The organism is Streptomyces malaysiensis subsp. samsunensis (assembly GCF_024519315.1).
Lineage (GTDB): Bacteria > Actinomycetota > Actinomycetes > Streptomycetales > Streptomycetaceae > Streptomyces > Streptomyces malaysiensis.
On the sequence record NZ_JANIIC010000028.1, the window covers coordinates 1 to 55839 of the forward strand.

Annotated in this window: 52 protein-coding genes, 1 tRNA gene and 1 pseudogene (1 of these 54 only partly in view); 23 read left to right on the forward strand and 31 right to left on the reverse strand. The window is 71.6% G+C overall.

Features of this window, described 5'->3' with window-relative positions:
* Positions 1-39: 39 nt before the first annotated feature.
* The 3 genes and pseudogenes from NQU54_RS49335 to NQU54_RS23230 form a co-directional block, all read right to left on the reverse strand.
* A complete protein-coding gene (locus NQU54_RS49335) occupies positions 40-225 on the reverse strand; it encodes a hypothetical protein (protein ID WP_306278979.1) in 186 nt (61 codons plus the stop codon).
* Complete coding sequence (locus NQU54_RS50150) at positions 225-503, reverse strand: N,N-dimethylformamidase beta subunit family domain-containing protein (protein WP_372506001.1); 279 nt, start codon at positions 501-503, stop codon at positions 225-227. Before NQU54_RS50150 ends, NQU54_RS49335 begins: the two co-directional genes overlap by 1 nt.
* Positions 464-1618, reverse strand: a pseudogene (locus NQU54_RS23230) (N,N-dimethylformamidase beta subunit family domain-containing protein); the annotation flags it as partial. The gene NQU54_RS50150 and the pseudogene NQU54_RS23230, both read right to left, overlap by 40 nt.
* Here NQU54_RS23230 and NQU54_RS23235 point away from each other — a divergent pair.
* The 3 genes from NQU54_RS23235 to NQU54_RS23245 all read left to right on the forward strand — a co-directional run bounded on the left by NQU54_RS23235 (position 1593) and on the right by NQU54_RS23245 (position 3423).
* Positions 1593-1865 (forward strand): hypothetical protein, encoded by a 273-nt coding sequence (locus tag NQU54_RS23235; RefSeq protein WP_257632777.1) that lies wholly within the window; start codon positions 1593-1595, stop codon positions 1863-1865. The pseudogene NQU54_RS23230 and the gene NQU54_RS23235 overlap by 26 nt on opposite strands.
* 241 nt (positions 1866-2106) lie before the next feature.
* Positions 2107-2859, forward strand: a complete 753-nt coding sequence (locus tag NQU54_RS23240; RefSeq protein WP_257632778.1) for a Clp protease N-terminal domain-containing protein — start codon at positions 2107-2109, stop codon at positions 2857-2859.
* A 186-nt stretch (positions 2860-3045) separates the two neighbouring features.
* Positions 3046-3423 carry a MerR family transcriptional regulator gene (locus NQU54_RS23245; protein ID WP_257632779.1) on the forward strand — a complete coding sequence of 126 codons (378 nt, stop codon included), beginning with the start codon at positions 3046-3048 and terminating at the stop codon, positions 3421-3423.
* Positions 3424-3564: 141 nt separating this feature from the next.
* On the opposite strand, the gene NQU54_RS23250 is transcribed toward NQU54_RS23245, so the two are convergent.
* Positions 3565-4170, reverse strand: a complete 606-nt coding sequence (locus NQU54_RS23250) for a TetR/AcrR family transcriptional regulator (protein ID WP_257632780.1) — start codon at positions 4168-4170, stop codon at positions 3565-3567.
* A gap of 70 nt (positions 4171-4240) precedes the next feature.
* Between NQU54_RS23250 and NQU54_RS23255 the strand changes: the two genes are divergently transcribed.
* A complete protein-coding gene (locus NQU54_RS23255; RefSeq protein ID WP_257632781.1) occupies positions 4241-5134 on the forward strand; it encodes an NADP-dependent oxidoreductase in 894 nt (297 codons plus the stop codon).
* A gap of 84 nt (positions 5135-5218) precedes the next feature.
* On the opposite strand, the gene NQU54_RS23260 is transcribed toward NQU54_RS23255, so the two are convergent.
* Positions 5219-5836, reverse strand: coding sequence for a C39 family peptidase (locus tag NQU54_RS23260; protein WP_257632782.1), 618 nt, complete (start codon positions 5834-5836; stop codon positions 5219-5221).
* Between the two features lie 132 nt (positions 5837-5968).
* Positions 5969-6751 (reverse strand): type I methionyl aminopeptidase, encoded by a 783-nt coding sequence (gene map, locus NQU54_RS23265; RefSeq protein ID WP_257632783.1) that lies wholly within the window; start codon positions 6749-6751, stop codon positions 5969-5971.
* Positions 6752-6817: 66 nt separating this feature from the next.
* On the opposite strand from map, the gene NQU54_RS23270 reads away from it, so the two are divergent.
* On the forward strand, positions 6818-7120 hold the full coding sequence (locus tag NQU54_RS23270; protein ID WP_069863961.1) for a helix-turn-helix domain-containing protein: 303 nt from the start codon (positions 6818-6820) through the stop codon (positions 7118-7120).
* A gap of 3 nt (positions 7121-7123) precedes the next feature.
* On the opposite strand, the gene NQU54_RS23275 is transcribed toward NQU54_RS23270, so the two are convergent.
* The 3 genes from NQU54_RS23275 to NQU54_RS23285 form a co-directional block, all read right to left on the reverse strand.
* Positions 7124-8026 carry a helix-turn-helix domain-containing protein gene (locus tag NQU54_RS23275; protein ID WP_257632784.1) on the reverse strand — a complete coding sequence of 301 codons (903 nt, stop codon included), beginning with the start codon at positions 8024-8026 and terminating at the stop codon, positions 7124-7126.
* A gap of 198 nt (positions 8027-8224) precedes the next feature.
* A complete protein-coding gene (locus NQU54_RS23280) occupies positions 8225-9193 on the reverse strand; it encodes an SMP-30/gluconolactonase/LRE family protein (RefSeq protein ID WP_257632785.1) in 969 nt (322 codons plus the stop codon).
* A gap of 231 nt (positions 9194-9424) precedes the next feature.
* Complete coding sequence (locus NQU54_RS23285) at positions 9425-10021, reverse strand: hypothetical protein (protein ID WP_257632786.1); 597 nt, start codon at positions 10019-10021, stop codon at positions 9425-9427.
* 239 nt (positions 10022-10260) lie between these two features.
* Here NQU54_RS23285 and NQU54_RS23290 point away from each other — a divergent pair, with 239 nt between their 5' ends.
* The 3 genes from NQU54_RS23290 to NQU54_RS23300 are packed head-to-tail and all read left to right on the forward strand — an operon-like array spanning position 10261 to position 11899.
* Complete coding sequence (locus NQU54_RS23290; RefSeq protein WP_257632787.1) at positions 10261-10521, forward strand: hypothetical protein; 261 nt, start codon at positions 10261-10263, stop codon at positions 10519-10521.
* Positions 10493-11020 (forward strand): DUF6879 family protein, encoded by a 528-nt coding sequence (locus NQU54_RS23295; RefSeq protein WP_257632788.1) that lies wholly within the window; start codon positions 10493-10495, stop codon positions 11018-11020. Before NQU54_RS23290 ends, NQU54_RS23295 begins: the two co-directional genes overlap by 29 nt.
* Before the next feature lie 24 nt (positions 11021-11044).
* Positions 11045-11899 (forward strand): helix-turn-helix domain-containing protein, encoded by an 855-nt coding sequence (locus tag NQU54_RS23300; RefSeq protein WP_257632789.1) that lies wholly within the window; start codon positions 11045-11047, stop codon positions 11897-11899.
* A gap of 107 nt (positions 11900-12006) precedes the next feature.
* Here the strand turns inward: NQU54_RS23300 and NQU54_RS23305 are convergent.
* The 4 genes from NQU54_RS23305 to NQU54_RS23320 form a co-directional block, all read right to left on the reverse strand.
* A tRNA-His gene (locus NQU54_RS23305) sits at positions 12007-12079 on the reverse strand.
* A gap of 109 nt (positions 12080-12188) precedes the next feature.
* A complete protein-coding gene (orn, locus tag NQU54_RS23310) occupies positions 12189-12797 on the reverse strand; it encodes an oligoribonuclease (RefSeq protein WP_257632790.1) in 609 nt (202 codons plus the stop codon).
* Positions 12798-12802: 5 nt separating this feature from the next.
* Positions 12803-14134, reverse strand: a complete 1332-nt coding sequence (locus NQU54_RS23315) for a helix-turn-helix domain-containing protein (protein ID WP_257632791.1) — start codon at positions 14132-14134, stop codon at positions 12803-12805.
* 507 nt (positions 14135-14641) lie between these two features.
* Positions 14642-15016, reverse strand: coding sequence for a hypothetical protein (locus tag NQU54_RS23320; RefSeq protein WP_306278981.1), 375 nt, complete (start codon positions 15014-15016; stop codon positions 14642-14644).
* A 499-nt stretch (positions 15017-15515) separates the two neighbouring features.
* Between NQU54_RS23320 and NQU54_RS23325 the strand changes: the two genes are divergently transcribed.
* Positions 15516-16037 carry a universal stress protein gene (locus NQU54_RS23325; protein ID WP_257632792.1) on the forward strand — a complete coding sequence of 174 codons (522 nt, stop codon included), beginning with the start codon at positions 15516-15518 and terminating at the stop codon, positions 16035-16037.
* 603 nt (positions 16038-16640) lie between these two features.
* Here the strand turns inward: NQU54_RS23325 and glmS are convergent.
* The 3 genes from glmS to NQU54_RS23340 all read right to left on the reverse strand — a co-directional run bounded on the left by glmS (position 16641) and on the right by NQU54_RS23340 (position 19837).
* Complete coding sequence (gene glmS, locus NQU54_RS23330) at positions 16641-18473, reverse strand: glutamine--fructose-6-phosphate transaminase (isomerizing) (RefSeq protein ID WP_257632793.1); 1833 nt, start codon at positions 18471-18473, stop codon at positions 16641-16643.
* A 90-nt stretch (positions 18474-18563) separates the two neighbouring features.
* Positions 18564-18839 (reverse strand): hypothetical protein, encoded by a 276-nt coding sequence (locus tag NQU54_RS23335; RefSeq protein ID WP_055552634.1) that lies wholly within the window; start codon positions 18837-18839, stop codon positions 18564-18566.
* Between the two features lie 89 nt (positions 18840-18928).
* Positions 18929-19837: a DUF4429 domain-containing protein gene (locus tag NQU54_RS23340; protein WP_257632794.1), complete on the reverse strand. Its 909-nt coding sequence runs from the start codon at positions 19835-19837 to the stop codon at positions 18929-18931.
* 103 nt (positions 19838-19940) lie between these two features.
* On the opposite strand from NQU54_RS23340, the gene NQU54_RS23345 reads away from it, so the two are divergent.
* Positions 19941-21590 carry a beta-N-acetylhexosaminidase gene (locus NQU54_RS23345; RefSeq protein WP_257632795.1) on the forward strand — a complete coding sequence of 550 codons (1650 nt, stop codon included), beginning with the start codon at positions 19941-19943 and terminating at the stop codon, positions 21588-21590.
* Between the two features lie 909 nt (positions 21591-22499).
* On the opposite strand, the gene NQU54_RS23350 is transcribed toward NQU54_RS23345, so the two are convergent.
* From NQU54_RS23350 to NQU54_RS23365, 4 genes are read right to left on the reverse strand one after another with little or no spacing between them, the layout of a single operon-like run.
* Positions 22500-23666, reverse strand: coding sequence for an acyl-CoA dehydrogenase family protein (locus NQU54_RS23350; RefSeq protein ID WP_069864000.1), 1167 nt, complete (start codon positions 23664-23666; stop codon positions 22500-22502).
* 3 nt (positions 23667-23669) lie between these two features.
* On the reverse strand, positions 23670-24602 hold the full coding sequence (locus NQU54_RS23355; protein WP_257632796.1) for a hydroxymethylglutaryl-CoA lyase: 933 nt from the start codon (positions 24600-24602) through the stop codon (positions 23670-23672).
* Positions 24599-27412, reverse strand: coding sequence for an ATP-binding protein (locus NQU54_RS23360; RefSeq protein WP_257632856.1), 2814 nt, complete (start codon positions 27410-27412; stop codon positions 24599-24601). Before NQU54_RS23360 ends, NQU54_RS23355 begins: the two co-directional genes overlap by 4 nt.
* A gap of 50 nt (positions 27413-27462) precedes the next feature.
* A complete protein-coding gene (locus NQU54_RS23365; protein WP_093702289.1) occupies positions 27463-29115 on the reverse strand; it encodes a carboxyl transferase domain-containing protein in 1653 nt (550 codons plus the stop codon).
* A 117-nt stretch (positions 29116-29232) separates the two neighbouring features.
* Between NQU54_RS23365 and NQU54_RS23370 the strand changes: the two genes are divergently transcribed.
* From NQU54_RS23370 to NQU54_RS23380, 3 genes are all read left to right on the forward strand, one after another.
* On the forward strand, positions 29233-29925 hold the full coding sequence (locus NQU54_RS23370) for an SACE_7040 family transcriptional regulator (RefSeq protein ID WP_257632797.1): 693 nt from the start codon (positions 29233-29235) through the stop codon (positions 29923-29925).
* A 130-nt stretch (positions 29926-30055) separates the two neighbouring features.
* Positions 30056-31213: an acyl-CoA dehydrogenase family protein gene (locus NQU54_RS23375; RefSeq protein ID WP_069864006.1), complete on the forward strand. Its 1158-nt coding sequence runs from the start codon at positions 30056-30058 to the stop codon at positions 31211-31213.
* 59 nt (positions 31214-31272) lie between these two features.
* Complete coding sequence (locus NQU54_RS23380) at positions 31273-32169, forward strand: acyl-CoA thioesterase (RefSeq protein ID WP_257632798.1); 897 nt, start codon at positions 31273-31275, stop codon at positions 32167-32169.
* A gap of 238 nt (positions 32170-32407) precedes the next feature.
* On the opposite strand, the gene NQU54_RS23385 is transcribed toward NQU54_RS23380, so the two are convergent.
* From NQU54_RS23385 to NQU54_RS23395, 3 genes are all read right to left on the reverse strand, one after another.
* Positions 32408-33217, reverse strand: a complete 810-nt coding sequence (locus NQU54_RS23385; RefSeq protein WP_371350666.1) for a phosphatase — start codon at positions 33215-33217, stop codon at positions 32408-32410.
* A 133-nt stretch (positions 33218-33350) separates the two neighbouring features.
* Positions 33351-34739: a DEAD/DEAH box helicase gene (locus NQU54_RS23390; protein ID WP_257632799.1), complete on the reverse strand. Its 1389-nt coding sequence runs from the start codon at positions 34737-34739 to the stop codon at positions 33351-33353.
* Positions 34740-34836: 97 nt separating this feature from the next.
* A complete protein-coding gene (locus NQU54_RS23395; protein ID WP_020871138.1) occupies positions 34837-35040 on the reverse strand; it encodes a cold-shock protein in 204 nt (67 codons plus the stop codon).
* A gap of 294 nt (positions 35041-35334) precedes the next feature.
* On the opposite strand from NQU54_RS23395, the gene NQU54_RS23400 reads away from it, so the two are divergent.
* A complete protein-coding gene (locus NQU54_RS23400; RefSeq protein WP_257632800.1) occupies positions 35335-35634 on the forward strand; it encodes an SCO5918 family protein in 300 nt (99 codons plus the stop codon).
* A gap of 35 nt (positions 35635-35669) precedes the next feature.
* Here the strand turns inward: NQU54_RS23400 and NQU54_RS23405 are convergent, their stop codons facing one another.
* A complete protein-coding gene (locus NQU54_RS23405; RefSeq protein ID WP_257632801.1) occupies positions 35670-36284 on the reverse strand; it encodes a TetR/AcrR family transcriptional regulator in 615 nt (204 codons plus the stop codon).
* Positions 36285-36372: 88 nt separating this feature from the next.
* Between NQU54_RS23405 and NQU54_RS23410 the strand changes: the two genes are divergently transcribed.
* The gene (locus NQU54_RS23410; protein WP_257632802.1) at positions 36373-36804 is read left to right on the forward strand and encodes an ArsR/SmtB family transcription factor; all 432 of its coding nucleotides are present in this window, start codon (positions 36373-36375) and stop codon (positions 36802-36804) included.
* Positions 36764-37393, forward strand: coding sequence for an SRPBCC family protein (locus NQU54_RS23415; RefSeq protein WP_257632803.1), 630 nt, complete (start codon positions 36764-36766; stop codon positions 37391-37393). Before NQU54_RS23410 ends, NQU54_RS23415 begins: the two co-directional genes overlap by 41 nt.
* Here NQU54_RS23415 and NQU54_RS23420 read toward each other — a convergent pair.
* Entirely contained in the window at positions 37375-37509 is a 135-nt protein-coding gene (locus NQU54_RS23420) for a hypothetical protein (RefSeq protein WP_257632804.1), read from the reverse strand. The two genes, NQU54_RS23415 and NQU54_RS23420, sit on opposite strands and share 19 nt — an antisense overlap.
* A 182-nt stretch (positions 37510-37691) precedes the next feature.
* On the opposite strand from NQU54_RS23420, the gene NQU54_RS23425 reads away from it, so the two are divergent.
* The 4 genes from NQU54_RS23425 to NQU54_RS23440 are packed head-to-tail and all read left to right on the forward strand — an operon-like array spanning position 37692 to position 41871.
* The gene (locus NQU54_RS23425; protein ID WP_257632805.1) at positions 37692-38615 is read left to right on the forward strand and encodes an alpha/beta hydrolase; all 924 of its coding nucleotides are present in this window, start codon (positions 37692-37694) and stop codon (positions 38613-38615) included.
* Entirely contained in the window at positions 38608-39864 is a 1257-nt protein-coding gene (locus tag NQU54_RS23430; RefSeq protein ID WP_257632806.1) for an acyltransferase family protein, read from the forward strand. The genes NQU54_RS23425 and NQU54_RS23430 overlap by 8 nt, the downstream gene beginning before the upstream one ends.
* Positions 39865-39874: 10 nt before the next feature.
* Positions 39875-41197, forward strand: coding sequence for a sensor histidine kinase (locus NQU54_RS23435; RefSeq protein ID WP_257632807.1), 1323 nt, complete (start codon positions 39875-39877; stop codon positions 41195-41197).
* Positions 41194-41871, forward strand: a complete 678-nt coding sequence (locus NQU54_RS23440) for a response regulator (protein WP_257632808.1) — start codon at positions 41194-41196, stop codon at positions 41869-41871. Before NQU54_RS23435 ends, NQU54_RS23440 begins: the two co-directional genes overlap by 4 nt.
* Before the next feature lie 169 nt (positions 41872-42040).
* Here NQU54_RS23440 and NQU54_RS23445 read toward each other — a convergent pair whose 3' ends face one another.
* Complete coding sequence (locus NQU54_RS23445; protein WP_257632857.1) at positions 42041-43033, reverse strand: helix-turn-helix domain-containing protein; 993 nt, start codon at positions 43031-43033, stop codon at positions 42041-42043.
* A 189-nt stretch (positions 43034-43222) separates the two neighbouring features.
* Here NQU54_RS23445 and NQU54_RS23450 point away from each other — a divergent pair, with 189 nt between their 5' ends.
* A complete protein-coding gene (locus tag NQU54_RS23450) occupies positions 43223-47161 on the forward strand; it encodes an ABC transporter ATP-binding protein (protein WP_257632809.1) in 3939 nt (1312 codons plus the stop codon).
* Positions 47162-47342: 181 nt separating this feature from the next.
* Here NQU54_RS23450 and NQU54_RS23455 read toward each other — a convergent pair whose 3' ends face one another.
* Complete coding sequence (locus tag NQU54_RS23455) at positions 47343-47786, reverse strand: hypothetical protein (protein ID WP_257632810.1); 444 nt, start codon at positions 47784-47786, stop codon at positions 47343-47345.
* Positions 47787-47968: 182 nt separating this feature from the next.
* On the opposite strand from NQU54_RS23455, the gene NQU54_RS23460 reads away from it, so the two are divergent.
* Complete coding sequence (locus NQU54_RS23460) at positions 47969-49372, forward strand: S28 family serine protease (RefSeq protein ID WP_257632811.1); 1404 nt, start codon at positions 47969-47971, stop codon at positions 49370-49372.
* An 80-nt stretch (positions 49373-49452) separates the two neighbouring features.
* Here NQU54_RS23460 and NQU54_RS23465 read toward each other — a convergent pair whose 3' ends face one another.
* Positions 49453-51381 carry a glycoside hydrolase family 3 protein gene (locus tag NQU54_RS23465; protein WP_257632812.1) on the reverse strand — a complete coding sequence of 643 codons (1929 nt, stop codon included), beginning with the start codon at positions 51379-51381 and terminating at the stop codon, positions 49453-49455.
* Between the two features lie 930 nt (positions 51382-52311).
* Positions 52312-53226, reverse strand: coding sequence for a LysR family transcriptional regulator (locus tag NQU54_RS23470; protein ID WP_257632813.1), 915 nt, complete (start codon positions 53224-53226; stop codon positions 52312-52314).
* A gap of 98 nt (positions 53227-53324) precedes the next feature.
* Between NQU54_RS23470 and NQU54_RS23475 the strand changes: the two genes are divergently transcribed.
* Positions 53325-54296 carry an EamA family transporter gene (locus tag NQU54_RS23475; protein ID WP_257632814.1) on the forward strand — a complete coding sequence of 324 codons (972 nt, stop codon included), beginning with the start codon at positions 53325-53327 and terminating at the stop codon, positions 54294-54296.
* A 94-nt stretch (positions 54297-54390) separates the two neighbouring features.
* Here the strand turns inward: NQU54_RS23475 and NQU54_RS23480 are convergent, their stop codons facing one another.
* A complete protein-coding gene (locus NQU54_RS23480; RefSeq protein WP_257632858.1) occupies positions 54391-55188 on the reverse strand; it encodes a sugar phosphate isomerase/epimerase family protein in 798 nt (265 codons plus the stop codon).
* 552 nt (positions 55189-55740) lie between these two features.
* Positions 55741-55839 carry the final stretch of a methyltransferase gene (locus NQU54_RS23485; RefSeq protein WP_257632859.1) on the reverse strand. It continues 1044 nt past the right edge of the window, so the window shows 99 of its 1143 coding nt (coding positions 1045-1143); its start codon lies off the right edge, out of view; the stop codon is at positions 55741-55743.

Here is a 55839-nt window from a genome sequence, read left to right on the forward strand (position 1 = left end):
CCCGCCGGGGGGGCCCCCGGGGCGGGGGCCCCCCGCCGCTCACGCGCGTTCGGTCCGTGCCCCGACCCCGTACACCGCGCGCACATTGTCCTTCGGCCGCGGCTTGTTCCTGCCACAGGGCCCCGCCGCGAAGGCGCGCAGCAGATTCTCCGTGGTGCGGGAGACGAAGGCCCTGGTGCGTGCGTCCATCCCATGGTTGCGGCCGTTCTCATGGGTCCCCGCCATCAGGGCCTCCACCCAGCGCATCGTCCCCGAGGCGAAGACCCCGGCGCCGCTCGCCACCGTGTAGTACGCGGAGTCCGAGTGGCTGTGCCGCCCCCGGCAGACCAGGGGGAGTGGGCGATGATCCGCAGCGGCGCCGGGGTGGGATCGCCCGGAGTGACCCGGTCGTACTCCACACCCACCAGATGGTCGAAGGAGTCGCCGTCGTCCACCCCGGTCCCGGCGAACAGCCAGTGGCCGCTGTCCAGGACGACGTACGGGGCGTCGGTCGGGAAGCCCACCGGCGGAAGCAGGTGTTGGCGCCGAGGATGGCCGGATTGGTGCCGTCGTCCCGGGGCCGGGTGACGTACTGCCGCTGCTGCGGGGTCCAGTACTCGTCGTGACCGAGCGACAGGGTGGCCGAGGCGCCCTTCAGCACCGCCGGTTGCAGATGGACGTCCACGCCCGTGGTGTACGCGAGCGGAAGGCCCAGCCGCTCGGCGAGTACCACCACGGCCCGCTCGTAGACCAGGAGCTTCTCCGCCCCGCTGCTCGCGTACGGCCGGTCGAAGCTGACGGCCAGCGAGCGCGTCCCGTACGCACCGTCCCGGCCCTGGTAGAGGCTGTAGCCGCCCCAGGTGTTGTACGCCTGCCAGGTGGCCGGTGCGTGCATCAGCAGGGTCCGGCCCCGCGCCTGCCGTGAGCGGACGATCAGCGGTACGTAGCGCTGATGGCCGTTCGAGGCGTCCAGCCGCAGCAGATACGCGCCCTCCGGCCAGTTCCGGGCGCGGACCCGGAGCGAACGGTCCCAGTCGGCCCGCACCGTGCGGGTGGTGTCGAGGAACAGGGGCGCGCTCTGCTTTCTGCCGTCCACCCGGCCCGACCGCCACACCAGCCGCGCCTGCGCCCCGCCGTACCAGCCGATCCGGTAGGCCGATACGCGGAAGGCGGGGGCGGTGGTCGACACATGGAGCCCGAACTCCCCGTCGGGCAGCACGCTCACCCGGTCGGTATAGCCCTCGATGGCGTCGGGCGGCCCCGCCGAGCGGATGCGCCAGTCGGCACTTCCCGGCCGGGCGCGCTCCGCCTCCTCCGCCCGGCGCGCGGCGTCGGCGCGACGGGAGGGGTGGGCGCGCGGGCCGTTCCGCTCGGCCGAGGAGTCGCAGCCCGTCGCGGCCACCCCGGCGGCCCCGGCACCTGCCGCCGCGGCGGCTCCGAGGAAGCCCCGGCGGCCCATCCCGCCGGCTATCGGGCCATGTTCTCCGTCCACCGGGCCATCGTGGGCCGCGCCGCGGGCGCGGGCGAGCCGGTGCGGTCCGGCGGAGTGCCCGGCCGCGCGGCCCGGCGGCTCCGAGGTGCGGTGAGGGGGTGTGGGGAGCAGCCTTGGACATATGACCGAATCCCAGGCCCCGCGCATCCACTGGCCTCCGATCGTGGTGCTCGGCGTCCAGCACGACGAGCCCCCGTTCCGGCTGGTCGAGATCGCCGGTGAGCTGGCGGGCAAGGCGTATTCGGTCCTGGACGTCATCGAGATCGCCCGTGAGGTCGGCCTGGACGACGTCGATCTGGACGATCCGGATGTGGTCCGGTGGGTGGGCGGCGACAAGTTCACCTGGACTTCGTTCTGGCCCCCGCATCAGTCGCGCTCCGGGCACCGGGGCTAAGCGGATCGGCGGAAGTCGGCTGCGGTTCGGTGGCGCCCCGAAGGGGCGCGGGGCCGTGTCGATCTGCGGCTCCGCCGCGCGGGCGCGACCAGCCACGACGGCGCCGTAGACGATCGACGGCAGGTCGGGGCACTTCCAGCTAAGCGCTTAGGTGGTGCCCGCACCGCCAGGTGGTTCCCGCACCGGATTCACTGTCAACCCGACGTTGACAGTCGCGAGGGTGTCAACCTATGGTTGACGCATGACGAAACCAGTCGGATCCACCCATCCCGTGCGTCTCGACGATCTGATCGAGGCCATCAAGAAGGTCCACACCGACGCCCTCGATCAGCTCGCCGACGCGGTGATCGCCGCCGAGCACCTCGATGAGGTGGCCGACCATCTCATCGGCCACTTCGTGGACCAGGCCCGCCGCTCCGGCGCCTCCTGGACGGACATCGGCGCGTCCATGGGGGTCACGCGGCAGGCCGCCCAGAAGCGCTTCGTGCCCAAGGCGTCCGAGGTGATCCAGGACCTCGACCCCAGCCAGGGCTTCGGCCGCTACACCCCCCGCGCCCGCAATGTGGTGGTGGCGTCCCAGAACGAGGCCCGCGCCGCCTCCAGCGCCGAGATCGGCCCCGCACACCTCGTCCTCGGCCTCCTCGCGGAGCCCGAGGGCCTGGCCGCGAAGGCGATCCTCGCCCAGGAGGGCGTCCTCCTGGACACCGTCCGGCAGGCCGCCACCGAGGCCCTGCCGCCCGCGGCCGAGTCCTTGCCCGCCCTGATCCCGTTCGACGCGGACGCCCGCAAGGTCCTGGAGCTCACCTTCCGCGAGGCGCTCCGCCTGGGCCACAACTACGTCGGCACCGAGCACATCCTGCTCGCCCTCCTCGAACACGAGGACGGCTCGGGCGTGCTCACCGGGGTCGGCCTCGACAAGGCCGGTGTCGAGGAGTCCATCACCAAGACGCTGGCCCGAATCGCGGAGGCCATCGAGGACGAGCAGCAGTCGTAACCGGGCGGCGGCCGCAACCGAGCGGCGAAGGAAACCTGGCGGCGGCACCGGAAACCGGACGGCAGGGGCCCTGGTCACCCGGCAGGGCCCCTGCCCCGCCGAACCCCGGCTCGCATCGCCGCGCTCGACTACCTTGAAATACTCTGAAAACCATCCTTGACGTCAGAGGCAGAGGTAGGAGTCACGGTGCGCATCGGCGAACTCGCCGCCCAGACCGGCGTCAGCGTACGGGCGCTGCGCTACTACGAAGAGCAGCACCTGCTCACCTCGGAGCGCAGCCCCAGCGGCCAGCGCCACTACCCGGACGCCGCGGTCGACCGCGTCCTGCTGATCCAGTGCCTCTACGCCTCGGGCCTGTCGAGCAAGACCATCCGGGAGCTCATCCCCTGCACCCACACCGGTGTCGCCACTCCCGACACCATCAACCGTCTGACCGCCGAACGCGACCGCATGAACGACCGGATCGCCGACCTGGCCATGGCCCGTGACCGCCTCGAGGCCGTCATCGCGGCGGCCAGTGGCACGGTCAGCTGCGAACCGGTCTGCGTTCCGCAGAGCGCTTGACGTCACGGCGAAGCCACCGTGAAGTCACCGCGCCGGAGCGCTGCCGGCCGTCGCGGGGGTGAGTCCCGGCCACGGCTTTGACCACGGCCCTGGCCACGGCCCTGACTACGGCCCTGACTACGCTCCTGGCCACGGCCCTGACTACGGTCCGGCCGTGCCGGTGGCGGTTCCGGAGAGGCGGGTGACGGCCCAGGCCGCCTCGATCATCCGGAAGATCTCGTCGAGCGCGGTCTCCGGATCGGCCGCCTCCCGGGCCACCGCATAGGCGTCGATCACGAATCTCGCGATCGCCCGGCAGGCCGTCGTGTCCTGTGGCAGGCCGGGGTCGGCGGTGATGGCCGCTGCAAGCGATTCCGCATGGCGCAGCCTCATCGACTCCTCGTACTCCCGCAGGGCGGGTGATTCCTCGACCATGCGCCAGATCGGGGTGGCGCTGTCCGCCGTGCAATGTCGCACCAGGGCCTGGACCTCATGGCGCAGCGCGGGGATGAGCGGCTCGTGCGGCGCCCGGTCGGTGACCGCCTGAGTGAGGCGGTGCTCGAAGTCCTCGTCCTGCTCGAACACCAGGGCCTCTTTCGAGGCGAAGTGGGAGAAGAGCGTGGTGACGGCCACGTCGGCCTCGGCGGCCACGTCCCGGATGCCCACCGCGTCGTATCCGCGCTCCAGGAAGAGCCGCAGGGCGGTGTCGGCGATCTTCTGGCGGGTCGCGGCCTTCTTGCGCTCACGGCGTCCGGACGGCACGGTCATGCCCTGACGCTATCAGATACAAATCTGGAACCGTCTTTAAAACCTAACCGTTAGTGTTACGGTCGGCTGCATGAAGAGAGTGAGCTTCGCCGAATTCGGCGGTCCGGACGTTCTGCAACTCGTGGACGCCGAGGAGCCCCACGCGGGCCCCGGCCAGATACGCATCGCCGTGCGGGCGGCGGGTGTGAACCCCGTCGACTGGAGGATCCGGGAAGGCCAGATCCTGAAGGCCCATCCGATCGAGCTGCCCGCCGGAGTCGGGCTGGACGCCTCCGGGGTGGTGGACGAGATCGGTGCGGGCGTCGAAGGGGTCGAGGTCGGCGACCATGTATTCGGCGAAGGCTTCAGTACCTATGCCGAGTTCGCCGTGCTGTCGGCCTGGGCCCGTATGCCCGAGGGGCTGACGTTCGAAGAGGCGGCCGGGTACCCCTCCGTGGTGGAGACCGCGCTGCGTATCATCCGCGAGGTCGGTGTGCGGCCCGGGGAGACGCTGCTGGTCAGCGGGGCGTCCGGGGGAGTCGGATCGGCGGTTTTGCAGATCGCCCGCGATCGCGGCATCACGGTGATCGGCACGGCCGGGGCCGCGAACCAGGACTATCTGCGGAGCCTTGGTGCCCTCGCCACGGCGTACGGCGAGGGCTGGGTCGAGCGGGTGCGGCGGCTCGGCCATGTCGACGCGGCCCTCGATCTGGCCGGCTCGGGCGTGATTCCCGAACTCGTCGAGCTGACCGGGGATCCGCGGAAGGTGATCTCCATCGCCGATCTCGGCGCGCCGGAGCTCGGTGTCCGATTCTCCGGCGTGGCCGGGAGCGTGCCGGAAGCGCTCGCCGAGGCCACCGGCCTCATCGCGCGGGGCAAGCTCCATATCCCGGTCGAGAAGTCGTACCCGTTGGCCGAGGCCGCGGCGGCGCATATCGACAGCGCCGCGGGTCATACACGCGGGCGCCGGGTCATCGTCGTCTGAGGGCCGGCCGCGCGTCGTCCTCGAGCGGAATCGAGGACGACGCCGGTACGCCCGTGTTGGCCATCGGCCCGTCAGGGCGCCGCCTCACTCGCCGATGATCACGCCCCTGCGCGCGTAGAAGGTGTCGAGGTGTTCCCACGCGACCGTGGCGTACTCCTGGGAGTCGCCCGGCAGACCTGACGGGTTGTGAATGATGACGCCTTCCTCACCGGCGCCGACGGCAAGCACCAGATGCCCTCCTTTGCCTGGAGGAGGGAGTTCAGGCGTCCGGATCGTAGGGTGGACGGACAGCAGCGCCAGGCGTCCGCTCGCGATGGCCGCGGGGATCCGCTCCGGCGGCAGGTCGGGGACCGACCGGGCGTCCAGCCCCCACCGTGCCTTCACATGCTCGGCGAAGGGCTGGTAGATCAACCCCCGTACCGTGTCCCCGTTACGGACGTAGGCCCCGGCCTCGCTCAGCTCCCGCACCAGCGGCACGGACGGCGGGACCTGGTGTCCCCAGAAGGCCAGCACCATCCGCAGGCACGCCACACCGCACATCCGCCGGGCCCAAAACGCGTACTCATGCGGATTGTCCGCGCCGGACTTCTGCCACAGCGGGTCATCGCCCGCGTCCAGGCCGGCGAGGAACTCCGGGACCAGGGACGCCGATTCCCATTGGGAGTAGTAGGGAACGGAGTGCCGGGTGGTTGAGACATCCATGCGCCCCAGTCTTGCCTACGGCACGTACACCGGTTTGGCGAACGCGGTCCGCACGAGATGCCGCGTCAGCATGCGGCGCTCAGCGCGCAGTGCTTGGAAGCGCTTGGAGAAACGAACGCGGGGGCTCCGGCCTCACGGCTGCGTCTGCTTCGGCAGGGTGAGGATTTCGGCTCCGTCGTCGGTGATGGCGATCGTGTGCTCGCTGTGGGCCGTCCGGCAGCCTGTCGCGCTGCGGAGGGTCCACCCGTCGGCATCGGTGACCAGTTGAGCGGTGTCCGCCATGACCCATGGCTCCAGGGCCAGCAGCAGCCCAGGGCGCAGTTTGTATCCACGGCCGGGCCGTCCGGTGTTCGAAACGTGCGGGTCCTGGTGCATCGTCGACCCGATGCCATGACCGCCGAATTCGGTGTTGATCGGGTACCCCGCCTCGCTGAGGACCGTGCCGATGGCATGGGAGATATCGCCGATGCGGGCCCCGGGGCCGGCGGCGGCGATCCCCGCGGCCAGCGCGCGCTCGGTCGCGCCGATCATCGCGACGCTCTCCGGGGGCCTGGCGTCGCCCACGATGAAGCTGATGGCGGCGTCCGCGGCGACTCCGCCCAGGGAGACGGCGAGGTCGAGCGTCAGCAGATCGCCGTCGGCGAGTGAGTAGTCGTACGGCCGACCGTGGAGCACCGCGTCGTTGACGGCGGTGCAGATGTAGTGGCCGAACGGGCCGCGTCCGAAGGACGGCGCGTAGTCGACGTAGCAGGACTGCGCTCCCGCTTCGACGATCATGGTCTTGGCCCACCGGTCGATGTCGAGGAGATTGGTGCCGATCGTGCTGCGGCCCTTCAGCGTGTGCAGGATGTCGGCGACCAGGGCGCCGGTGTCCTTGGCTCGGGCCAGCCGGGTGTGGTTCAGGATCTCGATCATGCGGCGTCTTCCTCATGCGACCAATAATTATACCGGCCATACTATACCGGTACTAGAATCGGGGTCATGGTCAGGTTGCCGCTCACTCCCGCAGAGGTCGAACGCGGACAGCGTCTCGGCGCCCTCCTCCGTCGGGCCAGGGGAGAGCGCTCGATGCTCGAAACCGCGCTCGACGCACGTGTCTCACCGGAGACCCTCCGGAAGATCGAGTCGGGCCGTGTCGCCACCCCTGCCTTCCCGACCATCGCGGCGATCGCCGATGTCCTCGGCCTCTCCCTCGACGCGGTGTGGGCCGAGATCAACCAGCCCGAATGTGGCGTCGCGCCGGCCGACTCCGGCCGCACCGCGCATGAGCAGTTGACCTCGTAAGCCTCAATCCCGCAGCGGTGTCGGAGGCGTCGGCGAGAGGGAAAGCGGGGGCGCCGGCGGCGCGGTCCGGGCGGCGGCAATGCGCAAGTACTCCAGTTTTTCCTCGTCCGTGGTGCCCGGCTCCGCCGTATAGGTCACGATCCGCACATCGTGGTCAGGCACCTTCAGCACATCGTTGTCGAGGCTTATCTCCCCTACGAGAGGATGCTGGAGGCGTTTGTGGCCACCCAGACGTGAGCCGAGCGCCGGGGTGCTCCACAGGGCTCGGAACTCTTCGCTTTCGCTCATGGCCTCACCCATCAGAACTCTGAATTCCTCATCATGGGGATACGCTCCGTGCGTGATCCGAAGGTCTGCGACGAGAGCGGCTTTGAATTCTGTGGTGCTCTGCTCCATGAGAAAGAGCGGATGGCCCGCGTCCGATGGCTTCTTGAACACCGCGCGTACCAGGTTTCGTTCTTCCGGCGGTCGAAGGGACGGGTCACCCAGCAGGGCCGCCCACATGGATGTCCATGTCAGCAGGGTCCATGAGGCGGAGAACACCCCCACCGGAATGTTCCCCCAGCGGCTGACGAGCCGTTGTACACCAGGCGGCAGCTGATGCGGGATGTTTTGGGGCGTCGGCGGAAGAAGCCCGGCCACCAGATGAAAGTGACAGGTCTCATTCGTACTCAGGCGCAGCGCGCGGGCGAGTGAGGCCACGACGTCTCGAGATGGGCGCAGGGCCCGGCCCTGTTCAAGACGCAGAAGGTAATCCGTGGATATCCCGGCCAGAGAGGCGAGTTCTTCGCGGCGCAAACCGGCGGTGCGTCGCCGTCGGGTGGCCGGCAGCCCAACGTCTTCAGTCGTGATCCGGGCACGCCATGCGCGCAGTGTGTTACCCAGTGAGTTCTCTGGACGGCTCATGTCCCCATTGTCACCGACCCCACGGTCGATAGCATGGTACTGCCGTTCCTGGGATAAAGTTCCTGGGATAAATGGGGCGACTGATCTGCCGGCCGCGGATACTCCCGCGTCGACCGCCGGGGAGCGGGCTGCCGTGGGGAGGCTCCGCCCGAGCGGCGGAGCCTGTCGATCGGCCTGAATGGCGAATCCGCTGCCGCCCTAGCCGCGGTGGCCGAGATGGGCCGTCAGCAGATTCGCATCCCCGCCTGTGGTGAGCGCACCGCTGGCGACGTAGACCGTGTCGCCGTCGACCGCCACCGATGTGGTGTTCTGTAGGCCATCGCTCTCATCGAGGACGATACGGTCGGCCTTGCCCGGAGTGATGAGGACCACCTTGTTCGGGATATTGAGCGCGGCCAGCAGCTGATCGCCGCGACCGGTGAAGGCGAAATCATCGACACTGTCGAGTCCGGATGCCTTGACCTGATGGGGGCCGGCTGTTCCCTTGTCCGTCAGCGGTATACGAAGGATCGTTCCCCGATCGATGTTGGAAACCCATACGGCTCCGTTGTGCACCTTCACGCCATTGGCGCCGAAGAAATGAACCGGGGCGAGATCCTCTCCCGCGGCCCAGAGCTCGGCGGTTCCGCCGTGCGGCCCGACCTGCCAAACCCTTCCCTGTGTGGAGTCGGTGATGTAGAAATCCCCCGTACGGTCGTCCCTGGCAAGTCCGTTGAGAAAACTCGCGGTCGGCAGAGCGGCGACGCGCTCCGGCTTGCCTCCCGGGCGCAGTTTCCATAGACCGGTGAGGTGTTCGTCTCCGGCCGAATAGAGGAAGTAAAGGGTTCCATCTCCAGTTCGTTCGATCCCCGTCACGGCGGCGAACCCGGTCCCGGGTGTGTTCACGCCCCCATCCGCGGGGAGGGGCATGGTTGCCAATACCTCAACCCGTCCGCCAAGCGTGACGTGAGCCACCTGCCGCGACAGAATGAGGCCGACATCCGCCGACCCATTCGGTCGCACGACGACGCTTTCCGCCACCTGCCCGGCCGGACGGTCGAAATGGGCGACGATCCGCGGATGCGAGAGGGGCGGTGCGGCCGCCTCAGCCGTTGACGAAACCGCGGTAAATCCGATCACCGCGCCGGCGGTGGCCACCGCCAGGCGGAAGGGAAGGTGTTTCGGCATGGTCGCCTCCGAGAGTGATGCGCTTCATAACGGTCAGGCCACTGCGGCAAGCGGGATGAAAAGGGGCAGCGGATATTCCCCCAGATCTCCCGGTCAGCCACGAACTGGCCCGCAAGAAGCAGCATCAGCGCATCCGCGTGGCTCAGCCAGTACCCCGCTTATCTCTGGAACCGCAGGACCACGATGTCCGGCAGGACCAATGCTGTTGGGTTCTTGGCCTCGTCGGGGTCGTCATCGGGAGCTGCCCCGTTCGAGGGCGCGGCGCATGGCGGCGACCTGGGCCACTGTGTCGTGCGGGTGGTCCCGGGCGTGGGTGGGGCAGGCGTAGGTGGTCGTGGCGGCGACGCTGCCGGTGTGTTCGACGGTGATGGGGATCGGTTCGTCGGTGGGGAGTTGGCAGCGATGGCAGAGCTGGCGGCCGTCCGGTGCCGGGCCGAGGACGTCGTCGAGGGCCTGGCGCAGGGCGTGGGCCAGATGATGGGTGCCGGTCAGATACCGGTCGGGGCCGAGGGGGATGCGCCAGTGGGTCCGGTGCTCGGGTCCCCAGGAGACGGGCGGTACGCCGAGGAGGGTGCCTTCGTCGGCGAGTGCGGTGAGGACGCGGATCTGGCGCATGCACCAGCTGCGGGCGGTATCGATGCCGATCAGCCAGTACGTCGTGCCGTAGGTGTCGTCCTGGATCACGGCTCCGGACCGGCCGCCGAGCAGTTCCAGGGCGCGGTCGGCGACGCGAGTGGGCGCGGAGATGGCGTCCCACCATTCGCCCACCGGTAAGAGCTCGACGTCCTCGGCGTTCGGCGGTGCCCACGGCAGGGCTCGGGTCGTCATGGTCGGCTCCGTGCTCATCAGATAGCGGCTCCCGAAACGGCCGAGGCTCCGCCGCCTCGTCGGGGGTTTGTCGTGCTCGCCGACGCTACGAGCCTGAACAACGTCGATACCAGCAGTGTGCAGATCTGTGCAGAACATCCCCCTGTTGAGGGACGTCGACGCTTCGTACCCTTGGCCTCAGCGCTCTGTGGAGGTGACGTTATTGCAGAAAGCTGCACACCACGTTGGTGGAGGTAGTCATGGCCCTACTGTTCATCGGGATCGACCCGAACACCGGCGACGACGAGAGCCCTACGGTCTGGGTCGATGAGGAAAGGCACGAACTCGTCTTTCAGGGATGGAAGCCGAGCCCAGAACTCCAAGCCGAATGCGCGGCGTTCGACATCCCCGGTCACGCGAAGGGGATCCCGGCGCACGAGGCTGTCATCCGTATTCCGGCCAGGATGGTGCACATGATCAGGGAGGCATGCGATGCCGTCGAGCGCACCGACGTTCACTGAACTGATGGCGGGGTGCACCCGCTCGGCCGTGCACCTGGAGATGCGTGACGTCTACTCGGTCGACAGCGAGCGGCAGCAGTTCGAGGCGTGGCGACAGGGTTTCCGCCATGACCCGGCAGACCGGGCGTCCTGGTGGCGGCCATGGCTGGACCTGATCCAGGACACCGTTGCCCGCGGCGTCGTCGTACGCCGCGCGCGGATTGTGTCTGAGCCGGTCAGCGAATACATCCGCTTCGAGCACTCCGGCACCTTCACCAACATCGCGGCAGGCGAACAAGTGCGCTGGCTCCCACGTCGGCGCGCCTCGGATATCGCTCTGCCCGGCAATGACTTCTGGCTCTTCGACGGCCGAGTCATTCGGTGGAACCACTTCACTGGCGACGGCGGGTCGTCGGGCCAGGACCTCTCGGACGATCCCGCCGCCGCCAAACTGTGCGCCGCCGCATTTGAAGAGGCATGGGCCAGAGCCGTCCCGCACGAGCAGTACGAGATCCACTAGTAGAAAGCATCGGTAGGCCAGCTCATGCCCGTCTCCCCCTCCTCGTCCGCCCAGGCCGCTCGCGAGGCCGTCGCCGGACGCCTGCGCGACCTCCGCAAGGAGGCAAGACTGACGATCACCGAGCTGGCAAACCGGTGCGGCTTGCACCACTCCAAGACGTCCCGCATCGAGAATGCGATCACCGGTCCCACGGCCAACGACATCCGCCAGTGGTGCGCTGCCCTCGGAACACAGTCCCAGGCACAGGACATCGTCGTGCAATCGGTGAACGCCGAGTCGATGTACAGGGAGTGGCGCCACCAGATCCGCAGGGGTCTGACAGAGTTGCAGGAGAACACCGGCAAGCTCTTCCGCGCCACGAACCGTTTCCGCGTGTACTCGTCTACGCTCGTCCCCGGCCTGCTTCAGACCGAGGGTTACGCGACCAGCGTCCTCGGGGCGGCAGCCCGCTTCCGTGAACTCCCTGTTGACGACAGCACCGAGGCCGCGCGTGCCCGGGTCGACCGCTCGCGAGTCATCCACGACCCCGGCCGCCGGTTTGCCCTACTCATCGAAGAGTCCGTCCTGCACTGCCAGATCGCCGACGCCGACGCGATGGCGGCGCAGCTCGGCTACCTCCTCACCGCCGGCGCGATCCCCACGGTGTCCCTGGGCATCATCCCGGCGGCCGCGCACCAGCGCTCCCAGTGGCCACGCGAGACCTTCCACGTGTATGACGACAAGCTCGTGTCCGTGGAGCTGGTGTCCGCGAGGGTACGGATCACCCAGCCCTCCGAGATCGCCCTGTACCTGAAGGCGTTCGAGCAACTGCGTGGCATGGCCGTGTACGGGGCCGAGGCGCGGGCGTTGATCCTTAAGGCCATCGAGGCCCTGCACTGACCTCGGGCACGACAAAGGATCGGCGGATCGCGTTCGACGGCGACAAAGCCGTGTGCACCAAAGAGGCCGCCGACCCATTTGTGCAGGTCAGCGGCCTCTTGGAGGAGGGTGAGTAACGGGACTCGAACCCGCGACATCCTGGACCACAACCAGGTGCTCTACCAGCTGAGCTATACCCACCATGACCGGCGCTTCCGCACCGGCCGAGAAAAAGTGTACAGGGTCCGGAGGGGTGCTCGCTCCCGGCTTTCGGGGAGTCGGGAGCGAGCACCGGGACGGCGGATACGGGTCAGGCGGACCGGGCGGGCAGGACGTGCTTGGCCGCGATCGACTTCGCCGTGTCCGAGTCCGGGCCGGGCGCCGGGACGAAGATCGCTTCCCGGTAGTAGCGCAGCTCGGCGATGGACTCGTGGATGTCCGCGAGCGCTCGGTGGTTGCCGTTCTTCTTGGGGCTGTTGAAGTAGGCCCGCGGGTACCAGCGGCGGGCCAGCTCCTTGATCGAGGAGACGTCGACGATCCGGTAGTGGAGGTAGCTCTCGAGCGTCGGCATGTCCCGCAGGAGGAAGCCGCGGTCGGTGCCGACCGAGTTTCCGCACAGCGGGGCCTTGCCGGCCTCGGGGACGTGCTCGCGGATGTAGCCCAGGACCTGGTCCTGGGCCTCCTCGAGCGTCGTCCCGCCCTCGAGCTCGGCGAGCAGGCCGGAGGTGGTGTGCATATCGCGCACCACCTCGACCATGGTGACCAGCGCTTCCGCGGGGGGCCGGACAACGATGTCCACTCCGTCGCCCAGGATGTTCAGCTCGGAGTCCGTGACCAGCGCGGCCACCTCGATAAGCGCGTCGTTCGCCAGCGAGAGCCCGGTCATCTCGCAGTCGATCCACACCATGCGATCGTTCATACGTCTCACCCTACGGGGCGTTCCCGCTGGCCGGGCAGGGTTGGACGGCCTGGGGCGCGGCCCGCGGCCTGTTCGGGCAGGCGTGGGGCGTAGGCGTCCGACTCCGGTTTGCCAGGTTCCGGATGCGGAGCGTGATGGTGGTGCGGAGGGTGCCCCGAGTGACCGGTGGGACCGCCGGGCGCGCCCGGCCGCCGCAGCGGCAGGGCATGGTCGCCCGTACGGGGCTCGATCACCTCGGCGCGGTCGGGCCGGTCGGCCCGCTCCAGCCGCTCCAGCCGCTCCAGGCGGTCGGGGCGGTCCGGACGGTCCGCAGGCCCGCCCTGGGGCCTGCGGGCGCGGTACGCGGCCCGGTAGGCGGCCGGGGAGGACCCCAGCTGCCGCCGGAAGTGCCCGCGCAGCGCGACCGGCGAGCGGAAGCCGCAGCGGCCGGCGACCTCGTCGACCGAGTAGTCGGAGGTCTCCAGGAGCCGCTGCGCCTGAAGCACCCGCTGGGTGATCAGCCACTGGAGTGGAGCGCTCCCAGTGAGCGAGCGGAACCTGCGGTCGAAGGTTCTGCGGCTCATATAGGCGCGGGCGGCCAGGGCCTCGACGTCGAACTGCTCGTGCAGATGCTCGAGCGCCCACGCCACGACCTCGGCGAGCGGATCCGCTCCGATCTCCTCTGGTAATGACCTGTCCAGATAGCGCTCCTGCCCTCCGCTGCGGCGCGGTGGGACGACCAGGCGCCGGGCGAGGGCGCCGGCGGCGTCCGCGCCGTGGTCGGTGCGCACGATGTGCAGGCACAGGTCGATCCCGGCGGCGGTGCCCGCCGAGGTCAGTACGTCACCGTCGTCGACGAAGAGCTCTCGGGGGTCCACATGGACCGACGGGTAGCGCTTGGCGAGCGTCGGCGCGTACATCCAATGGGTGGTCGCCGGGCGGCCGTCCAGCAGCCCGGCGGCGGCCAGTACGAAGGCCCCGGTGCACAGGCCCACGATCCGCGCGCCCTCCTCGTGCGCGCGGCGCAGCGCGTCGAGCGCGGCGGCCGGTGGCGGCTGGGTTATCGACCGCCAGGCCGGTACGACGACGGTGCCGGCCCGGGAGAGTGCCTCCAGGCCGTATGGTGCGGTCAGTTCCAGTCCGCCAGTCGTTCGCAGTGGCACATCTTCGCCCGCGCACACCAGCAGTCGGTACCGAGGGACTCCGGCGTCCTGCCGGTCGATACCGAAGACGGAGAGCGGGATGGAGCTTTCGAAGATGGGGCCGCCGCTGAACAGCAGCACCGCGACGATTTCTCGTCGCCGGCGTCCGGAGAGCTTGCGCGAGGTCTCCGGTACGGTCGTGGAGTCCTGGCTCATGGCACTAAGCCCCCCTCGGTGGTCGCGTCCTCTCGGTCCTGCACGTTTCCCCTCGGTCCTGAACGGTTCCCCCGCCGGTCATGGCCAAGATCGAATCTACTGTGTCGCGTGTGGTCGCCGTGACCAGTTCACCACCCGCCACTATGTCGACATGACAACTTGGCGCGAAGCATTCGATCACGAAGCGTTGCACTCGTAGCCCTCGCTGTGAAGTACGCCTTGTGCGGACACCCACTTCCCGTAGGGGGTACATGCCTCGCGGACCCCTTTCCACGCTGGCCGGACGGGGGTTGAGCACGGTGTTTGCCAAGGGAAGAAGTGTGGCCGGAAGTTGGCTGAAAACAAGCGGGCGCAGACGTACGGATGCGTCATACGACCGGCGTACCTCACCCTCGTACTTCCGTGGACTTGAGCGGTTCTCCAGCGAGGCTCCATCAGCGCTGAGTGCGCGGAGCATCACGCACCGCGTCCCCGGTTCCGGGTCGCGGTCCGGTTCGTTGTCATGTCTCAGACGCGGTGGCCGCCCCGGTGCGCGCCGATCCCCGTACGGCCGTGACGGCCCCGGTGCGGGCTCACGCCGTCCGCGTCCAGCCGGGCCGCGGTGCGCTCGGAATGGCGCAGCAGGGCGTGGCTGGCGGCCGTCACGGCGGCCAGGCCCGCGGCGGCTCCCAGGGCGGCGCCGAAGGGCAGTCCGCACAGGAGCAGGACGACGGGGACCACGGCACAGCTGAAGCCCGCCCAGCGGATCACCTCGCTCACCGCGTCGCTAGCGGGGGCCTGGACCGGGGCTCGAGCGGGGCTCGGAATGTGGGGCCGTCCGGGTGCCCCGGCCCCGCCGCAGGGGGTGCCGCCGGGGGCGTCGTACTCGCGGGCGACGGGCACGGGCAGGGTTCCTCTCGAACAGCCGGCGAGGTGTCGGCAGGGATTCCGCGCAGGGGCGGCGAAGGGGCGGCGGGCGGTGGATCCGGGCAGGTGAGCGCGTCGGGCCGGGGATGCCGCAACCGGTGCCGCTACTACAACGCCCGGCCCGCTCCCAGGTCACTGCCGGGCGGCCGCACGGCCCACCGCGGCGGCCCGGCCCGGCCGGGCTCCGGGCCCGGCCCCGGGCCGATGGGGGACCACTTGGGGCATTGCGTTACGGGCCGCCCTCCGGCATGCTCCGGGGAACGCTTCGGGCGGCTCCGCTCCCGTGGCTACCTCTGGGCAGGTGGTGAATGCCGCCGTACCCTTGGGGGTAAGGGCTTGGAAAGATGAATCCCGGACGGATTTCGACCGCTCGAGGCCGTCCGCCGAGCTCCAGCGGAGCTCAAGTCCCCCGACGACCCCCAACCTGAGCCCCCGCCGATCCCTCCGCACGAGGACATCCTTCGCCGAGACACCGATGGCCGGTCACGAAATCCCCGAACCCGCGGACCGCAAGCGGGTCGCCGATCATATGGCGCACCCCGAAGCGGCGGAAGAAACACGTCATTCCTGCGATCCAGCGTTCCAGCACGGTGTTGTGGTGGGATTCGACGGTTCCACGTCGAGCGAACGCGCCCTCGCCTACGCCATCGGCATGGCCCGGCGCTCAGGCTCAGGACTGATCATCGTCCATGTGGCCAACCGGCTGCCGACGACGGTCTGGGCGGGCTGTGAGCCGCCGGTCTTCGTCGATGTCCCCGATCACCGCACCGAGGTGCTGGGGCTCGAGTTGGCCTGCGCCGACCATCTCGCCGAGGTGCCCTGGATCCTCGTCGAACGCGGCGGGGACATCTGCCATGAGCTGGAGGAGGTCGGCCGGGAGTACGCGGCCGACGCCATCGTGGTGGGCTCCACGCACGGGCTGGTGGGGCGGATCTTCGGCTCGGTCGCGGGGCGGCTCGCACGGCGGGCGCAGCGGCCCGTCATCGTCATCCCCTGAGCGTTCCCGAGTCTCCTGAGCGTCGCCCCGAGATCCCTTGAGCGTCCGTGAGTCGTCCCTGGGTGTCGGCAGGGCTGATCCCGACCGCCCCGGAGCCGTTCCGAGCGTCCCCGAACCGCCCCTGAGCGGCTCCGAGTCCTCCCCCGGTCTTGCCGGGTCGCCGGGGCTCAATCGTGTCCTTGCGGGCCGTCCTGGGTCCTTCTGAGCCCTTCTGAGCTCTCCCGTGGCCCCTCGGGCCTCCCGCGCCCCGCGCCCCGGCGCCTCCGACCCAAGCGCATTGTTGATTCCAAAACCTCTGCCGTCGGCGCGACTTCATGGGGCGCCTGGAACCGGACACCTTCAACTCCCGTTGACCGCAGACGAGATGGCGTCAAGTTCATCTTGACAACGGTCGAACCTACCCGTGCGTAGAGGTGGATTGTGCGTTTGTGAGGGGTACAAACCGTTCAATCGTGCTGTCGCGCGGGAAGTGACGGTTCCCGCGCGGCGGCCAGCCGTCGGCGTGATAGGACGACGCCGGCGAAGGGGAGGCGGCCCCCGCGTGCGTGGTGGCACACGCGGGGGACCGCCGAGTGGTCCGCCGAGGTCGCGGGCGGTGCGGCCCTATTCGACCGTCACCGACTTGGCGAGGTTGCGGGGCTTGTCGATGTCCCGGCCGAGCGCCAGCGCCGTGTGGTAGGCGAGCAGTTGGAGCGGGATGCCCATGAGGATCGGGTCGAGTTCGACCTCGTTGCGGGGTACCACGATCGTGTGGTCCGCCTTCTCCTGCTCCCGGTGGGCGACGGCCAGGATCCGGCCGCTGCGGGCCTTGATCTCCTCCAGCGTCGCGCGGTTCTTCTCCAGCAGGTCGTCGTCGGGCAGGACCGCCACGGTCGGCACCTCGGGCTCGATCAGCGCGAGCGGCCCGTGCTTGAGCTCGGAGGCCGGGTACGCCTCGGCGTGTACGTAGGAGACCTCCTTCAGCTTCAGGGACGCCTCGCGCGCCACCGGATAGCCGCGGACCCGTCCGACGAACATCATGCTCTTTGCGTTCGCATATTCCCCGGCGAGCTTTTTGATCTCCTCCTCGCCGCGCAGCACCTCGGCGATCTGCTCGGGCAGCTTGCGCAGCCCGGCGATGATCCGCTTGCCGTCGGCCACCGAGAGATCGCGGATCCGGCCCAGGTGCAGGGCGAGCAGCGCGAAGGCGACGGCGGTGTTGGTGAAGCACTTGGTGGAGACGACGCACACCTCAGGACCCGCGTGGACGTACACTCCGCCGTCCGTCTCCCGGGCGATCGCGCTGCCCACCACGTTGACGACGCCCAGCACCCGCGCGCCCTTGCGCTTGAGCTCCTGGACGGCCGCCAGGGTGTCGTAGGTCTCGCCGGACTGGCTGACCGCGATGTAGAGGGTGTCCGGGTCCACGACCGGGTTGCGGTACCGGAACTCGCTCGCGGGCTCCGCGTCCGCCGGGATCCGGGCCAGCTCCTCGATCAGCTGGGCCCCGATCAGGCCCGTGTGGTACGCCGAACCACAGCCGAGGATCTTGACCCGGCGCACCCCGCGCGCCTCGCGGGCGTCCAGGTTGAGCCCGCCCAGATGGACGGTGGAGAAGCGGTCGTCGATCCGGCCGCGCAGCACCCGGTCCACGGCGTCGACCTGCTCGTGGATCTCCTTGTGCATATAGGTGTCGTGGCCGCCCATGTCGTACGACTCGGCCTCCCACTCCACGGTGGTGGGGGAGGTGGAGGTGCGGCTGCCCTCGGTGGTGTAGGTGCGGTAGTCGTCGGCCTTGAGGGTGGCCATCTCGCCGTCGTCCAGGGTGACCACCTGGCGGGTGTGGCTGACCAGCGCGGCGACGTCCGACGCGACGAACATCTCCTTCTCGCCGATGCCCAGCACCACCGGTGAGCCGTTGCGGGCGACGACGATGCGGTCCGGGAAGTCGGCGTGCAGTACGGCGATCCCGTAGGTGCCCTCGACCAGCGCGAGTGCGTGGCGGACCTTCTCCTCCAGGGTGGGCGCCTGGGAGCGGCCGATGAGATGGGCGAGCGCCTCGGAGTCGGTCTCGGAGACCAGCTCCACACCGTCGGCGGCCAGCTTGGCGCGCAGATCGGCGGCGTTGTCGATGATGCCGTTGTGGACGACGGCGACCTTGCCGTCCGCGTCCAGATGCGGATGCGCGTTGGTGTCATTGGGCGCGCCGTGGGTGGCCCAGCGGGTGTGGGCGATCCCGGTGGTGCCGGCGAACCGCTTGGGAAGCCTGGCCTCCAGCTCGCGGACCCGGCCCTTGGCCTTGGCGGTCTTCAGCCCGGCGCTCTGGGTGCCCTTGGCGGGCTTGCCCTGGATGGCGATGCCCGCGGAGTCATAGCCGCGGTACTCCAGGCGCTGGAGCCCCTCCAGCAGCAGCGGTGCCACATCGCGTTTCCCGATGTATCCGACGATTCCGCACATGGTGTTCAGGCCCTCCCATTGGATCGCTCGTGCGTGCTCGTGCTCGTGTCCGGCGGCGGCCCTCTGGGCGGGCGCCGCGGACCGGCGCCGTCAGCCGTAGACGATGCGGCGCAGCTGGCGCAGCGAGAGTTCGGGCGGGGCCACCGCGCGGTACGGCAGCTCGGCCGTGATCCGCTCGAAGATGTCCGCGTTGGTCAGCCCGCCGGACTGAAGCTCGCGGTGGCGGCGCCGGACGAACTCCTCCGTCGTCTCGTCGAAGTACGCCAGCACGTCCAGCACCACCCGGGCCGCCTCGCCGCGGCTGAGCGGCGTACTGCGGACCAGGTGGTCGATAAGGTCATCGTGGGACATACGGCGGTCGAGCATCCGTTGATACTGCGGTGCGGCGAGGTGTTTTGCAACATTCCTGCCCGATATCGGGCAGGAGCTGGGCTTGGTGGCGGAGAATCCGCGGCTCAGGCGCCGGAGAAGCGGCGGAGCACCGCCTGTTTGGCGGTGCTGAACTCCTCCTCGGTGAGGATCCCGCTCCGGTGGAGATCGCCGAGCTCCCGCAGTCGCCGCAGCAGGGCGTCATGATCCACATCACTCTCATCGCCCCCGGCAGGCGGGGTGTCCGCGGGCGGCTCGGGGGCGGTGGCCTGGGCGGGGAGCGCCTTCGCCGGGGCGCCCGGATGCGGCATCCGCGCCACCACGGCCGCCGCGATCAGCGCCATCAGCGGGTCCTTCTTGAAGCCGTACAGCACCACGGCGTGCGGGTCGTACTTGGGCGCGGCCGTCGCCGTGGCCTTCGCCACGATGAAGCGGAGGTAGCCGTTCTCCAGTCCGGCGGCCGGGACCCACTCCACCATCTCCACATCCGGCAGCAGGATGCTGCGGGGGCCGCCCGACTTCTTCGACTCCTCGGTCTTCCAGTTCCAGTCCAGCCGGACCCGCTCACCGTCGAAGGACGCCGTGGCGTCGCCCGCCGAAGCCGAGATCGGCACCGAGGGGCCGGGCAGCACATAGCGGTCACAGGGGCCGGGCGGCACCTGCTCCAGGGTCAGGGCCCGGCGCACCTCGTCGACCAGATACTCGGCGAGGTCCCTGCGCTCCGGTTCCACCGAGAGCTGATACGGATCGGCGGCGTCCGGCAGCTTGCCGCCGGTGGCCTGGAGCAGCGGGTCCGCCCCCTCGCGAAGGCGCAGCCTCAGCCGGCCCGACTTCCGCCCCGGCTCATAGGCCACACCGGCCAAGGCCGTCAGGGGGACGGTCAGTTCGCCGAGCGTCTGCCGTACGGCATGCACGCCGCGGTCGCGCCCCGGGACGATCCGGAGCGCTTCCCCGTCAAAGCTCCAGGCGCCGTCGCGCTGGGTGATTTCCGCCATGCGGTGAATTCTGACAGCCCCACGGCGACACATTGGTCTACACCTTGACCGCAACTGACCCTCGCGGTACCCAAGATGCCACGTTTCGTTGAAGGGACCCCCTGTGCGACGACGCCGTGCTCGACTTCTGTGTTCCCTGCTGCTGACCGTGGCCGCCGGGGCGGGGACCGCGGCCTCCTCCGCCTCCGCTTCTCCGGCTTCTCCGGCTTCTCCGGCTCCTCCCGCGTCGGCCGCGGCTGACGCGGCCGCCCCGATCCCGCTGGACCGGGTGGTGCCCGCGCCCGCGTCCGTACGGCCCGTGGAGGGCTCGTACGCGATCAGCCCGGACACCCGCATCCGGGTGTCCGGCTCCGACCGCTCGGCACGACCGGCGCGTCGGGTGGGCGACTATCTGGCGGGCCTGCTGCGCCCCTCAACCGCCTATCGACTGCCCGTCACCACCCGGTCGGGCGACGACGGCATCCGGCTGCGGCTGACGCCCGATGCCGCCGGGGCGCGAAAGCTGGGCGAGGAGGGCTATCGGCTGAAGGTGACCGGGCGCGCGATCACCCTCAGCGCGCGGAGCTCCGCGGGGCTGTTCCACGGCGTCCAGACGCTGCGGCAGCTGCTGCCCACCTCCGTCGAGCGCACCACCCGGCAGGCGGGCCCCTGGCGGGTCTCCCGTGGCACCATCACCGATGTGCCGCGCTACGCCTGGCGGGGCGCGATGCTCGATGTCTCCCGGCACTTCTTCGGCGTGGACAAGGTCAAGCGCTATATCGACCAGCTGGCCCTCTACAAGATCAACACGCTGCATCTGCACCTCTCGGACGACCAGGGGTGGCGGATCGCGATCGACTCCTGGCCGCGGCTGACCACGTACGGCGGCTCCACCCAGGTCGGGGGCGGGCCCGGCGGGTACTACACCAAGGACGACTACCGCGAGATCGTGAGCTACGCGGCGAGCCGTGAACTGACCGTCGTCCCCGAGATCGACATGCCGGGCCACACCAACGCGGCCCTCGCCTCCTACGCGGAGCTCAACTGCGACGGCGTCGCCCCGCCGCTCTACACCGGCACCGAGGTCGGCTTCAGCTCGCTGTGCGTGCCGAAGGAGGTGACCTACGACTTCGTGGACGATGTCATCCGCGAGCTCGCCGCGCTCACCCCCGGCCCCTACCTCCACATCGGCGGGGACGAGGCCCACTCCACCAGCCATGAGGACTATGTGGCCTTCATGGACCGGGTGCAGCCGGTCGTCGCCAAGTACGGCAAGACGGTGGTCGGCTGGCACCAGCTGACCGGCGCGCATCCCGCGAAGGGCGCGATCGCCCAGTACTGGGGGACGGACGGAAGCGAGAAGGAGGTCGCGGAGGCGGCCAAGGCGGGCACCCGGCTGGTCCTCTCACCGGCCAACCGCGCCTATCTGGACATGAAGTACGACGCCAACACGCCGCTGGGGCAGAGCTGGGCCGGGTACGTCGAGGCGAAGCAGTCCTACGACTGGGACCCGGGCACGTACATCAAGGACGCCCCGGCGTCCTCGGTGCTCGGGGTCGAGGCGCCGCTGTGGACGGAGACCCTGGAGACCAGCTCGCATATCGAGTACATGGCCTTCCCGCGCCTCCCCGGCATCGCTGAGCTCGGCTGGGCACCCGCGAGCGCGCACAACTGGGACGAGTACAAGGTGCGGGTGGCGGCGCAGGGTCCCCGCTGGGACGCGCTGGGGATCGAGTACTACCACTCCCCGCAGATCCCCTGGCCCAACGACTGAGCCTCTCCGGGGGCGTCGGGCCTTGGGCCCCGGGGCCCCGGCCCCCGGGCCCCCGGGCTTCGGGCCCCCGGCCCCGGGCCGCCCTCGGGCCTTGGGCCCCGGTCTCCGGGCTCCGGGCCTCGGGCCCCCGGTCTCCGGGCTCCGGGCCTCGGGCCCCCGGTCTCCGGGCTCCGGGCCTCGGGCCCCCGGTCTCCGGGCTCCGGGCCTTGGCCCCCGGGCTTCGGCCCCTGGCCCCGGGTCTTGGGCCGCCGGGCTCCGGCCCTCGGGCTCCGGGCCTCGGGCCTCGGGCCCTGGGCCCACGGCCGGGGCGCTCGCCGAGCACCCCACCGGCTCCCTCGCGGCGGCCCCGCCGCCGTCCCCCTCCGGGCCTCGCGCCTTGGGCTCCGGGCCTCGGGGCCGCCCTCGGGCCTTGGGCCCCGGCCCCGGGCTTCGGGCCTGGCGGATTGGGCCTCGGGCCTCCGGCCTCGGCCTCCGGCCCCCGTGCCTCGGGCTCCGGGCCTCGGAGCCGCCCACGGGCCTCGGGTCCCCGCCCCCGGGCTCCCGGCTCCCGGGCCTCGGGCCCTCGGGCTCCGGGTTCCGGCCCCGGGCGCCCGCCCTGGCGGGCGGGGGCTGGGTTGGAGCCGGTGCTGGGTGGGTTGGAGGCGGTGCCGCCCGGCTCGTGCCCGGGGCCTGTCGTCACGGCGTCGGGCACGAGCCGGGCCCCGAGGCCCCGGCCACGGGCGGTGGGCGGACCGGTGGGGTCCGCCGCCCGGCCGGGGGCCGGGTCCCGCACCTTCCCGGTGGGGCACCGCCGTTGAGGCGGTGCCCCACCGGGCGGTGCCCCACCGGGCGGTGCCCCACCGGGCGGTGCCCCACCGGGCGGTGCCCCACCGGGCGGTGCCCCACCGGGCGGCGCTCAACGCCGCTTGTTCAGCTCGCGAACCCCAGCTCCCGCGCAATCAGCATGCGCTGGACCTCGCTGGTGCCCTCGCCGATCTCCAGGATCTTGGAGTCCCGCCACATCCGGGCCACCGGATACTCGTTCATGAAGCCATAGCCACCGTGGATCTGGGTGGCCTCGCGGGCGTTGTCCACCGCGACCTCGGAGGAGTAGAGCTTCGCGATCGACGCCTCCTTCTTGAACGGCTCGCCCAGCACCAGCCGGGAGGCCGCGTCCCGCCAGGCCACCCGGGCCATATGAGCGCGCATCTCCATATCGGCCAGCTTGAACTGGATGGCCTGGTTGGAGCCGATGAGGCGGCCGAACGCCTCGCGGGTCCTGGCGTACGCCACCGACTCGTCCACACAGCCCTGGGCGAGCCCGGTGGCCAGGGCGGAGATCGCGATCCGGCCCTCGTCCAGTATCCGCAGGAACTGGGCGTAGCCCCGGCCCTCCGCGCCCAGCAGATTCGCGGCCGGGACCCGGCAGTCGGAGAAGGACAGCTCGCGGGTGTCCGAGGCGTTCCACCCCACCTTGGAGTAGGGGGCGGCCACGCTGAAGCCAGGGGTGCCGGAGGGCACGATGATCGAGGAGATCTCGGGGCGGCCGTCCTCCTTGCGGCCGGTGACGGCGGTGACGGTGACCAGCGCGGTGATGTCCGTACCGGAGTTGGTGATGAAGCACTTGGTGCCGTTGATCACCCACTCGCCCGTGGACTCGTCCAGCCGGGCCGTGGTGCGGGTGGCGCCCGCGTCCGAGCCGCCGCCGGGCTCGGTGAGGCCGAACGCGCCCAGGGTCTCCCCGGAGCAGAGCCCCGGCAGCCAGGTGCGCTTCTGCTCCTCCGTGCCATAGAGAAAGATCGGCATCGCGCCGAGCGAGACCCCCGCCTCCAGGGTGATCGCCACCGAGGAGTCCACCCGGGCCAGCTCCTCCAGGGCGAGGCACAGCGCGAAGTAGTCCCCGCCCATACCGCCGTACTCCTCCGGGAAGGGCAGGCCGAACAGCCCCATCCGGCCCATCTCGCGGATGATCTCGTACGGGAACTCATGGTGCTCCCAGTACTCCCCGATCTTGGGTGCGACCACATCGTGCGCGAACGCCTCGACGGTGCGGCGCAGTTCCTCGTGCTCGGCGGAGAGTCGGTGGTCGATCGACATGGCTCAGGTCTCCTTCTGGGAGAGGGCGCGGACGGTGCGGGACGGGCTGGGCCGGCCCAGGTGCCGGGCCATCCACACGCTGGTGGCGGTGAGACGGCCGATGTCGACCCCGGTCTCGATGCCGAGGCCGTCCAGCATCCACACGAGGTCTTCGGTGGCGAGATTGCCGGTGGCGCTCTTGGCGTAGGGGCAGCCGCCGAGGCCCCCGGCGGAGGCGTCGACGGTGGTCACACCGTGCTGGAGCGCGGTGAGGGTGTTGGCGAGTGCCTGGCCGTAGGTGTCGTGGAAGTGCACGGCCAGCCGGTCGTCGGCGATACCCGCCTCGTTGAGCGTGGCCAGCAGCTCCCGCACATGGCCCGGGGTGGCCACGCCGATGGTGTCGCCCAGGCTGATCTCGTCGCATCCCATGTCCAGCAGCCGGCGGCTGACCGAGACGGTCTGGGAGATCGGGACCGGCCCCTCCCACGGGTCGCCGAAGCACATCGACAGATAGCCGCGCACGGCCACGTCGGCGTCCTTGGCCTTGGCGACGACCGGCTCGAACATCTCCAGCGCGCCGTCCACCGTGCGATTGAGATTGGCCTTGGCGAAGGACTCCGTGGCGCTGGCGAAGACGGCGATCTCGCGCGCGCCCAGCGCGAGGGCGCGGTCCAGCCCGCGCTCATTGGGCACGAGCACGGGGAGCCGGGCGTCCACGTCGTCGATCAGCCGCATCAGCTCCTCGGCGTCGGCCAGTTGGGGCACCCACTTGGGATGGACGAAGCTGGTGGCCTCGATGGTGGTGAGGCCGGCCTCGGCGAGCCGGTGGATGAACTCCGCCTTGATGGCCGCCGGGACCAGCGCCTTCTCGTTCTGGAGCCCGTCGCGCGGGCCCACCTCGTGGATCCGGACCCGGGCGGGCAGCCCGGGGGCCGGGACGGTCATGGGGAGGGTCATCGCTCACGCTCCTCGCTCTCCTGCGGCTCGTGCGGGGTGACGACCGCCAGCAGCTGATCCATGGCGACCGTGCTGCCGGGGGTCACCTCGAGCTCGGTGACGGTGCCGTCGTGCGGCGCGGAGATGAGGTGCTCCATCTTCATCGCCTCGACCACCAGCAGGCCCTGACCTGCGGTGACCTCCTCGCCGACGGCCGCCTTCACGACGGTGACGGTGCCGGGCATGGGCGCCGTCAGCTCCCCGGCGTGCGCGGCGGCGGCCCCGCCGCGCAGCGCCTCCTCCACGGGGTCGTGCCCGACCACCCGCCAGGCGTCCCCGTCCCGCCCCAGCCAGTGGCTCGCGCCGTGCCCGGCATGGCGGAACCGGTGGGTGACCCCGCCGAGGTCCAGCAACACGGAGCCCTCGTCGAGGGCAATGAGCCGCGCCCGCACACCCGCACCCGCGTCGGCACCCGCACCCGCGTCGGCGTCGGCGGCCGGACGCCATGCGGCGTCCGCCCCCGCGCGGGCCGGAGCGGTGCTTGCGCCCGCGCCCGCGTCTGCGGGGGCCGGAGTGGTGGTGCCCGCGCCCGCGTCGGCCGCCGGGCGCGGGTCCGCCGCGCGCGGGGCCGTGCCCGCTGCCGCGCGCGCCCCGCCGGGGCGGCGGTCCGCTGCCGCGTGGTGGGCGGCGGCCCGCTCGTCCGCCTCCGCTTCCGGGATGCGCGCACCGGCGCCGGTGACGGTGGAGTTGGCGCTGGTCCGGGTGGCGAGGACCGCCGCGCCGCCCTCGCCCGTGCCCGTGGGGCGGGTGGGCTCGGCTGCCGTGGTCTGCGGTTCGTCGGTTCGGCTGGTGGTGGGGGTTTCCGTGTTGCCTTGGCTCGTGCCCGTGGGGCGGGTGGGCTCGGCTGCCGTGGTCTGCGGTTCGTCGGTTCGGCTGGTGGTGGGGGTCTCCGTGTTGCCTTGGCCCGTGCCCGTGGGCCGGGTGGCCTCGGTTGTCGTGCTCTGCGGTTCGTCGGTTCGGCTGGCGGCGGGGGTCTCCGGGGTGCCTTGGCCCGTGCCCTGGGGCCCGCTGGGCCGGTCCCTCGCCTCGGCTGCTGCCGGGGTTCCGCCGGGGCGGGCCGTCGAGCCGGTTGTTGCCGGGGTGGCGTCAGCGCGCTCGATGCGCAGCTCCGCGTCATGGGCCCGGCCGCGGACGCGGACCGTGACCGGGGGGTGGCCCGCCACGCGGAGGCGGTGGACGGTCCAGGCGGGCTCGGCGCCCAGCCGCCAGCCGGTCGGCACCGAGAACGGATCGACCCAGACGTCCGCGGCCGGGCCGCCGAGGGCGGAGCCGCCGGGCTCCGGGCGCCCACCGGATCCGCCGCCACGCGGAGCGGCGGGCTCCAGCGCCGCCTGGCGTAGTAGGGCCGCCGCCGCGTAGACCTCCTCCGGGACGGCCGCCGGGATCAACTGGGCCGCCGCGCGGTCGACCAGGCCCGTGTCGATCTCGCCCGAGGCGACCGCGGGATGGGCGGCCAGACGGCGGAGAAAGCCCGTGTTGGTGTCCACGCCGAGGACGGTCAGGGAGCCGAGCGCGGCGCGCAGCCGGCGCAGGGCGGTGGGGCGGTCGGGGCCGTGGGCGATGACCTTGGCGAGCATCGGGTCGTAGACCGTGCCGACCTCGGTGCCCGCGCTCAGCCCGGAGTCGACCCGCACCCCCTCGCCCTCCGGCTCGTCCAGCGCCAGCACGGTGCCGGCCGAGGGCAGGAAGTCCACCCGGCCGTCGGCCGCCGCGCGGGCGGTCTCGGCGCAGATACGGGCCTCCACGGCATGGCCGGCGAAGGCGATGTCGTCCTGCCCGAACGGCAGCGGCTCGCCCGCGGCGACGCGCAGCTGCCACTCCACCAGGTCAAGACCGGTCCGCCCGCCGACCGACACCGTCAGCTCGGTCACCGGATGCTCCACCTGGAGCCGGGTGTTCATCTCCATGAAGCAGTACGCGGACGGGTCGTCGCCCGGCACGATGAACTCGACCGTGCCCGCGCCCACATAGCCGCACGACCGGGCCGCCGCGACCGCCGCCTCGCCCATCCGCGCCCGGGTGGCCTCGTCCAGCAGCGGACTGGGCGCCTCCTCGATGATCTTCTGATGGCGGCGCTGGAGCGAGCACTCGCGCTCCCCTAGGTGGACGGCGTGCCCCTGACCGTCCGCCAGCACCTGGATCTCGATATGCCGGGGCCGGTCGATCCAGCGCTCCACCAGCAGCGTGTCATCGCCGAACGCCCCGCGCGCCTCCCGGCGGGCGGCCGCGATCTCATCGGCGAGCAGCGCCTCGTCGCGGACCAGCCGCATGCCCTTGCCGCCGCCGCCCGCCGAGGGCTTCAGCAGCACCGGCATCCCGATCTCCCGGGCGGCCGCGGTGAGCTGGTCGTCCGTCAGCCCGCTGCCCGAGGAGCCCGGCACCACCGGCACCCCGGCGGTGCGCACGGTCTCCTTGGCGCGGATCTTGTCGCCCATCAGCTCGATGGCCCCGGCGGGCGGCCCGATGAAGGCGAGCCCGGCGTCGGCGCAGGCGCGGGCGAACGCGCCGTTCTCCGCGAGGAAGCCATAGCCGGGGTGGACGGCCTGGGCGCCGGTGCGCGCCGCGGCCTCCAGCAGCCGCTCGATGGACAGATAGCTCTCCGCGGCGGGGGCGGGCCCGATCCGCACCGCCGTATCGGCCTCGCGCACATGGCGGGCGTCGGCGTCGGCGTCGCTGTAGACGGCGACCGAGCGCACCCCGAGCCGCCGCAGGGTGCGGATGACGCGCACGGCGATCTCACCGCGGTTGGCCACCAGGACGGTGTCGAACATCGCGGGCGACGGTCCGGCCGCCTTCGTAGCACTCATCGGGTGCATCCCCCTCACATCCGGAAGACGCCGTAGCCGGGCGCCACGGGCTCGGTGGCCGTACGGCCGGGCAGCGGTGCGTTGGCGCAGGCCGTAAGGGCGAGACCGAGCACCGTGCGGGTCTCCAGGGGGTCGATCACACCGTCGTCCCACAGCCGGGCGGTGGCGTAATAGGCGTTTCCCTGCGCTTCGTACTGCTCGCGGACCGGGGCCCGGAACGCCTCCTCTTCCTCGGCGCTCCACTCCTCCCCGCGCGCCTCCATCTGGTCGCGCTTGACGGTGGCGAGCACGGAGGCGGCCTGCTCACCGCCCATCACGGAGATCTTGGCGTTGGGCCACATCCATAGGAAGCGGGGCGAATAGGCCCGGCCGCACATCGAGTAATTGCCCGCGCCGTAGGAACCGCCGACCACGACCGTCAGCTTGGGGACGCGGGTGCAGGCCACGGCGGTCACCATCTTGGCGCCGTGCTTGGCGATACCGCCCGCCTCATAGCTGCGGCCCACCATGAAGCCCGAGATGTTCTGCAAGAAGACCAGGGGGATGCCGCGCTGATCGCACAGCTCGATGAAGTGGGCGCCCTTCTGGGCCGATTCGGAGAACAGGATGCCGTTGTTGGCGACGATGCCCACCGGATGGCCCATGATCCGCGCGAAGCCCGTGACCAGTGTGGTGCCGAACTCGGCCTTGAACTCGGCGAACCGCGAGCCGTCCACCACTCGCGCGATGACCTCCCGCACGTCGTACGGCGTGCGCGAGTCGACCGGCACCGCCCCGTAGAGCCCCGCCGGGTCCACCGCGGGCTCCTCGGAGGGCTCCAGCGGCCATGGCGGCGACCCCTGCCGCATCGGGGACGGCGGCAGGGTGGCGACGATGGAGCGGACGATCCGCAGCGCGTGGGCGTCGTCCTCCGCCAGGTGGTCGGTCACACCCGAGACCCGGGAGTGGACCTCGCCGCCGCCCAGCTCCTCCGCCGAGACGACCTCCCCGGTGGCCGCCTTCACCAGCGGCGGCCCGCCCAGGAAGATCGTGCCCTGCCCGCGCACGATCACGGCCTCGTCGCTCATCGCCGGGACATACGCCCCGCCCGCCGTGCAGGACCCCATCACCGCCGCGACCTGCGGAACCCCGGCGCCGGACATCCGCGCCTGGTTGTAGAAGATCCGCCCGAAGTGGTCGCGGTCCGGGAAGACCTCGTCCTGCATGGGGAGGAAGGCACCGCCGGAGTCGACCAGATAGACACACGGCAGGTGGTTCTCCAGTGCGATCTCCTGGGCGCGCAGATGCTTCTTCACCGTCATCGGGTAGTACGTGCCGCCCTTGACCGTGGCGTCATTGGCGACCACGACCACCTCACGGCCCGCCACCCGCCCGATCCCGGCGATCACCCCCGCCGCCGGGGCCTGGCCGCCGTACATCCCCTCGGCCGCGAGCGGCGCCAGCTCCAGGAACGGGGAGCCCGGATCCAGCAGTGTGTCCACCCGGTCGCGCGGCAGCAGCTTGCCGCGCGCGGTGTGCCGCGCCCGCGCCTTCTCCCCGCCGCCCAGCCGCGCCACGGCCAGCCTCTCGCGCAGCCGCGCGGCCAGCTCGCGGTGCGCGGCCTCATTGGCCTGCCAGGCGTCGGACGCCGGGTCGGCGCCGCTGCGCAGCGCCGGTGCCTGCTCCATGGCTACGAGCCCCCTCGCTCGGTCTCGCTCATCGGTCCCGCTCGGGTCCCGTTAGTGAACGTTAACTAGTTACCACCAGGTTAACGACCACTAACCCCGCTGTCTAGAATTGATTTCATGAGCACGCAAGCAGCCGCCCCGACCCGCCGTGAGCAGATCCTCAAGGAGGCCGCCCGGCTCTTCGCCGAGCGCGGCTTCCACGGCGTCGGCGTCGACGAGATAGGGGCGGCGGTCGGCATCAGCGGTCCCGGTCTCTACCGCCACTTCCCCGGCAAGGAGGCGATGCTCGCCGAGCTGCTCGTCGGCATCAGCGGCCGGCTGCTGACGGGGGGCAAGCGGCGGGCCGCCGAGGGGGAGGGGGCCGGGCACACGCCCGCCGAGGTGCTGGATTCGCTGATCGAGGGGCATATCGACTTCGCCCTCGACGACCGCCCGCTGATCATCCTCCACGACCGCGAGCTCGACCGGCTCCGGGACACCGACCGCAAGCTGGTGCGCTCGCTCCAGCGCCAGTACGTGGAGCTGTGGGTCGAGGTGGTGCGCGAGGTCTACCCCCGGCTCGCCGAGGCCGAGGCCCGCGCGTGCGTCCACGCCGTCTTCGGACTGCTCAACTCCACCCCCCACCTGGGCCGCCCCGGTGCCCTCCCGGGGCGCGCGGCCACCGCCGCCCTGCTGCGCCGGCTGGCCCTCGGCGCCTTCGGCGGTGCCCATGGCGCGGACGGCGCGGCGAGTGAGGCGGCCCGGAGGGGGCACCTCCCAGCGGTGGCTGGGGGAGAACCGGCCCCTGTAGAGGCTGGACAGGATCTGTGACTCGCGGGTAGCTTTCACTGAGCAAGCGCTTAGGTGAGTGCTGCCAAGCCATCATTGAGGAATCACGACGGCGGCCGGGCGGATCCGCGGACAGCGGCGGCGGCTTAGCCGCAAGGAGGGCCGCGCCAATATGCGCCGTACGGTGTTCAACGAGGACCACGAGGCGTTCCGGGAGACCATCCGCGACTTCATCGCGGCCGAGGTCGTGCCGTACTACGACCAGTGGCGGGAGGCCGGCCAGGCCCCGCGAGCGTTCTACAAGAAGCTCGGCGAGCTCGGCGTCTTCGGTATCGAGGTGCCCGAGGAGTACGGCGGGGCGGGCGAGACCAGCTTCAAGTTCAACGCCGTGATCACCGAGGAGACCGCCCGCGCCGGGGTCAGCTTCGGCGGCAGCGGCGTCCACACCGCGCTGTGCCTGCCGTACCTCCTCAAGTACGCCAACGAGGAGCAGAAGCGGCGCTGGCTGCCCTCCTTCGTCTCCGGCGACATGATGACCGCCATCGCCATGACCGAGCCCGGCACCGGCTCCGACCTGGCGGGCATGAAGACCACCGCCAAGCTCTCCGAGGACGGCACCCACTACGTCCTCAACGGCGCCAAGACCTTCATCACCGGCGGCGTCCTGGCCGACCGGGTGCTGGTCTGCGCCCGCACCGCCCCGCCCACCCCGGAGGACCGCCGCGGCGGCATATCCATCCTCGTGGTGGACACCAAGAGCGAGGGCTACGCGGTCGGCCGCAAGCTGGAGAAGCTGGGCCTGAAGACCTCCGACACCGCCGAGCTCTCCTTCACCGACGTCAAGGTGCCGGTGGAGGACCTGCTGGGCGAGGAGGGCAAGGCGTTCGGCTACCTCGCCCACAATCTGCCGCAGGAGCGCCTGGGCATCGCCGTCGGGGCGTACGCACAGGCCGTGGCCGCCGTACGGTTCGCCACCGAGTACGTCAAGGACCGGACCGTCTTCGGCCAGGCGGTGGCGTCGTTCCAGAACACCAAGTTCGTGCTCGCCGACTGCAAGTCCGAGGTGGACGCGATGCAGGCGGTCGTGGACCGGGCCCTGGACGCGCACGACGCCGGTGAGCTCACCGCCGCCGACGCCGCCTCCGCCAAGCTCTTCACCACCGAGCGCGCCGCCGTCGTCATCGACCGGTGCCTCCAGCTCCACGGCGGCTACGGCTACATGATGGAGTACCCCATCGCCCGGCTGTACGCGGACACCCGGGTGAACCGGATCTACGGCGGTACCAGCGAGGTCATGCGGTCCATCATCGCCAAGTCGATGGGGCTGTGACGACCGTCATGACCAGGGGCAACAGGACCGCAATACGGGTCTGCAAGACTGCTTGAACCATGAATGACGCACTTCAGGTCCTTCTCGATCTGCTCGACCTCGAGCAGATCGAGGAGGACATCTTCCGCGGCACCAGCGACGCCGCACCCCTCGTACCGCGGGTCTTCGGCGGTCAGGTCGCCGCCCAGGCCCTGGTCGCCGCGGGCCGCACCGTCCCCGAGGACCGCTCGGCGCATTCGCTGCACGCGTACTTCCTGCGGCCCGGCGACCCCGGGGCGCCCATCGTCTACACCGTCGACCGGATCCGGGACGGCCACTCCTTCACCACCCGCCGGGTGGTCGCCGTCCAGCACGGGCAGCCGATCTTCCATCTCTCGGCCTCCTTCCAGCTGTACGAGGAGGGCCTCGAGCACCAGGAGCCGATGCCGGACGTACCGGATCCGCTCTCCCTGCCGACCGCCGAGGAACTGCTGCCCCGCTATGAGCACCTCTTCCTCAGCCCCGGGGTGACCGAGCGGATGCTCCAGGCGCGCGCCGCGGTTGATCTGCGGTACGTGGACGAGCCGCCCTTCGGCAGCGTCGGACGGCCGCGCGAGCCGAAGTCGCAGGTTTGGTTCCGGACCAACGGCAAACTGGACGGCCTCGCCGACCACCCCCTGCTCCACGTCTGCCTGGCGACCTATGTCTCCGATATGACGCTGCTGGACTCCGTGCTGCTCGCCCATGGGCGCGGCGGCTGGACGGTCGGCGACATCGTCGGGGCCAGCCTGGATCACGCCATGTGGTTCCACCGGCCGTTCCGGGTGGACGACTGGCTGCTGTACGACCAGGAGAGCCCCTCCGCGTCCGGCGGGCGCGGGCTCGCCAAGGGCCGAATCTTCACCGCCGACGGGCGGCTGGCCGTCTCCGTGATCCAGGAGGGGGTCATGCGGGTGCCGCGCGGGAAGAAGAAGTGAGCGCGGCGGGCGGCGAGGCGGCCCGGACCCGCCGTAAGTCCGCGGGGACGGCCGGGGCCCGCCCGATGCCCGCCAGGGTGGCCCGGTCCCGCCGTATGCCCGCGGGGATGGCCGGGCCTCGCCCGACGTCCGCCACGGCGACCCGGACCCGCCGTAAGTCCGCGGGGATGGCCCGCCCCCGCCCGGCGTCTGCCACCGTGGCCCGTCGCCCGGCCTCCGGCACGGCCGCGCGGTGGCGTCAGAACTGGGCCGTCAGCCCGGCCGCGTCCAGCAGGTACGCCGTCATCGGGTCGTAGAACCTCGGGCTGGTGACGTGGTCGTCCAGCGGGACCACCGCCGACAGCGTGCCCTCGGACTCGCCGAGGAAGAGCGCCGGGTCGTTGCAGTCCGCGTAGCCGACCGCGTCGATGCCCCGCTGGCCCGCGCACCCCGCCCAGCCGTGGTCGGCGACCACCAGATCGGGCAGCGGCCGCCCCTCGCGGGCGAGCCCGTCGAGGATCGCCGCCATGGGCGCGGGGGAGTGGGTGTGCCACAGGGTGGCGCCCCGCTCCAGCATCGCCACATCGCAGAACTGGAAGACGTAGCCCTCGTCCGCGTCGAGCCCGGCGGGGATCTCCACGATCTCGCATCCGGCGGCCCGCAGCGCCGCCGCCGTGGCCCGGTGGACCTCCAGCAGCCCGCCCGGGTGCCCGGTGGCGAACAGCACCCGCTCGCCGGTCTCCGCCGCCTTCCGCAGCACCGCCGCCATCCGGTCCAGCGCGCCGACCGTCAGCTCCGGGTCGATGGTGTCCTGCCCCGAGCGGTGCTCCGGGTCGTCCACCACACCGCACCGCTCCGCCATGACCGCCAGCACGTCCTGTTCATCGGTCCAGCGGTCGCCCAGCTCCAGGCCGAGCCAGTAGTGGCGGTCGCCGTTCGCCAGCTTGCGGTAGTGGGAGAGGTTGTTCTCGCGAGGAGTGGCGACATCGCCCGCGATGCGCGTACGGATGAGGTGGTCGATCAGTTCGGCACGGCTGGGCACGGAGCTGGGTATCGGCATGTCGACCATTGTCGCCTCTCCGACGAGGGAATGGGGACATCCACCGCCGGTCGGGCGTGACACGATCATGGCGAAATGCCGGATGCCCGGAGAAATGCCGGATGTCCGCCCGGACAGCCGCCGCCCGGGACCCGCACCGGGCCTAACGGCCGGGCCGACGGCGCCTGGCGGGGCGACGGGCGGCCCTGCCACCACGGTGTGGCTGCGGCGGCGGCACGGGCGCGCTGATGGTCACGGGGACACCGGAGGGATCCTGCGCTCCGGTGATACGGGTGAGTTCGGGGTCGGTGGAGTGGACCTGGGCGGTCCGGGGGGTGATGCCCGCGTCGGCCATCAGACGGACCATGGCCCGGCGCTGGTCCGGGCCGACCAGCGTGATGACGCTGCCGGATCCGCCCGCACGGGCGGTACGGCCACCACGGTGCAGATAGTCCTTGTGGTCCGCGGGCGGGTCGACATTGACGACGAGGTCGAGATCGTCCACATGAATGCCCCGGGCGGCGACGTTCGTGGCCACCAGCGCGGTGACATGGCCGGATTTGAAGTGGTCCAGGGTCCGGGTGCGCTGCGGCTGGGACTTGCCGCCGTGCAGCGCGGCCGCCCGTACACCGTTGGCCAGCAGATGCTTGGTCAGCCGGTCGACGCCGCGCTTGGTGTCCAGGAACAGGATGACGCGGCCGTCCCTGGCGGCGACCCGGGTGACGACGGAGCGCTTGTCGGTGTCCGCGATGTGCAGCACATGGTGCTCCATCGTGGTGACGGCGCCGGCGGACGGGTCGAGTGAGTGCACGGCCGGATCGTGCAGGAACTGGCGCACCAGCAGGCCGATGTTGTGGTCGAGGGTCGCGGAGAACAGCAAGCGCTGACCGTCGGCGGGAACCTGCCGCAGCAGCCGGGTCACCTGGGGCAGAAAGCCCATGTCGGCCATCTGGTCGGCCTCGTCGAGGACGGTGGTGCGCACATGGTCCAGTCGGCAGTCGCCGCGCTCGATCAGGTCGTAGAGGCGCCCGGGGGTCGCGATGACCACCTCCGCGCCGCCGCGCAGGGCGTCCGCCTGGCGGTTGATCGACACTCCGCCGACCACGGTGGCCGGGCGCAGCCGCAGCCGCCGAGCGTAGGGGGTGAGCGCCTCGGTGACCTGCTGGGCCAGCTCCCGGGTGGGGACCAGCACCAGGGCGAGGGGGTGGCGGGGCTCGGCGCGCTGCCCGGCCGTGCGGGCCAGCAGGGCGAGGCCGAAGGCCAGGGTCTTGCCGGAGCCGGTTCGGCCACGGCCCAGGACGTCCCGGCCGGTGAGGGCGTTGGGGAGGGCGGCCGCCTGGATCGGGAAGGGCGTGGTGACGCCCTGCTGGGCCAGCTCGGTGAGCAGCTCCTCCGGCATGTCGAGTTCGGAGAACGACGTGACGGCGGGCAGTACCGGGGCGGAGCCGGGCGGCAGGGCGAATTCGTTTCCGCCGGTGGGGCGGGGGCGGCCATTGCCGGTGGCGCGGGAGGGCGCTGGTTTTTTGCGATACGAGCGGGGGGAACGGCTCAACGCGTTGCTTTCTGCTGGGCGCGGTTTGCGGAAATGCGTACGAGCCGGGGCCCGCACCCCTTCAGGTGCGGGCCCCGGCTTGTGATAGGCGCTGCGATCAGGCGGGAACGATGTTCTCGGCCTGCGGGCCCTTCTGGCCCTGGGTGACGTCGAAGGTCACCTTCTGGCCTTCCTGGAGCTCACGGAAACCGCTGGTCGCGATGTTCGAGTAGTGGGCGAAGACGTCGGCGCCGCCACCGTCCTGCTCGATGAAGCCGAAACCCTTTTCCGCGTTGAACCACTTCACGGTGCCAGTAGCCATGTCCTTCTCCTTCAGATAGGGATTGGTCCGGAACGCACAGGGAATGCGTCCCGAGTCGCCGAAATGACCCCATCCGGAAATGACCGGCAAAAACAAGTAATGCGCCTGAGGCTACATACCGTCAGGCGCACATAAGTCCATGAGTACCAAAACTGCAACTAACAGAGATCCTATCACGTGCGGCATCGGAGCGGCGGGAATCAGGTGGACGATTTTGCCGCCGAGCTGTCCCCTCCCGCTTCGAGGTGTGACACGCTGGTGTTTCCGACTCCCGTCTCTCCCTGCGGAGGCGCTATGCGCTGCATCATCGCCAATTACGCCTTCGACCTCACCGTGCGTGAGGTGACGGACGCGATGAGCGGCGTCACTCCCGAACCGATCACTGGTCCATCGGTCCAGATCGGCCGCCGCGTCTACCCGGTCAAGCAGGTGGGAGCGGTGATCACTCGTCAGGACCGCCGCGACTTCACGGCGGGAGAGGTGACCCGGGCCATGAAGCGCCTCGGCTTCACCTGCCATCCGGCGCCCACGGCCACGGCGTCCGGGGCCGTCGAGACCGCCTCCGAGCTGCTGGGGAAGCCTGCGGACAGCTGACGCCCGCCGCGGCCGCGCGGACGGCGCCCGATCCCTCATGGGTCGCCGGGCGCGGCGAGTGAGCGGTGAACGAGGTCCACGGCCTGTTCGGTGACCCGGTCCAGCAGTGGGTCGTCCACCGCGGAGAGCAACTGCATCCCGATGCCGCGCAGCAGCCCGGCGAGGGAGATCGCGACGCTGGGCGGATCGACGTCGGAGCGCACGGTTCCGTCCTCGATGCCCGCCCGGATGTCATCGGTGAGCCGCTCGCGGAACCACGCGTCGCGCTCGGCGAACAGAGGGCCGAGCACCGGATCCGAGGCCATCGACTCGGCCCACAGCAGCAGAAACGCCTGGCTCGCCGGCGCCCGGTCACGCAGGTTGACCAGATACGCCGAGACCAGCGCCGTGATCCGGGCGAGGCCCCCGCCCTCGACGGTCGGCAGATCGAACCGCTGGGCATGCCGTACGACGGCGGCGAGCAGCTGTTCGCGGCTGCCGAAGTGGTGGTGGACGATGCCGCGGCTGTATCCGGCGAGGCGTCCGACCTCGGCCAGTGAGACCGACCGGGAGCCGTTGCGGGCGATCAGCGTGGTGGCGGCGTCGAGGACGCGCTGCTCGGTCTCGGCCCGGCGCTCCTGCTGGGTCCGGCGCTTACTCTCGCCTGTCACGGCAGACATCGTACGGGGGCGGCCATGGCGGGCGCGCCATGCAAGTTAAGCGTTGACTTATATAAGCGGTGGCTGGCATAGTCCCGGCGTGCACGCACTCGATGTCCTCGGAGACCCCGTCCGGCGCCGGATATTGGAGCTGCTCGCCGAGGGGGAGCGATCCTCCGGTGAGGTCAGCTCGGTCATCCGGGCCGAGTTCGGCATTTCGCAGCCCGCCGTGTCACAGCATCTGCGGGTGTTGCGGGAGGCCGGATTCGCCTCCGTACGGGCCGAGGGCACACGGCGGTTATACGCCGTCGAGGCCGCGCCCCTGCGGGAGGTCGACCGGTGGCTGGACCGGTTCCGGGGCTTCTGGGAGCAGCGGCTGGACGCGCTGGGGACGGAACTGGCGCGGGGCAAGCGGCAGCGGCGGCTCGATCAGGGGCGCGGCGGCGACAGTCGAAATCCGACCGAAAAACCGAAAATGGGACGGACACGTCATGAGCGAGATCGTCGACCAGATCAACCAGGTCCACCGTAAGGTCGGCACCCGTGAGGTGCCCGAGGGCGAGGCCCGTACCGTTCTGCTGCGGCGCGCCTACGACGCCGCGATCGAGGACGTCTGGGACGCGTGCACCGACCAGGAGCGGATCAGCCGCTGGTTCCTGCCGGTGAGCGGCGACCTGAAGCTCGGCGGCCACTACCAGCTGGAGGGCAACGCGGGCGGCGAGATCCTGCGCTGCGAACCTCCGCGGCTGCTCGCCGTGAGCTGGCTGTTCGGCGAGAACCCCGGCTTCAGCGAGGTCGAGGTCCGGCTGACCGCCGAGGGCGAGGAGCGGACCGTGTTCGAGCTGGAGCACGTTGCCGTCGTACCGCCCGGGATGTGGGACCAGTTCGGCCCCGGCGCGGTCGGCGTCGGCTGGGACGGCGCGCTGCTCGGCCTCGCCCTGCATCTGGCGGACGCCACGCCCGCCGACCCGGAGGCGTGGCAGGCATCGGACGAGGCACGGGAGTTCATGACCCGCAGCAGCGAGCTCTGGGGCGCGGCGTACGAAGCCTCGGGGGCGCCGGCGGACGTGGTGGCGTCCGTGGTGCGGGCCACGACGGAGTTCTACGTGCCCAACGCGTAGCGGCGGCCGCCCGGGCCGAGCGCGGCCGGGGAGGTGACGGCCGACCGCGCCCGGTCGTCGAGGGTGCCGTTGAGGTCGGCCATGAGCACGGTGCGCCGCGGTGGTTCGGGGCGCACTGCGCGTCAACCGCGTATCGGCCGTGCACCCGGGCCCCACCGCGGCCGCCGCACCGGCCCGACCCCCTACCCGTCATACCTGGGGACTACCCCGCGGATGCACTCCCCGGTGGGACGCCAACCACACGGCCGGCTCCCTACCTTCCGTACCCAAGACAACTGTTGGTACGGAAGGAACTCCCATGGCGTCCCGTCTTCGCCGCGCCCTCCTCGCGGCGCTCGTCACCGCCTCGGTGGTGGCGCCCCTGGTGGGGGCCGCAGGGCCCACCGAGGTGCCCGCGCCCGCGCCCGTGGCGCTCGGGCCGGTGAGTGTCGCGGGGCTCGAGCACCGGTACTCGGCCAACCGGGAGGGGATCCGGGCGGCCGAGACGATGGCGGCCCGGCACGGGGACCGTGCGCGGGCGCGGGCGCTGCGGAAGATGCGGCGGCCCTCGCGGCACTTCCTGTCCTTCGACGGGCGGAACGGCGGCCGGGCCGTCGAGGCGTACGGGGATCTGGGCCGCGCCACGCGCATCGCCGTGCTGGTGCCGGGGTCGGACACCAACCTGGAGACGTACGACCGGTTCCGGGACGGGGCCCTCGCGCTGAGCCGGCGACTCGGCGGCGGCGCCGCCGTCATCGGCTGGCTCGGCTACAAGACGCCCGGCACCGTGGCACCCGAGGTGCTGACCACCGGCCGGGCCGCCGGTGCTGCCCCCCGACTGGCCGCGCTCGTACGGGAGTTGGGCGCGGCCAAGCCCCGGGCCCGGATCTCGCTGCTGTGCCACTCCTACGGCACCGTGGTCTGCGCCCGCGCCGCGCGGGGGCTGAACGCCTCGGACATCGTCCTCTACGGCAGCCCCGGTACGGGCTTCGACGACGCCCGGCAACTGCGCACCCGCGCCACCGTCTGGGCCGGGCGGGGCGGGAACGACTGGATCGGCGGGGTGCCGCATGTGCGGATCCCGCTGCTGGGCACGACCATCGGCTTCGGGACCGATCCTGTCTCCCGGAAGTTCGGCGCGCGGATCTTCGACGCGGGGGACGTCGGGCACAGCGGCTACCTCGAGCCCGGATCCACCGCCCTGGCGAGCCTCGGCCGGATCGTGGAGGGCCGCCATGCGTGACACGGTCCGTATACCCGACCTCGTGCGGCGGATCGAGGCCGCCACCCCGCCCGACCGCGACCGCGCCGTGGACGCCCTGCGGGCCTTCGCCATCCTCGGCGTGGTGCTCGGCCACTGGCTGGTGACCGCCCTCGTCGCCGACAGCGGCACCCTGCGCGCGGCCAGCCCGCTGCGGTACCAGCCCGAACTCTCCCCGGTCTCCTGGGTGTTCCAGACCCTCGCGGTGTTCTTCCTGGTCGGCGGGCAGATGGGCGCCAAGAGCCACGCCTGCGCCCGCGCCCGGGGCATCGGCTACCGGCGGTGGCTGCGCGCCCGGCTGGTCCGGCTGTTCCGGCCCGTCGCCGCCGTGCTCATCGTGTGGACCCTGGCGGCGGGGGCGATGCTCGGCTCCGGAGTGAGCCTGCTGACCGTGCACACGCTGCTCAAACTCGTCCTGTCCCCGCTGTGGTTCCTGCTGGTCTACGCGGCGCTCACGGCCGCGACCCCGCTGGTGGCGCGGCTGCATCCGCTGTGGCCGCTCGCCGTGGTGCTCCATGTCGATCTGATCAGGTTCGGCCTCGGCGGCCCGGCCTGGCTCGGCTGGATCAACCTGGCGGCGGGCTGGCTGGTCCCGTACTGCCTGGGCGCCGCCTGGGGCCGGGGTCTGCTGCGCGGGCGGACGGCCGGATGGGTGCTGCTGACCGGGGGCGCGGCGGTCACCGCGGGGCTCGTCCTGTTCGGCGGCTATCCGGCGGCGATGGTCGGGGTGCCCGGCGCCTCCGTCTCCAACCTCAACCCGCCCACCCTGGCGGCCGTCACCTTCGGTCTCGCCCAGTGCGGTGCGGCCCTGCTGCTGCGCGGCCCGCTGCGCCGGGTGCTGGCGCGGCCCGTCGCGTGGGCGGTGGTGGCGCTGGTCAACCTCTCCGCGATGACGGTCTTCCTGTGGCACCAGACCGCGATGATGGCGGTCACCGTGACCACCTTGCGTTCCGCCGGACCGCTGCCCGGACTGCACACCGTGCCCGACGGCCCCGGCTGGGTGCTGGCCCGGCTGTTCTGGCTGCCGGTGTTCGCGGGGGCGCTGCTGATCTGCTGGGCGGCGTTCCACGGGTACGAGGCGGGGCGGCCGCGGAAGGGCGGCGGCGGGCGCGTCGTCGGTGGCAACCGGACGGTGCGCGGCGGCAACCGGACGGTTCATGGTGGCGGGCGCGTCGTCCGCGAGGGACGTCCGGCACAGCGGACTCGGAACGGGGAGAAGCGAAGTGTTTAAGGTCAGGGCCATGACGGGCGGGCAGATGGCGGACCGGCTGGCGGAGGGCGTGCGCGCGGTGCCGGGCATCCTGCGAGCGGACCTGTGGACGGTGGCGCGCGATCCGCTGCCGCGGATGCGCTGGCTGGGTCGGCTGCCGCACGGCCATGTGGTGTTGTTCGCGGTGCTCATGGCCTGGCTCAGCATGGCGCAGTTCCAGGAGCCCGCCCGCCCGGGGACGGCCCAGGACCCGGTGCCGCTGATCGGGCTCGTCGTGCTCGAGGCGCTGGCCGTCCAACTGGCGCTGACCCGCCCGATACCGGCGTGGTGGCTCTCGACCGCCATGCTGCTGGCGACGGCGCTGAGCGTGGACGACCGCGTCCCCGCATATGTGCTCTACCCCTGGAACTACGGCCAGATCGCGCTGCACACCACCGTCCTGTTCCTCCTCGCGCTGCGGGTCCGCCCCCGGATCGCCGCCGAGGCGCTGATCCTGACCCTGCTGGTGGGGGTGGTCACCTCGGCCATCGCCACCCGGAACCACGCGGACGGCCTGGACGAGGCCATCGTGTCCTTCACGACCGCCGTGGTGGTGGGCGCCGCGCTGCGCGGCCGCCGGGTGGCGCGGAACCGGCTGGTGGAGCAGGAGGAGCTCACCGCGGAGGAACGCGCCCGGCGCACCCTGCTGGAGGAGCGCAACCGCATCGCCCGCGAACTGCACGATGTGGTGGCACACCATATGTCGGTGATCTCCATCCAGGCCCAGGTCGCCCCGCATCTGGCCGAGAACCCCTCCGACGAGCTCAAGGAGAACCTCGCGGGCATCCGCCAGAACGCGGTCGAGGCGCTGGCCGAACTGCGCCGCGTCCTGGGCGTGCTGCGCTCCGAGGACGCCCTGGCCGACGGCGCCCGGCACGCCCCGCAGCCCACTTTGGACCGGCTGGACGAACTGGTGGGCACGGTGCGCGGGACCGGGATCACGATCCTCACCGATGTCACCGGGGAGCGGCGGCCGCTGCCGCCGGGCGTCGAGCTGTCGGCGTTCCGCATCGTGCAGGAGGCGCTGAGCAATGTGATGCGGCACGCCCCGGGGGCGGAGGCGCGGGTGGAGCTGGGGTACCAGCGGCGCGGGCTCACGGTCCGGGTCGTCAACACCGCCCCGGACCGGCCCGCCCCGCCCTCGCCGGGCGCCGGGCACGGGCTGCTCGGGATGCGGGAGCGCGCTGCGATGCTAGGGGGTGAGCTGACCACCGGCCCGACGCCGGACGGCGGTTACGAGGTGACCGCCGTACTGCCCGCGCACCACCCCGCCCCGTCCACCGCCGCGACCGAAACCGCCGAGGACCCCGTATGACGACGACCATCCGTGTTCTGATCGCCGACGACCAGGTGATGGTCCGCCAGGGCTTCACGGTGCTCCTGAACGCCGAACCGGACATCGAGGTCGTCGGCCAGGCCGTGGACGGCGCCGACGCCATCGCCCAGGTGGCCGAACTCGCCCCGGACGTGGTCCTGATGGACATACGGATGCCGGGAGTCGGCGGCATCGAGGCCACCCGCCGGCTCACCGAACCCGCCGGCGCCACCGTCAAGGTCCTGGTTCTCACCACCTTCGACCTCGACGAGTACGTCTACGAGGCGCTGCGCGCGGGCGCCTCCGGGTTTCTGCTGAAGGACGCCTCGGCGGATGAGCTGGCCCATGCGGTACGGGTGGTGGCGGCCGGGGACGCGCTGCTGGCGCCGAACATCACCAAGCGGCTGATCGGCGAGTTCTCCCGGGTGACCGCCGCCGCCCCGCGCGCGCCCCTCCGGGACCGGGTGGGCGATCTGACCGAGCGCGAGACCGAGGTGATCACCCTGATCGCCCAGGGGTTGTCGAACGCGGAGATCGCCGCACGGCTGGTGGTGGCCGAGCAGACCGTGAAGACCCATGTGAGCCGGATCCTGTTCAAGCTGGGGCTGCGCGACCGCACCCAGGCCGCGGTCTTCGCCTACGAGACGGGCCTGGTGCGCCCGTCCGCGTCCTGACCGTCCCCGTCACGCGCGACGCGGTCCGTGCGGGTCCGTGCGGGTCCGCGTGAAGTCCGTGCACGGAGGATCAAGACACTGTGCACAGGAGGCCAACGACATCCCGGCGTCGCTGCGCCCATGCTGAACAGTGACGGGTGAGCAGGGGCGCCTACGGGGGGAGCCCCGCTCACCTGTTCGTCGCGAGCGCCAGCCGGCGGAAGTCCCGTGGGGGCACGCCATAGGCGCCGCGGAAGGCACGGCTGAAGTCCGCGGCGTGGCTGAAACCCCAGCGGGCGGCGATGACATGAATGGGGGTGTCGCCCAGGGCGGGGTCGGCGAGATCGTGGCGGCAGCGCTCCAGGCGCTGGGCGCGGATCCACGCGGAGACGGTGTGCCCCTGCTCCTCGAAGAGGCGGTAGAGGTACCGGAGCGAGATGTGATGGGCCGCGGCGATCGACACCGGGCTGAGCCCCGGGCGGTGCAGATTCTGCCGGACGAATTCCTGGATGCGTAACCGCAAGGTGCGCCGGCGGCTCTCGGGGGTGAGCCGGTTCTCGGCGCACGCCTCGGCACCGGCGTCCAGCTCATGCGCCAGCAGCGCGTTGAGCAGATCGACGGCGACGGCGCCGAGGCGCGGTGCGTCGGCCGGGCCGTAGCGGTCGGACTCGGTGGCCAGCCGGGTGAGGAAGTCGGCGAGCATGGCCCCGATCCCGGACCGCCCGGACAGCCGCCGCCCGATCAGCCGCTGGAGCTCGGTCACCGGGAACGGCAGCAGCGAGGGGCGGAGGGTGACCGTCATCCCGTCCACCCTGCCGCGCTCGCACACCGCCTGATACGGCACGGAGGTGGAGGTGAGCATGAACTGCCGGGCGCCGACCGTGGCCTCACCGTCCCCGTGGCACACATCGCTCTCCCCGCGCAGGGTCAGCCGCAGATGGTAGAGCTCCGGGTCGGAGCGGCGGATATGGGCCGCGGTCCGCTCGTTCCGCAGGGACGGTACGGAGGTGTAGGTGAGCATCACCTCGCCGAGGCCCATTCCGCCCCGTACGGTCGCGCGGAAGTCGTGTTCATGGTCGCTGCGCAGCTCCATCGGGATCGCGGCAAGCTCGCACAGGGCGCGCCAGGCGGCGAACCGCTCTGCGGGCGGGATGTCGTCGATCTGGAGCCCCGTCACGATCATCACCCTTTCGCGGTATGGCGGTGCGCTCTTCGGCGGACGCGACCTTAGACGGCCCTGCCAAGTGTTTGATGAACGGTCCGGCATTGAACAGTCCGCTTTCAGGCCGATCCATTTGTTGCGGGAGGATGAAATCCGCACGCCAGTGTGTTGGTGCCTTCCGGAAGCGTGTGCGGATCGGGAGGTTCACGGGTGGCGGGTGTGGCGGCGGACGTAGCGGATGAAACCGATGAAACGGGCAAAAAGGATGCGGGTGGGCCGGATGCCGGGCGGGGTTGGGTAAGGCGGCTGTTCGGCTATTGCTGGCAGTACCGCAGCGATGTGCTGCTCGCCCTGGGTGCCTCGCTGGCCGGGATGGCGGTCATGGCGCTCGTCCCGCTGGTGCCGAAGCTGATCATCGACGATGTGATCGTCAAGCATGACCGGTCGCTCGCCCCCTGGGCCATCCTGCTGATCGTCGCCGCCCTCGTGGTGTACGTCCTCACCTACGTCCGCCGCTTCTACGGCGGACGGCTCGCGCTCGACGTCCAGCACGCCCTGCGCACCGAGATGTTCGCGGCCATCGCCCGCTTCGACGGCCGGCGGCAGGACAAGCTCTCCACCGGCCAGATCATCGGCCGGGCCACCAGCGACCTCCAGCTGATCCAGGGCGTGCTCTTCATGGTGCCGATGATGATCGGCAACATCCTGCTCTTCCTGGTCTCGCTCGTCGTGATGGCCGTGCTCTCGCCGCTGCTCACCGTCGTCGCCCTCGCCGTCGCCCCCGCCCTGTGGATCCTCGCCTCGCGCAGCCGTATCCGGCTCTTCCCCGCCACCTGGTACGCCCAGGGGCAGGCGGCCGCCGTCGCGGGGGTCGTCGACGGGGCCGTGACCGGTGTCCGGGTGGTCAAGGGGTTCGGGCAGGAGGCGCAGGAGACCGACAAGCTGCGGGGGGTCGGGCGCCGGCTGTTCGCCGCCCGGCTGCGGACCGTACGGCTGAACTCCCGCTACACCCCCGCCCTCCAGGCCGTCCCCGCCCTCGGCCAGGTGGCCATGCTGGCGCTCGGTGGCTGGATGGCCACCCGGGGGCAGATCACCCTCGGCACCTTCGTGGCCTTCTCCACGTACCTCGCCCAGCTCGTGGGCCCGGTGCGGATGCTCACCATGCTTCTGACCATCGGGCAGCAGGCGCGGGCCGGGGTCGAGCGCGTCTTCGAGCTGATCGACACCGAGCCGGTCATCGACGAGCGCCCCGACGCCCGGGAGCTTCCCGAGGACGCCCCCGCGACCGTCGAATTCGACCGGGTGGGCTTCGGCTACGACCCCGAGCGCCCGGTGCTGTCCGAGGTGTCCCTGCGGATCGAACCGGGCGAGACCCTGGCCGTCGTGGGCGCCTCCGGAAGCGGCAAGTCGACGCTGTCCATGCTGCTGCCGCGGTTCTACGACGTGTCGTCCGGGGCGGTGCGGATCGGCGGCCACGATGTGCGGGAGCTCACTTACGACTCGCTGCGCGGGGCGATCGGGCTGGTGCCGGAGGACAGCTTCCTCTTCTCCGACACCGTGCGCGCCAACCTCGCCTACGGGCTGCCGGACGCGAGCGAGGAGCGGATCCGGGCCGCCGCCCGCGCCGCGCAGGCCGACGGCTTCATCTCCGCGCTGCCGGACGGCTATGACACCGAGGTGGGCGAGCAGGGGCTGACCCTCTCCGGCGGCCAGCGGCAGCGGCTGGCCCTGGCCCGCGCGATCCTCACCGACCCCCGGCTGCTCGTCCTGGACGACGCCACCTCGGCGGTGGACGCGCGCGTCGAGCACGAGATCCACGAGGCGCTGCGGGGCGTCATGGCGGGCCGTACGACCCTGCTGATCGCCCACCGCCCCTCCACGCTCGCCCTCGCCGACCGCATCGCGGTCATGGAGCGGGGCCGGGTCGTGGACGTGGGCACCGACAAGGAGCTGCGGGCGCGGAGCGCTGTGTACCGGCGGCTGCTGACGGACGACACCGCGTCCGTCGCCGCCCGGGGCGGGGACGATGCGGAGCACGCGGTGGGCCTCGCCGGTGGGTTCGGCGGGGAGGCCGCCGCGACGGCGCTGGTCGAGCCCTGTCCCTGTCTCGACGGTGAACCGCGCGAAGGCGGCGACCACGCGGCGGAGCTGCGGCCGCGCGGTGGGGACGACCCCGAGCACGCCGACGGCTGCCCCCGGCCCGGCGGGGTGACCCCCAAGCTGTGGGTGCGGCCCGACGGTGACGGCCGTAAGGACGGCACGGCGGTGGGGACGGGGGCCGTGGCCGGTGGGCCCGGGCTCGCGGGGGCGCTGTCCGGGATGCCCGCCACACCCGAGCTGCTCGCCAAGGTCGCCGCCCTGCCGCCGGCCACCGACACCCCCGACATCGACGAGGAGCGGGCCGCCCGCCCCGAGGAGTCGTACGGGCTGCGGCGGCTGCTGCGCGGTTTCGGGGCGCCGCTCGCGGTGGCGCTGCTGCTCGTCGCCGTGGACGCGATCGCCGGGCTGCTGCTGCCCGTGCTCATCCGGCACGGCATCGACCAGGGTGTCCAGCGGCTCTCGCTGGGCGCGGTGTGGGCCGCGTCCGGGCTCGCGCTCCTCGTCGTCCTCGCGCAGTGGGCCGCCCAGATCGGCGAGACCCAGATGACCGGGCGGACCGGTGAGCGGGTGCTCTACGCACTGCGTGTGAAGATCTTCGCGCAGCTCCAGCGGCTCGGTCTCGACTACTACGAGCGCGAGCTCACCGGCAAGATCATGACGCGGATGACCACCGATGTCGACGCGCTGTCCACGTTCCTCCAGACCGGCCTCGTCACCGCCGTGGTCAGCCTGCTGACCTTCTTCGGCATCCTGGTCGCGCTGCTGATCATCGATGTGGAACTCGCGCTGGTGGTCTTCCTGACCCTGCCGCCGCTGATCATCGGCACCGTGGTGTTCCGGCGCCGCAGCGTCCAGGCGTACGAACTGGCCCGTGAGCGCGTGAGCGTGGTCAACGCCGACCTCCAGGAGAGCGTGGCGGGGCTGCGGATCGTGCAGGCGTTCCGCCGCGAGCGGTCCGGCCGGGAGCGGTTCGCCGAGCGCAGCGACGCCTACCGCCAGGCGCGGGTGCGCGGTCAGCGGCTGATCTCGGTGTACTTCCCGTTCGTCCAGCTGCTGTCGTCCGTGGCCTCCGCGCTGGTGCTCATCGTGGGCGCCGGCCGGGTCCAGGACGGCACGCTGACGGCGGGTGCGCTGGTGGCGTATCTCCTCTACATCGACCTGTTCTTCGCCCCGGTCCAGCAGCTCTCCCAGGTCTTCGACGGCTATCAGCAGGCCACGGTGTCCCTGGGCCGGATCCAGGAGCTGCTGCGCGAGCCCACCTCCACACCGGTCACCGACACCCCGCGCGAGGTGCGGGCGATGCGCGGCGAGATCGACTTCGACGAGGTGCGGTTCCGGTACGGGGACGGCGAGGAGGCGCTCGCGGGCATCTCGCTCACGATCCCCGCGGGGCAGACCGTGGCCTTCGTCGGGGAGACCGGGGCGGGGAAGTCCACCCTGGTCAAGCTGGTGGCGCGGTTCTACGACCCGACCGGGGGCGCGGTGCGGGTGGACGGTGTGGATCTGCGCGAGTTCGACCTCACCGGATACCGCGGCCACCTCGGTGTGGTCCCGCAGGAGCCGTATCTCTTCGCCGGGACGGTGCGCGACGCCATCGCCTACGGGCGGCCGGGCGCGAGCGACGCGGAGGTGGAGGCCGCCGCGCGGGCGGTCGGCGCCCATGACATGGTGGCGTCGCTCGACGGTGGCTATCTGCACGAGGTCTCCGAGCGCGGGCGCAATCTCTCCGCCGGGCAGCGGCAGTTGATCGCGCTGGCACGCGCCGAGCTGGTGAACCCGGACATCCTGCTGCTCGACGAGGCCACGGCCGCGCTCGATCTGGCCACCGAGGCCCTGGTCAACCAGGCCACGGATCGTCTGACGGGACGGCGCACCACACTGGTCGTCGCACACCGGCTGACCACCGCCGCCCGTGCGGACCGGGTGGTGGTCCTGGACCACGGCCGGGTCGTCGAGGACGGCACTCATGAGGAGCTGGTGGCGCGGGACGGCCGGTACGCCGCGCTGTGGCGCACCTTCATGGGCGAGACGGCCCCCGCCGTCGCGTAAACGCTCCGCTAAGCGCTCCGCTGGGAGTGCCGGGATGCGTCTCGGCCGTCTGCGGTGCTCGGCCGGCTGCGGCGCCGTCGTGGCCGGTCGCGCCCACGCGGCGGAGCCGCATATCGACACAGGCCCGCGCCCCTTCGGGGCGGTAACGCTCAGCGTTCGCTCGCTGTTACGTACGGTAACCTCATGGTTCCATGCCGCTGGCCCTCGCTATGCCCTCCACCTCCCGCCGGTCCCGCTCCCGCTGCTCCGCCTCGGCCGCCACCCGCTGCTTGTGGCGGTGCAGGAAATCGGGGTCCCCGGCCCGCTCCTGAGGCACCAGCACCTTCATGCCCTTGGCGTGCGGGCTGTCGCCGAGGTCGACCACCACTCGCTCGTCCTGGGAGGTGAGCAGGCCGAACAGCACCAGCAACTCGGCCTGGAGAGCGGGGGTGAACAGCTCCTTCTCCTCCGGCCCCATCCCGAGTTCGTACGTCCCCCCGCGGACGGCAGGTGAGGTGCTCAGCTCGCGCAGCAGCCGCATCAGCAGCTCGAGGGAGCGAGGATCGATTCGTTCCTGCAATTCGGTCAGATACTGCGTCAGTCGCTCGGCCCGTTCACTCCGGTCGTACCGTTCGTCTCGGTCCATACAGGCAGCATGAGCCATCACAGCCCGCTACGAAAGAGGGCGACGGTAACAACTCTCCGTATTCGGCGTCGGGTTGGAGCACCGACGACCTCTGGCGACCCGAGTGTGTGCCCGGATAGGTTCTCGGCGGCCTGTGCGATTTCACAGGGCAAAGGGTTCCAACGGCAACAAGGGGAGGGTGCATGCGCAAGATGCTCAGATGGCTGTTGTCGCTCGCGATACTGGTGGGGACGGTCGGTGCGGGCGCCGGAGGCGCGTCCGCGGCACCGGCCGCCCCCGCCCAGCCGGATATCAAGGAACGCGTCCTGGCGATTCCCGGAATGCGTTTTGTGGAGGAGCAGCCTTACGACGGCTATCGCTTCCTCGTCTTCAGCTACGCCCAGCCGGTGGACCACCGGCATCCGTCCAAGGGCACCTTCCAGCAGCGGTTCACCCTGCTGCACAAGGCCACCGACCGGCCCACGGTCTTCTACACCTCGGGCTACAACGTCACCACCGCGCCGCGCCGCAGTGAGCCGACGCAGATCGTGGACGGCAACCAGGTGTCCATGGAGTACCGTTTCTTCACTCCCTCCCGGCCGCAGCCCGCCGACTGGTCCAAGCTGGACATCTGGCAGGCCGCGAGCGACCAGCACCGCCTCTTCCGGGCCCTGAAGCCCCTCTACGGCAAGAAGTGGCTGGCCACCGGCGGCAGCAAGGGCGGTATGACGGCCACCTACTACCGCCGCTTCTATCCGCGGGACATGGACGGCACCGTCGCGTATGTCGCGCCCAACGACGTGGCCGACAAGGAGGACTCCGCCTACGACCGCTTCTTCGCGGGCGTCGGCACGGCCGAATGCCGCACCAGGCTCAACGCGGTGCAGCACGAGGCGCTGGTGCGCCGCGACGAGATCGTGAAGCGCTATCAGAAGTGGGCGGACGACGAGAAGCAGACCTTCACCGTCGTCGGCAGCGCCGACAAGGCGTACGAGAACGTCGTCCTGGACCTGGTGTGGGCCTTCTGGCAATACCACCTGCTGAAGGACTGCGCGGACGTGCCCGCCACGACCGCGTCAACCGATGAGCTCTACGGCTTCATCGACGAGATCTCGGGCTTCTCCGCCTACACCGACCAGGGCCTGGAGACCTACACGCCGTACTACTACCAGGCGGGCACCGAGCTCGGCTCGCCCACCTTCGAGACCCCGCACCTGGACGGGCTGCTGCGCTACCCCGGTATTTACGCCCCGCGCAGCTATGTGCCGCGCGACATTCCGATGCGCTTCAAGCCGGCCGCGATGCGGGACATCGACCGCTGGGTGCGGCAGGACGCCCACCGGATGCTCTTCGTCTACGGCCAGAACGACCCGTGGGGCGCCGAGCGCTTCCGGGTCGGCAAGGGCGCCAAGGACGCGTTCGTCTACACGGTCGCCGGTGGCAACCACGGCTCCAGCATCGCCCAGCTGGCCGCCGGGGAGAAGGCCAAGGCCACGGCGGAGGTGCAGCAGTGGGCGGGCGTCAGCACGACGAGCCGGCCGCTCGCCCGGCATGACGCGAAGCTGGACCGCCGCGAGGTCGAACGGCAGCCGGTGCTGCGGCCGTAACGGGCCCGGTTCCGCGGCAGAAAGGGCGTCCGCCCCGGCGGACGCCCTTTTCGCATGCGAATGACCGACCTGACGGCCGCTCAGTACGTCAGCCCGTGCCCGATCGGGTACAGCTCCCGGGACGGGTCGTCCGCGCGCTCCACCGCGACCGGCAGCTTGCCGCGCGGGGTGGCCCGGCCCGCGATGACCCGGGCGGCGGCGCGCAGCTCCACATCCGTCCAGCAGTACGTGGCCAGCGACGCCCCGGGCGCCGTGCCGCGCCCGCCCAGCCGCGCGATGTCGTACGGATTGCTCAGCGCCAGGTGCACCACCGGCACACCGGTGGCCACCAGCCGCGCCACCAGGGTGCGCTGGGTGGATCCGGCCACCATGTCGTACGTCGTCACGATCACCGCGTCCCGCCCGCGCGCCGCGGCGACCGCCGCCTCGATCCGCTCCGGCGAGGGGCCGGGCGAGCTGCCCGTGCCGGTGGGCAGCGCCTCCGCCCGGAAGCCGAGCCCCGACAGGGCCCGGGTCAGGACGGCCGTCGGCGGGCCGCCGGTGCCCGAGGGCGCGGCCGCGTCCACGCCCACCACGAGCACATCGCGGTGGCGGCGCGGCGACAGCGGCAGCAGCCCGCCGCGGTTGGTGATCAAAGTGGTGGTGCGCTCGGCGATCCGGTCGGCGGTGGCGCGGTGCTCCCGGGTGCCCACCGTGCGGTTGACGGCGCGGTCGCTGGTGTACGGATCGTCGAACAGCCCCCGGCGCGCCTTGAGCTCCAGTATGCGCCGCAGCGAACGGTCGATCCGGTCCTCGTCGAGCTCACCCGACCGGACGGCCTTGCGCACGCCCTCGAAGGCGAGGGACAGCTTCGGCGGATTCAGCAGCTGGTCCACACCCGCCTTGAGCGCGAGCACCGGCACCCGGTCGTCGCCGTACTTCTTCCGCACCCCCTGCATCCCGAGCGAATCGGTGACCACCACCCCGTCGTAGCCCAGCTCTTTGCGGAGCACACCGGTGAGGATGGGGCGGGAGAGCGTGGCGGGGTCGTCGGCCGGATCGAGCGCGGGGAACAGCAGATGCGCCGTCATGATCGAGTCGATTCCGGCCTCGATCGCGGCCCGGAACGGCGGCGCGTCCAGCCGCTCCCACTCCTTGCGGGAGTGGGTGATCCGCGGAAGGCCCACATGGCTGTCCACGCTGGTGTCGCCGTGGCCGGGGAAGTGCTTGGCGGTGGCCGCGACCCCGGCGCTCTGATAGCCCTCCACCTGGGCCGCCACCAGCCGGGCCACGGCCTTCGGATCGGCCCCGAAGGAACGCACCCCGATCACCGGGTTGGCGGGGTTGACGTTGACGTCCGCGATCGGGGCGTAGTCCTGCCGGATGCCGAGCGCGGCCAGCTCCGCCCCCGCGGTGCGGGCGGCCGTACGGGCGTCGGCCGCGCTCCCGCCCGCGCCGAGCGCCATGGCGCCCGGGAACTGCGTGGCGGGCGCGCCGACCCGGGCGACGGTGCCGTACTCCTGGTCGGTGGAGATCAGGACGGGGACGGGCACGGAGGCGGCCAGCGCGGCCTTCTGGATGCCATTGGAGAGCCCGGCCACCTGATGGGGGCTGCGGATGTTGTGCGCCCATCCGATGTACATCACCCCGCCCACGTGGTACTTCGCGATCAGCTCGGCGGCGTTGTCGACGCCGATGTCCTTACGGTTGGCCGCGACATCGGCGGGGTCGGGGTGGGTGGCCGAATCGCCGTACACCCGCATCACGAAGAGCTGGCCGATCTTCTGGTCCAGCGTCATCCGCCCGATGAGCTCGTCGATCCGCCGGCGGTCGCGCTCATGGTCCCGGCCGGGCTGGGTGGTGGGCCGGGAGGGGCTTGCCGAGGCGCCGCCGGAGGCGGGGCGGCGCGCGGGGGCGACGGGCGCGGGGGAGCTGTCCGCCGGCGCGCTGCACGCACCGGCCGCCGCACCGGCCGCCGTGGCGGCCAGGGCGGTGGTGAGCAGGGCGCGGCGAGACGTCGTCGTGTGCACCCGCACTCCTTCCATGGGACGTTCGGAGGGGGCGGCCAGAGGTGTGCAGGACACGCTGGGACACAAACCGCGGCCGGGTCAAGCAGAGTTGGTCTTTTTTGATCGCCGGGAAGCGTAGGGGGAAAGTCTGGTTAAAGCCGGTGGGCTGGGAGCTTGTGCATGTCCGGCACTAGGCTGTTGACCGGGTGTGTTTCGGGCCGGTCGAGGTGGAGCAGCCCGTTCGACGGGTGTAGGGCCGGGCTCCGCGGCGGCCCCCCGCGCCGCCGACGCTCTGGGAGGGGTGTCGCGCCGGCGGCGGGGTGCTGCTGGCCGCGACGGCGGAGCGGTGGTCAGCGACGCAGCCAGCGACGAAGCCGATTACCGCCGCGCGGAGACTCCCCATCAGCACGCCGCTTCGACGCGCGGCGGCCCGCGCCGGTTCCGCGCATGGCACGCATACCGCGAATCGGTGAGGAGCGGGGCGGTACGCGCCCAAAGCGGCTGCGGTGGAGGTGGCTGGGGCTGAGGCGGCTGCGGTCGAGGTGGTCGTGGCTGAGGTGGTTGCGGTCTACGTGGCTGCGGTCGAAGTGTTGGCCGTCCGACGTGGTCGCGGCCGAGGTCGCCGCCGCCGATGTGGCGGCGCCCGATGTGGCTGCTGCCCGAAGCGGCCGCTGTCCGGCGTGGTTGCGCTCGAAGCGGCCGCCGTTCGACGTGGCCGCTGTCCGGCGTGGTCGCGGCCGAGGTCGCCGCCGCCGAAGTGGCGGTGCCCGATGTGGCTGAGGTCGACGTGGCCGTAGCCGACATGGTTGCTGCCCGACATGGTCGCCGTCCGGCGTGGTTGCGCTCGACGCGGTCGCTGTCCGACGTGGTCGCTGTCCGCCGCGGTCGCTGTCCGCCGCGGCCGCCGCCCGCCGCGGCCGCCGTGCGACGTGGTCGCGTTCGGTGGGCCGGTCAACCGGTGCGTTGCGGCCAGAGGCCGCCCAGCAGGCGCACCGTTTCGGTGATGGCCGGGCGGCGGGCCGCGCCGGGGCGCCACAGGGCGTACAGCCGCCGTACCGGGACCGGCTCCAGGGGCAGCGCCAGCACCCCGTCCGGCAGCGGGCCGCGCCCCAGACGGGGCATGAGGGCGACGCCGAGACCGGCCGCCACCAGGGCGATCTGGGTGTGGTTCTCCGCCGCCTGATATGCCAGGTCCGGCTCATGGCCCGAGGCGCGCAGCGTACGCACCAGCCAGTCGTGGCACACCGACCCGGGCGGCTGGCAGATCCACCGCTGGCCCGGCAGGTCCGCGCGGCGCAGCGGCCGCCGTGCGGCCCGTTCGGCCAGCGGATGTCCGGCCGGTACGAGCAGATCGCACAGGTCGTCCCCGATGACCGCCCGTTCCTGCCCCTCCGGGGCGGGCAGCGGGGCGATGTCCCAGTCATGCGCCACCGCGAGGTCGATGACGCCCTGTGTCACCAGGTCCACCGACAGATGCGGGTCCACTTCGAGCAGCCGGGCGTCCAGTGCGGGGTGTTCGGCCTTGAGGGCGGCCAGCACCACGGGCATCAGCCCGCGCGCCGCCGAGGCGAAGGCGCCGATCACCAGCCGTCCCATCGGCTGCCCGCGCCGCTCCTCCAGGGTGGTCTCGGCCTTCTCGACGATGGCGAGCAGCTGCTGGGCGGTGGCGGCCAGATGCCGGGCCGCGTCGGTCAGCGCGATGCCCCGGCCCTGCCGCTCCAGCAGGGTCGTCCGGGTCTCCCGCTCCAACTTGGCGATCTGCTGCGAGACGGCGGACGGGGTGTAGCCGAGCGCGGTCGCGGCGGCGCTGACCGAGCCGTGTACGGACACCGCGTGCAGGGCCCGCAGTCGGCCCAGATCCAGCACAGTTTCGTCCTCCCGTTCGCACCTTTAACCGTTACTGCATCCAAGCATGAAGACATCCGCGCTGGTGCTACAAGGTCCGGGCGGTTGATCCTCGACCCATGCGACCTGTGCACATAGCCCTCGCCGTGCTGGTCACGGCCCTGTGGGGGATCAACTTCGTGGTCATCGAGGTGGGCCTCGACCACTTCCCGCCCCTGCTCTTCTGCGCCCTGCGGTTCCTGGTGGCCGCGCTGCCCGCAGTCTCCCTCGTCGGCCCGCCGAGGGTCGCCTGGCGCTGGATCCTGGGGGTGGGGCTGGCCCTGGGGGTGGCGAAGTTCGGGCTGCTGTTCATCGGGATGCACGAGGGGATGCCCGCCGGGCTGTCCTCGCTGGTGCTCCAGATCCAGGCGGTGTTCACCGTGCTGTTCGCGTCCGTCGTGCTCGCCGAACGCCCCGGCCGACGGCGGCTGCTGGGCATGGCCGTCGCCCTCGCCGGGATCGCGGTGGCCGCCGTGGACGAGGGCACCTCGGGGCCGCTCATCGGCTTCGTCCTCGTCGTCGCGGCGGCCGCCTTCTGGGGCGTCTCCAACGTCCTCACCCGCAAGGCGGCACCGCCCGACGCCCTGAACTTCATGGTGTGGGTGAGCCTGGTGCCCGTACTGCCGCTGCTCGGGCTCTCGCTGGTGTTCGAGGGCGCGGAGCCCGACCTCGACGCCCTGACCCGGCTCGACTGGGCCGGGGCGGGCGCGATCGTCTATGTCGCCTGGGTCACCACCGTGTTCGGCTTCGGGGTCTGGGGCTTTCTGCTGCGCACCTACGATGCCTCGGCGGTCGCACCCTTCTCGCTGCTGGTGCCGGTCTTCGGGATGTCCTCGGCGGCGCTGGTGCTGGGGGAGGGGATCAGCGCACCGCGCTGGCTGGCGGCGGCGCTGCTGGTGGGCGGCGTGGCGCTGACCTCGCTCCCGCGCCTGCGTCTGCGTCTGCCGCGTTCGCGGCGTGGGGGCGGGGGCGGGGGCGGCGTGGAGGCGAGCCCTTCCGAAAGGGTCGCTCCCGGAAGGGTCGCTCCCGAAAGGGCCGCGACGCTCCGTTGACGGTCGTGCCGGTCCGCGCCAGGTGGACCGAGCGCGTCCAGCACCGGGCTCAAAGGCGCTGTCGGGCCCGCCTCGCCGCTACGGGCTCCGGGGCTCAGGCCGCGTCGGTGAGCAGCCGCAGCAGATGCTCACGGCCCGGGGCCAGCAGATCCGGCAGCTCACGCGCCCGCGGATACCACCGCTTCTCGTACTCCCAGCACAGCCAGCCGTCCCAGCCCTCACGGCTGAGCAGCTCCACGCACTCGGTCAGCGGCAGCACCCCCTCGCCCAGCGGCAGCGGGGTGGTGTCCTCGGCCGAGGCGATGTCCTTGACCTGGACGTAGCCCAGATGCGGGAAGAGCGCCGGATAGCTGGTGGCCGGGTCCTCACCGCCCAGCCAGGTGTGCATCACATCCCAGATCGCCCCGACGCCGCCATGCCCCACGAGCCCGAGGACCCGGGCCGCGTCCGCGCCCGTACGGTGCGAGTCGTGCGTCTCCAGCAGCAGCCGTACGCCGAGGTCGGCGGCGCGGGGCGCGGCCGCCGCGAGCCGCCGGGCGGCCGTGGCGTCGGCCTCCTCCGGGCTCTGCTCCCCGCCACCGGGGAAGACCCGGACGTAGCGGGCGCCCAGGTCGTGGGCGAGCTCCAGCAGCTCCCGCAGCCCGGCCAGCACCGGCTCGTCCGGCCCGGCCTCGGCGGCGCGCACATAGCCCGCGACGGTGAGGATCTCGACCCCGGCGTCCCGGAACTCCGCCGCCACCCTGGCCCGTTCGTCCGCCCCGATCCCCGGGTGCACCGGCTCCTCGGGGTGGGCGCGCAGCTCGACGCCGTGGTACCCGGCCCCGGCGGCGAGCCGGGCGACGTCGGCCATGGGCATACCGGGGACGCCGAGGGTGGAGAAGGCGAGCTTCATACGGGCTCCCTGGGTGGGGGTCGTGCGGTACGAGGGGATCTTCATGCGGGACGCTAAACAGGCGTACGAGCGGGGTCAATCCTGACCTGCGGATCACGCCTACGGCGTGTCTTGTCGGGTACCCGGGCCGTGGTCGCCCATGTGGTGTGGCCACCGCCGTCGACCGGCGAACGCGCGAGGTGGCCCTGGGCGGCGCCGGGCGGCCTGGGCAGCGCGGTGGGGAGGCGTGCGGCGAGCCGTGGCGGTTCCTCGCTGCGTGGGCCACCGCCGGGGCTGGGCGCGTGCCCGGTGTTTTGTGTGGCGGGTGGGTTGTGGGGCGGGGCGGGGACGCCGTTGCTCGGCCCCCGGAGTCCGGGGGCCGTCCCGCCCGGGTGGCCGGTGGGGCGTGTGAGTGCGCGGGGTTGTCCCGAGTGGGGTCGATACGGGGTGGCGCCGGGCGGCCTGGGCAGCGCGGTGGGGAGGCGTGCAACGAGCGGTGGTGGCCCTTACGGCGTGGCGCCTCCCTGGGCCGCGAGCGCGCGGGCACCCCCTGGGCCGTGAGCGCGGGGCTGCTCAGCGTGTCGTCAGTCGCCAGAGCGATGTCACTTCCGCCGCGCGGGCCGAGTGGAGTGGGTCGGTGGGGTCGAAGGCGCGGGGGTGGACCGGGCGGAC

Coding starts and splice junctions, on each gene's coding strand:
- NQU54_RS23240 (WP_257632778.1), top strand. CDS start 2,107: ATGACGAAACCAGTCGGATCCACCCATCCCGTGCGTCTCGACGATCTG.
- NQU54_RS23335 (WP_055552634.1), bottom strand. CDS start 18,839: ATGCTCGACCGCCGTATGTCCCACGATGACCTTATCGACCACCTGGTC.
- NQU54_RS23355 (WP_257632796.1), bottom strand. CDS start 24,602: ATGACCCTCCCCATGACCGTCCCGGCCCCCGGGCTGCCCGCCCGGGTC.
- NQU54_RS23235 (WP_257632777.1), top strand. CDS start 1,593: ATGACCGAATCCCAGGCCCCGCGCATCCACTGGCCTCCGATCGTGGTG.
- NQU54_RS23380 (WP_257632798.1), top strand. CDS start 31,273: ATGAATGACGCACTTCAGGTCCTTCTCGATCTGCTCGACCTCGAGCAG.
- NQU54_RS23395 (WP_020871138.1), bottom strand. CDS start 35,040: ATGGCTACTGGCACCGTGAAGTGGTTCAACGCGGAAAAGGGTTTCGGC.
- NQU54_RS23350 (WP_069864000.1), bottom strand. CDS start 23,666: ATGTCGATCGACCACCGACTCTCCGCCGAGCACGAGGAACTGCGCCGC.
- NQU54_RS23365 (WP_093702289.1), bottom strand. CDS start 29,115: ATGGAGCAGGCACCGGCGCTGCGCAGCGGCGCCGACCCGGCGTCCGAC.
- NQU54_RS23430 (WP_257632806.1), top strand. CDS start 38,608: ATGCGTGACACGGTCCGTATACCCGACCTCGTGCGGCGGATCGAGGCC.
- NQU54_RS23370 (WP_257632797.1), top strand. CDS start 29,233: ATGAGCACGCAAGCAGCCGCCCCGACCCGCCGTGAGCAGATCCTCAAG.
- NQU54_RS23445 (WP_257632857.1), bottom strand. CDS start 43,033: ATGATCGTGACGGGGCTCCAGATCGACGACATCCCGCCCGCAGAGCGG.
- NQU54_RS23460 (WP_257632811.1), top strand. CDS start 47,969: ATGCGCAAGATGCTCAGATGGCTGTTGTCGCTCGCGATACTGGTGGGG.
- NQU54_RS23475 (WP_257632814.1), top strand. CDS start 53,325: ATGCGACCTGTGCACATAGCCCTCGCCGTGCTGGTCACGGCCCTGTGG.
- NQU54_RS23325 (WP_257632792.1), top strand. CDS start 15,516: ATGGCCGGTCACGAAATCCCCGAACCCGCGGACCGCAAGCGGGTCGCC.
- NQU54_RS23295 (WP_257632788.1), top strand. CDS start 10,493: ATGCCGTCGAGCGCACCGACGTTCACTGAACTGATGGCGGGGTGCACC.
- NQU54_RS23285 (WP_257632786.1), bottom strand. CDS start 10,021: ATGACGACCCGAGCCCTGCCGTGGGCACCGCCGAACGCCGAGGACGTC.
- NQU54_RS23375 (WP_069864006.1), top strand. CDS start 30,056: ATGCGCCGTACGGTGTTCAACGAGGACCACGAGGCGTTCCGGGAGACC.
- NQU54_RS23440 (WP_257632808.1), top strand. CDS start 41,194: ATGACGACGACCATCCGTGTTCTGATCGCCGACGACCAGGTGATGGTC.
- NQU54_RS23260 (WP_257632782.1), bottom strand. CDS start 5,836: ATGGATGTCTCAACCACCCGGCACTCCGTTCCCTACTACTCCCAATGG.
- NQU54_RS23415 (WP_257632803.1), top strand. CDS start 36,764: ATGAGCGAGATCGTCGACCAGATCAACCAGGTCCACCGTAAGGTCGGC.
- NQU54_RS23480 (WP_257632858.1), bottom strand. CDS start 55,188: ATGAAGCTCGCCTTCTCCACCCTCGGCGTCCCCGGTATGCCCATGGCC.
- NQU54_RS23300 (WP_257632789.1), top strand. CDS start 11,045: ATGCCCGTCTCCCCCTCCTCGTCCGCCCAGGCCGCTCGCGAGGCCGTC.
- NQU54_RS49335 (WP_306278979.1), bottom strand. CDS start 225: ATGGCGGGGACCCATGAGAACGGCCGCAACCATGGGATGGACGCACGC.
- NQU54_RS23400 (WP_257632800.1), top strand. CDS start 35,335: ATGCGCTGCATCATCGCCAATTACGCCTTCGACCTCACCGTGCGTGAG.
- orn (WP_257632790.1), bottom strand. CDS start 12,797: ATGAACGATCGCATGGTGTGGATCGACTGCGAGATGACCGGGCTCTCG.
- NQU54_RS23275 (WP_257632784.1), bottom strand. CDS start 8,026: ATGAGCCGTCCAGAGAACTCACTGGGTAACACACTGCGCGCATGGCGT.
- glmS (WP_257632793.1), bottom strand. CDS start 18,473: ATGTGCGGAATCGTCGGATACATCGGGAAACGCGATGTGGCACCGCTG.
- NQU54_RS23455 (WP_257632810.1), bottom strand. CDS start 47,786: ATGGACCGAGACGAACGGTACGACCGGAGTGAACGGGCCGAGCGACTG.
- NQU54_RS23250 (WP_257632780.1), bottom strand. CDS start 4,170: ATGACCGTGCCGTCCGGACGCCGTGAGCGCAAGAAGGCCGCGACCCGC.
- NQU54_RS23290 (WP_257632787.1), top strand. CDS start 10,261: ATGGCCCTACTGTTCATCGGGATCGACCCGAACACCGGCGACGACGAG.
- NQU54_RS23315 (WP_257632791.1), bottom strand. CDS start 14,134: ATGAGCCAGGACTCCACGACCGTACCGGAGACCTCGCGCAAGCTCTCC.
- NQU54_RS23280 (WP_257632785.1), bottom strand. CDS start 9,193: ATGCCGAAACACCTTCCCTTCCGCCTGGCGGTGGCCACCGCCGGCGCG.
- NQU54_RS23270 (WP_069863961.1), top strand. CDS start 6,818: ATGGTCAGGTTGCCGCTCACTCCCGCAGAGGTCGAACGCGGACAGCGT.
- NQU54_RS23425 (WP_257632805.1), top strand. CDS start 37,692: ATGGCGTCCCGTCTTCGCCGCGCCCTCCTCGCGGCGCTCGTCACCGCC.
- NQU54_RS23385 (WP_371350666.1), bottom strand. CDS start 33,217: ATGGTCGACATGCCGATACCCAGCTCCGTGCCCAGCCGTGCCGAACTG.
- map (WP_257632783.1), bottom strand. CDS start 6,751: ATGATCGAGATCCTGAACCACACCCGGCTGGCCCGAGCCAAGGACACC.
- NQU54_RS23255 (WP_257632781.1), top strand. CDS start 4,241: ATGAAGAGAGTGAGCTTCGCCGAATTCGGCGGTCCGGACGTTCTGCAA.
- NQU54_RS23360 (WP_257632856.1), bottom strand. CDS start 27,412: ATGTTCGACACCGTCCTGGTGGCCAACCGCGGTGAGATCGCCGTGCGC.
- NQU54_RS23340 (WP_257632794.1), bottom strand. CDS start 19,837: ATGGCGGAAATCACCCAGCGCGACGGCGCCTGGAGCTTTGACGGGGAA.
- NQU54_RS23435 (WP_257632807.1), top strand. CDS start 39,875: ATGACGGGCGGGCAGATGGCGGACCGGCTGGCGGAGGGCGTGCGCGCG.